The organism is Brevundimonas sp. GW821-FHT10A07 (assembly GCF_059415785.1).
In genome coordinates this window covers 55363-100413 of the sequence record NZ_JBWKNX010000014.1, presented here as the reverse complement: position 1 = coordinate 100413, position 45051 = coordinate 55363, and the positions used below count along the sequence as shown (strand labels likewise).

Here is a 45051-nt window from a genome sequence, read left to right as displayed (position 1 = left end):
ACCTCAGGAATGAGGGGTCCTTATTCGACGCCGATCACACCGCTAACGGGGTCCCTTTTCCACGCCGATCCACACCCCGAGATCCCAAGTGCGGCGCAACTCCTCGAGCACAGCCCGCTTGTTCACCTTATTGCTGTGCAGCTCCAGACACGCGTCACCGACGCCGGCGCTGTCGAGCCGCCGTTTCACCACTTCAAGCGCGGCCATCTTCTCGGCGACGAAAAGTACCGTCTTCCCGTCCGCGACAGCGGCAGCAATGATATTGGCGATCGTCTGAGATTTGCCCGTGCCTGGCGGGCCTTGGATGACCAGATCGCGTCCTCGCCGGACCTCTTCGATCGCCATGGTCTGCGAGCTGTCGCTATCGACGATATGAACCATCCGAGACGGCGACACGAGGTCATCGACCGACGTCTCTTCGGGGGTTAGCGGCTCCCCTTCGGGGAAACCTACAGTCATCAACGGCTTCAGAATCGCATGGTCCGAGAGTTTGGCGTCCTCAGGCCAATTCTCCGGATCCAGATCCCGATACATCAGGAATTTCGCGAACGAGAAGAAGCCTAGGACCAGATCGTCCTGATTAACGCCCCAGCCAGGCTTGGCGGCCACAGCCTCAGTTACGGCGGCGACATAAGCTGATAGGTCGAAGTCCTCGGAGGCCTCAAATGTCGGCAGTTTCAAACCGTGCACGCGGTCAAGGAAGAGCTCGAGGGACAGGTTGGCGGAAACGTCTTCCTGTCTCGCCCTAAGTTTGAACTTCTCTGCCGCATTTCCTCGCTCCAACTCCACGGGAACGAGGACAAGGGGAGCATATCGGACCAAGGCTGGATTCTTGGGATCGACCCATTTGAGCGTGCCGATCGCCAGAAAGAGGATATTGACGCCCTGCTCCTCCTCGAGCGTTCGAGCGTCATAATAAAGATCGAGCAGCTTCTTCTGCAGCCCGGCTGGGGTTAGGCGTGTCTGCAACCGGGTGTCGGCATGACGGTTGGCCACGCCTCGCGAGTCGACGCCGTCGTCCTCGGGCTGAGCAAGTTCGGCTATCTCTTCGACGCCGTCCTCGTTCTCGACCACCTCGCCCTTGCCTGGAACGAAGCTGAATGCCTTGCCGTCTTTCACCAGCAGGCGGAACACCTCAGTCCCGAGTTCGTCAACGCATTCGAGCGTCTTTGCGCTCTTTGCAGATCGCGGAATGCTGAGCAGCCGGTTGCGCGCTGAAAGATCAAGCAGCTCCGTTCGCGCTCGATCCAATTTCACTTCGATCGGCAGATCGCTCTGGAACACGGACACCGGTTCGGTAGCCGACAACACTAGGTCTTCGTTAGACATTATAAGCCCCTCATCACAATCAGAAGTGTATGAGAAGGATCGATCCGTCTAGCGTTGTTTTTGCAAATTTCCTGAGAGGCTATGCAGGCGAGTTAGGGAGGATAGATGGCGTTGTGAGGATTATGGGCTCCACGGCGGTCGCTGGCAGCTATGCCGCTTCAATTCCTACGGGAAGGCATCGTCAGATTGCGCTTGAATGTCCGATTTTAGATAGCTGCCCAATGACGGCTCTTGGCGCACTGCGGCCATCCGACATCCCCGCCTTTGCAAAGATCGCGTCGGCGGTCCTCAGTTCGACCGGCAGGCCCTTATCAGGCTGATCGCCCGGCGACCCGACGGTATCATCGCTGCTTATCGGCGACGTCTCCTCGTTTCTGCATGGGAGAATCCGGGGCCGCCAAAACCGGTTCCTTTTTGGCCAGGCCTTGTGCCGGCGACCGCTGCAAGGCCGTTGGAGCTATTCAGTCGCGAGCAGCCGGATCAGCCATGATGGGATCCCGTTGAGGTCTGTCTAGTGAACCAGTTGGCGGCTCAGCGGGGGATTTCGTCTGTAGGCTGGTCTCGATGCGATGCGAGGCGAGGGCCTAGACTCGCGGCGCTGCGCTTCGTCGGGACGCAGACCGGACACCCAGTATCTGCGGGGTCACTCGCCTTATAAGCGAGTAGTCATCTATTTTATGTTGCTAGCCGCCACGATCGGCGCCAATCTACGGATGTCGGCAAACCACCCTGGGTCATCGACGGGGTTGTCGTTGTTTTTGCTGCGGTTCGCGGGCGTTTCTGCAGTTCCGGCTACCGTTCCTTACAATGCGTCCCCTGCAATCTGGCTATCGAGGCTTCAGAATGCCGACCGATCCGCGAACTGATCGTAGCTATGTTTCGCTCGCGCTCGACGCCCTCTCCAGCGCCCAGACGAGCGCGGCGGCCGGGGCGCTTTTCACCGCGAACAAGGCGGTCTCCGTTGATGCCTGGGTTCGGTTCAACGGTCTGCCCGCCAGCACCGTCGCAATAGGCCAGGACGGGGTGTTCGCCTTCGGCAGCCAGGGTCCCTCGGTCTATTTTGAGTTCAACAATTTGCCCATCGTCCTATCGGACCTGACCCAGGCCCAGCTTAAGGACGACAGTTGGCACTACATCTGCATGACCTTCGATGGGGCGATGGTCAGGCTTTATATCGACGGCCAGTTCAACACCGGCCAGAGTTGCATGGGGCAGGTTGCGGCGAACGCCAACCCGGTGACCATCGGCCAAGGCGTCCAGGGCCTGATGCGCCGGTTGCGAATCTACAACACCTCCCTGAACGCTGAGGATGTGCTCAACAACATGTTCGGGCCGCCCGCAGCAGGGACACTTGTGGCGGATTTCGACTTTAGCAGTAATCCTCCGGTCGATCGCGGGCCTAGCGCCTATCCGATCACGCTTCAGGGCAATGCCGTTCCCATCAAGGTCTCTCCCGCCGCGTCTCTCGGCACCGTCGGCTTCATCCGGCCGATGGGAGAGAAGGCGATAAATCCCGGCGGCGGCCAGGTCGATCCGTACACCATCCAGACCTCGGTCTATGTCTCGTCGGCCCTCAATCCGGTCCAGGCGGTGTTCGTCAACAGCGACCTTTCGATGGACACGGGGGTGGCCCTCTATCTGCAATACGACACCACGGTGTCCGCCTTCCGGGTGGTGTCGCAAAGGGGCTCGGATGGGGATAGCGGGCAGGATCTCACCTCGTCTGGCTCGGTTCGGGTCGGGGTCTGGACCAATATCGCCACGACCTTCGACGGCGTGACGCTGTCGATCTACATCAACGGCGTCCTAGACAGCACCAAGGCCTGCCCGCCCATTCCGCTGTACAGCCAGTTCAGCGACCTGCTGATCGGCGCAGCCATCGCCCGGGGCATCCCCTCCGGAGCGACGACCCTGCAAGGCTTTCTTAAGGAGGTCGATGTCTGGTCCACGGCGCTGAGCGCGGCCGATATCCTGACCTATATGGGCACACCGCCCGACGTCACCTCGACGAACCTGTCGGCGGCCTATGTTTTCACCAATTCTCCGGCCCGCAACCAGGCTAACGGTCATCCGGTAGGTTTGGCGGAGGGCGCGGTCATGGCCGGGCAACTCGAGCCCGCGCCCGCCATGCCGCCGCAGGCGGGCGGTCAGGAGGATGCGCCTCCGCCGCCCATGGGTCTTGATCCGAAGGTCATGGCCGCGCTGCGGGCCGACCTGGACTTTTCGGATTTTCATGCACGTAACAGCGCCGAGTTCGACGCCGCCATGGCCAGCGACCTGGCGGCCTTTGACGACCCGAAAGACGTTGCGCTGGTTGAGGCGGCGTGGACAGATGCCCGACGCAAGCTGGCGGAAGACCCGACGGCCTTGCCGTTCCTGGTCGCCCAGCATGACATCGATGGCGAGCGCCTGATCATCGTCCATCGGCCGAGCGGGTCTTATGTCGCCTATCGGGGTGACCCAACGGCCATCGACGACTGTACCATGTGGAAGGTGCGGCTGATCTTCACGGTCATCGGCGGCGCAATAGACGCTTTCACTGGGGTCGGCAGCGCACTCGGTGATAAGGCCATCGTCCTGATCGGCCGGATGCTGACCATCCCCAGCGTCGCGACCCAGATGGCCGCCGGTGCAAGAATGACGGCCGCCGGTGCGTTCGCCATCCTCGGGTCGGCCTATACCGCTGGTCTCCTCAGGCCACTGATACTGGCCCTCATTGATGTTGGCTTCTGGAGTCTCATCAGGGTCGTCGCCAATCTGCTTCTGATCGCCGCAGGCGTCGGTACGGCGCGGGTGATCGCGTCGCTGGCGGCGACCGTCGTCACCTTCGTCAAGATCTACCTCGAGAAGCCGGCGACCTGCGACCCCCTGCCGACAGTGGCTTTGGCCAGTGTCGCGTTTGACTATGATCCCACGGCCGCCACCGTGGAGGCCCTAACCATACGGCGCAATTTCGGAACGGACGTTTCCGTGCCCGAATGGGTGCCCGGGCGGGTTTCGGCCAAGGAGGCGCCCTGCGCGTATGCGCTCGCCAGCGTCGCGGGCAAGACACCCTCGATCCAGGTGGTGGTCAACATCCCGGCCCCGACGACCCATGCCGTCAGGATACAGGCGACCGGCGGCGGCATCCTCGGCGCCCTGGATCCCATCGCCGTGACCTTCAGCGGCACGACGGCGACCGTCACGATTCCCCTCACGCACCATGCCTTGGCGGGCGGCGGCGTTCAGCGCCAAGATGTAACCTGGACGTGGCAGTATCAGGTCGATGACGGCGCCTGGGCCAACATGGCAACGACCAGTCATCGGGTCTATGTGACGCTCAGCCTGCCCAACGCGCCGTGGCAGCAGGGCGCGCTACGCACCAACCAGCAGCTGCCGTGGACGGACTTGTTGGACTATGCCTGCGTATGGGCCAAGGGCGTCACCACCCCGGATCAGCTCCTCAGCAAGATCACAACCCAGGTCAATTCCGGTATCGGCCTTCAGTACGATTTGACGGCTGGCGCCTCCTTTTACACCGGGCCGAGCGCAGGCGTTTCCCGATTCCTGTGTGGGCTGTTCCTTGACTATCTCACAACGGGCAAGGGCAACGGCAAAACGGTGAACTGCACCGACTGCGCCACCATCGTCACCACCTTCTCCAACGTGCTGGGAGCCAACGTCTTCGCTTCCATGATGCTCAATACGGCGGATTTCTCGACGGGCTTCACCTGTAACCAGATCCTCGCCATCGGATATACGACCTGGTCCGTTCCCTTTCCGCCGCCCCACGGCAGCGGCGGCTTCAGCTATCATGAAGTGACCTGGACCGGGACGGGGAGCTATTCTGATCCGCTCTACGACGCCTGCCTGCAATACGACACAGGCCCCAACCCCTGGGGAATGGGGCCCCACACCGCAGGCTTGCCCGTTAAGGTGCCGTTCTCGACCCTGGGCGCGAGCCCCTCGCCGTTCGTCCCCATACCGACCCCCTTCACCGCCACCAGCTATCGGGAACGCCTCGCCGCCAATACGGCGGCAGGCATCGCGCGGTGCATCCCGTATGGCCCTGACGCCAACACCAACTCTGGCCGCAGGCCGGTGGCATAGCGAGACTGCTCCATGACCGATCAAGCCTGGCTCGAGGGCGCCAAAAAAAGGTTCGAATTTGAGGCGTGGCCGCGTCGCGTCGGCGCTGCGGCGGAGCTCCGGACCCGTGGGCTAGCCCTGTTTGAAGTACCGTCCGAGAACTGGGTTTTCGAACGGCGTGTGGCCCAGGATGCGCGGGTTTATACGGATTACTTCCATGAAGCGGCTCACCCCGAGCATCGGATTATGGTGCGGGTGAGCGAGCTTGAGGACCACGGGGCTGCCCTGGCCGCCTTGCTGGAGCTCCTTTCGCACTCCATGGCCGTCACCCTGCCGCGCTTCGGCGGTTCCGATGGCCGAACGGAGGAGCCAAAGGTCGGGGATGTGGCCTTCCGCGGACACAGCGAACTGGTCACTGTCGTTTTCTTCGTCCGCCACAATGTGCTCGGGGACGTCCGCAGCATCGGCGACGAACCTGTGTCGGTCCTACCCTTCGCCACTGTGGTTGACCGTCAAATTCTGGCCGCAGCGTCCTGACGTTCAACGATCTCAACCGCTCACAGGAGCCCACTCATGCTTGCCCTGATCCGCAACGCCGTCGCTGCCACCATGTACAATGACCTCTATGTCCGCGACAATTTCGGCGACACCGGCCTCTATCCGTCGGGCGGAAATCCCTGTCAGTCTCCGGATATCATCCCCGTCCAGAGCGGGTCGCTCACCTGGGCGACCGCGAACTCCACCTACGCCGGACCGGATCAGGGGCAGGGGATCATCAACGGCGGCGTCAACAACATCTATGTCCGGGCCAAGAACCTGAATACGGTCGCGGGCGCCGGCACGGCCAGCCTCTACTATGCCGACGCCTCTCTGTTTCTGCTGCCGACGACCTGGACCCAGATCAACAGCGCCGGCGGCGCTGGCGCGCTGTCTCTGGTGGACGGTACGGGCAACACCAACATCGCCGCGAGCGGGATCGCGATCAGCAGTCCATCCTTCCTCCTGACGGGTCTTCCTCCCGGGCCGCACTATTGTCTGATCTCCGTCCTCCAGACCGCAACCCACCCGATCCAGATACCAGCAACCTTTCCGTCCAATGCGGCCTTCGCCCTGTGGGTCCAGAACAATCCTGCCGTGGGCTGGCGGAACATTAGCTACCAGTCGAATACATCGACGCAGATCATCCGGACCTTCAGCTTCGCGAGTATCAACCCCACGCCAGCCTATTTCCATTTTCGGGTGCTCGGCCGCGGTTTCGCGACGGGCACGGCGGTTAGCGCTCAGTGCACCGACCAGACCTGCCCGATCAACCAGAACATGACGCTACCCGCGCCCGACGTAAACGGTAACCAGATCACGGGTTTCGACGCCAGCGTGCCGGCCAATTTCTCCGGCAACCTAGTGGTCACGGCGACCTCGCCCTCTGGCGCCTTCCCAAAGGGCGCTACCCTGACAGTGACCTATTACCAGTATCCCGCGCTGGGCGATGAAGTGGACATGTCCGCTGCCTTCGCCTTCGAAACCGCGCGCGTCTCCGACGCGGGCCCCATGTCGGTCGCCGCCATGCTCATCCAGATCGGCGAATGCACCGTCGCCATCGCCAGCACCTCGGAGTTGGAGGACCGCTAACGCCGACCTGACCCCTTGAACCTCTGGACGAATAGTTGGAGTCCGTCCTAGCGGAGGACGGACAGGATGAAGCGATCAAGGTTCAATCGAGAGAAGATCACGGGGATTCTGCGGGAGTAGGAGGCCGGTTTGGCGACGACGGAGGTATGTCGGCGTCACGGTGTCAACTCGGCGACCCATTACAAATGGAAGGCCATGATCCGCGTGACTGACTTTTGATGCGGGGCGAAGGCCATCGTGACTGCTCTTGGCTCGGGGACGAACCGAGACGCTCGGGGGGCCTGTAGTGGCAGCTTTAGCTTGGGACAGTTCCTTGCTGTTCGCCGTCGTTCAGGCATGGCGGACATTTTCCGCGACAGGCTAAGGTTGGCCCAACATTTTTGTCGAGACCACTTAGAACTCGCTCAAAACCAGTTATAAAGTGGCTCAACATGCGAACTGATCGCAAATATAGCTTCTAGTCTCGATGCGGCGGGTTCTGACTCTGAGCGGACGTTGAGCGCGTCCGCTCTCGGCCGGCACAGGAACTTAAATCCAGTGCGTCCAAATCTGGCGCTAACCTGCCTTTGTTAGGCCATGCACGCCATGGGCCCGCGCCTAGTCATCGGGAATGGCGAAGGGATCCGAATCTTCGATTGCACGAGCTTCTTCGCAGGTGCGTCCTGAGCCTGACGGCGGCGAGTCGGCGCTGTTCGCTGCACGCGTGGGGGGATTGGCGGCCCATACAATGTGATCGCGGGCAGTTCGCCATAGCGAGAATAGGCGTCGTCGTAGCGTTGAAGGGCTTGCCCCACTGCTTCATCCGGGCCCGCAGACGCTCGCGCACGCCGTGTCCGACGGACGACAGGATCGATAGCGCACCGTCTTGCGGTCGGCCTTCATGATCAAACAGGCCTGCCGCTCGCTGATCCCGAACACCGTCCGGATCCTCGCGACGCCTTCGCGCATCGCGACGTCCCCTACCATTTTTTGAAAGCAGGTCGTTCAGCGCCGCCTTGTCCAGCATCGTGTCCGTCAGCAACCGCTTCAGTCTGTCCCCCCTTTCAAGGGCCGGACTCTAGCGCCGCGTGGAGGAAATTCTCACGGGCACGTCAACGTCGCCGTAGGGGGCTCCGCCCGGATCATGGCGTCGGACCAGAAGATCCGCACTCGGTCCGACCTATCGGCCGGCGCGAGCCAAGAGTTCGATTAGCTCGCCGGCCTTGGCCTTTCGATCCTCAGGATCGTCACCTGTCATGGCTCCCATGACGCAGTGGTCGAGGTGGTCTCTCAACACTTCCGTCTCCACGCGAAGGAGCGCTGCGCGGACGGCCCGCAACTGGGTGAGCAGGTCGATGCAGTAGCGGTCCTCGTCGACCATGCGGGCGATGCCCCGCACCTGGCCTTCGATCCGGCTCAGCCGGTTAAGGATTTTGGGCTTCGTATCGATTTGCATGCGGCTTCGCTCCAGAGCGTCAGTATACCCCATGCGGGTATCTTGCTCCATACCCCCTACAGGTATATCCGAGGCGCTTGGATCAGCCGGAGAGCGTCATGTCCACTCATCCTCACGGTCACGCCGCAGGTCGCTCCTGCTGCTCGGCGGAACCCTCCACGGGATCGGTCGCGCTAAAGGATCCGGTCTGCGGGATGTCGGTTGATGCAAAGACGACCGCTCACCGAGCCAGCCATGACGAGCAGGACTATTTCTTCTGCTCGGCAGGGTGCCGAACCCGATTCGTGGCGGATCCGCAGCGCTATCTGAAGCCTGCTTCGGAGCCCGCCCCCGCCATTCCGGGCGTGATCTACACCTGCCCCATGCATCCGGAAATCCGGCAGGAGGGTCCGGGGTCCTGCCCGATCTGCGGCATGGCGCTCGAGCCGGAAACCGTCGCCGCCGAAGCGCCGCCCAATCACGAACTGATCGACTTCACCCGCCGCTTCTGGATCGGTCTGATTCTGACCCTGCCGGTCTTCGCGCTGGAGATGGGCGCCCATCTGACGAACCTGCACATGCTCATCCCCGGCCGGCTGTCGAACGGGATCCAATTCGTTCTGGCCACGCCGGTCGTCCTGTGGTGCGGCCTGCCCTTCTTCCAGCGCGGCTGGACCTCGCTGCGCACGCGCCGGCTGAACATGTTCACCCTGATCTCGATGGGGGTCGGGGTCGCATGGCTTTACAGCATCGTGGCCGTCGTAGCGCCATGGCTGTTCCCGCCCGCCTTCCTCAAGGCCGACGGGAGCGCGCCGGTGTATTTCGAGGCGGCGGCGGTCATCACGGTGCTGGTCCTCGTCGGACAGATCCTGGAACTTCGCGCCCGCGAGCAGACGTCGGGGGCGATCCGGGCCTTGCTGGATCTCACGCCCAAGACCGCGCGACGGGTCCGGGCGGACGGCGTTGACGAGGATGTCTCGCTCGACCTGATCACTGTCGGCGACTCTCTGCGGGTCCGCCCCGGTGAGAAAGTCCCGGTCGACGGCGAAATCCTGGATGGCCGCGTCGCCGTCGACGAGTCGATGGTGACCGGCGAGTCCATGCCGGTGACCAAGGAGGTCGGCGACCGGGTCGTCGCCGGCGCCCTGAACAAGACCGGAGCCTTCATCATGCGCGCCGACAAGGTCGGGGCCGACACCCTACTGGCGCAGATCGTCCAGATGGTCGCTCAGGCCCAACGCAGCCGCGCGCCGATCCAGCGGCTGGCCGACACGGTATCTGGATGGTTCGTTCCGATGGTGATCGCAATCGCCCTGCTGGCCGCCGCCGTCTGGGGGCTGGTCGGGCCGGAGCCCCGGCTGTCCTATGCCCTGGTCGCCGCTGTCTCGGTCCTGATCATCGCTTGTCCCTGTGCGCTCGGTCTCGCGACCCCCATCTCGATTATGGTAGGGGTCGGACGAGGCGCGCGCGCCGGGGTCCTGATCAAGAACGCTGAAGCGCTGGAGCGCTTCGAAAGGGTCGACACCCTGATCCTCGACAAGACCGGCACCCTGACCGAGGGACGCCCGTCCGTGACAGCGATGGTGGTCGCCGAAGGCTTCGATGAAACAGACGTGCTGCGTCTTTCGGCCAGTCTGGAGCGCGGAAGCGAGCACCCCCTGGCGGATGCGATCGTCCAGGCCGCCAAGGACCGCCATCTGCCTCTGTCGGAAGCCGTGGACTTCGACAGTCCGGTGGGACGCGGCGTGCGCGGTGTTGTCGAGGGCCGCCAGGTAGCCCTGGGCAACACCCGGTATCTCGGTGAGCTTTCGATCGATGTCTCCACGCTGGAGCCGAAGGCGGACGCACTCCGGAATGACGGCGCCACGGCCATTTTCGTGGCCATCGACGGCAAGGCCGCCGGGGTTCTCGGCATCGCCGACCCGGTCAAGGCCACCACGTCGGCCGCGATCCTCGCGCTGAAGGCGGCCGGTCTGAGACTGGTCATGATGACCGGGGACAACCGGACCACGGCCGAAGCCGTGGCGCGGCGCCTCGGGATCGACGAGGTCCATGCCGAGGTCCTGCCGCAGGACAAGGCGTCCGTGGTTCAGCAGCTTCGCTCACAGGGCCGCATAGTCGCCATGGCCGGAGATGGGGTCAACGACGCCCCGGCTCTCGCAGCCGCCGATGTCGGCGTCGCCATGGGTGCGGGCTCGGATGTGGCGATCGAGAGCGCGGGCGTAACCCTGTTGAGAGGCGATCTGCAAGGCATAGTCCGGGCGCGGCGTCTGTCGCGAGCGGTCATGGGGAACATCCGGCAAAACCTGATCTTCGCCTTCGGTTACAATGCGCTCGGCATCCCGGTAGCGGCCGGCCTGCTGTATCCCGTCTTCGGCTGGCTGCTCTCGCCCGCTCTTGCAGCGCTCGCTATGGCGCTCTCTTCGGTCAGCGTCATCGGCAATGCGCTGAGGCTGCGCGCGGTGAAGCTCTAGGCGGCCTGAGAATTCAGAAAGCATTAACCAAGCCTCGACAGGAATCCGCGACGCAGCCTAGATTCCCCCTGTAGCTGATTTGGTCGGGAGAGCGCCTTGCGGGGCATGGAGCGGCGGCAAGACAAGCGAGGCCGACGCGCCACCGACAGGGCCCCCAGCGCCCCGGCCTGGATGCGCATCGGCGTGCTGGTCCTCGCCCTCGGCTCCACCGGATACGTGCTGTTGATGTCGCGAGACGCGACACGCCCTGCCCGCGAAGCCCATCGCCTCCAGAACGAGAACCTGACGTTGAGCGCCCAGCTCGCCGCCAGCCGGACCGCCGTCCTGATGCAGGCCGCCCAGATCGGGATCGACGTCGGGACAGCCGCACTGCTGGACGACGCGCTCCCGATGGCCGCCGTCGAGCGGGCGCGCGGCGTCGCGCCGAACGCGGGCTTTTCGGTGATCGGCGCCGACGGCGCGATCCTGGCCAGCCAGGGGCCGGTGCAGTCGCCCGGCGTCGTCACCCTGACGGGGCCGCAAGCCGGGGGGCGGCGGCTTGAGGCGCGCATTCTCCCGTCCCTGCCCGCCTCTGGCGCGGTCCGGATCGTGTCGAAGACGGGGATCATCCTGGCCTCGCCGAACGCCGCCGAGGTCGGCCGGTCCGCAACGCCGCTGATCGGCGTCCAGGCCGGCGACCTGGCGTCCCTGACCACGCCCGTCGCCGCGCCGGGGGGCAGGGCGTCGGTCGTGGCGGCGCCGATCACGCCCGACGGTCCCTATGTGGTCGCCTTGCAGAGCGGACCGCCCGCGGGTGCGGCGGGTCTGCTGGGCGAGGCCTGGGTTCTGGCGGCCCCCGTGCTGCTGGGCCTCGGCGTCCTGGCGCTGTTCCTGTTCCAGGGCCTGCGTCGTGCGCGCGCCAGCCGGGAATGGGCCTCGTCGGAAAAACGCTTCCGCATCGCGGTGGAGGCGGCGCGCTGCGGCGTATGGGAATGGGATCTGGACGGCGCCGAAGTGACCCTGTCCGACTATATGGCGACCCTGCTGGGCTTCGAGACCGGCGGCGTCGTACCGGCCGAGACCGTGATGGCCCGCATCCATCCCCGTTACCGCGACCAGGTGCAGCACGCGTTGCGCCAGGCCTCGGCCTATGGCGCCTTCGAAGTCACCTTCCCCGTCCCGGGCGACGGCGGCCGGACCCGCTGGATCGATGCGCGCGGTCAGGCGCGAGGGGCGCGGGGCGAGGCCGGCTTCTCCGCCATCCTGGGCGTCGCCCTGGACATCACCGAAGCCCGCCGGGCCAAGGCCGCCGCCCAGTCCGCCGAAAGCCGTCTGCGCGACGGGGTGGAGAGCATCTCGGACGCCTTCGTCCTGTTTGATCGCCAAGGCCGCCTCATCCTCTGGAACCAGGCGTTCGAGGACGCTTTCGACTTCCAGTCCGGCGTCGTGCGGCGCGGCGCGGCGAAGGAGGAATTGAACCGCATCGCCGCCCTGGCCATCAAGGCCGAACATGCGCCGACGGACGGCCGGGCGGGCCTTCGCGAGGTCGAACTGCACGACGGCCGCTGGCTGCAGTTGTCCGAACGCTTCACCTCGGAGGGCGGCTCAGTGGTCACCGCCGCCGACATCACCGCCATCAAGCGCGAAGAGACCGAACGCCGCCGCGCCGTCGAGGACCTGAGCCGCACCGTGGCCCAGCTCGAAGCCAGCCAGCAGATGCTGTCGCAACTGGCCCGGAAATACGAGATCGCCATGACGCGGGCCGAGGCCGCAAACCAGGCCAAGTCCGAATTCCTGGCCAATATGAGCCACGAACTGCGCACCCCCCTGAACGCCATCAACGGCTTCTCGGAGATCATGGCCGCCGAGCTGTTCGGCCCCATAGGCGAGAAGTACAAGGGCTACGCTGGCGACATCCTTAAGTCGGGCCAGCATCTGCTCAGCCTGATCAATGACATCCTGGACATGGCCAAGATCGAGGCCGGCAAGATGACCCTGCACTACGAGCCCGTCTCGCTGCGGGACGTGTGCGAGGACGCCGCCCGACTGATGCGCGGCAAGGTTCTGGAGTCCGGCCTGACCCTGGAGATCGAAGCGGGCGACCTGCCGGACATCGAGGCGGACCACCGCGGCGTGAAACAGGTGATGCTGAACCTGATCTCCAACGCCGTTAAATTCACGCCCGAAGGCGGGACCGTCACCCTGTCGCTGACGCCGTTCAAGGGGGCGGCCGGCGAGGATCGCGTCCGGGTCGCCTGCGCCGACACCGGCATCGGCATCGCGCCTGAACATATGGTCCGTCTGGCGCGGCCCTTCGAACAGGTCGAAGGCCAGCATTCCAAGACCACCCAGGGCACCGGCCTGGGCTTGGCCCTGACCAAGTCGCTGATCGAGATGCATGGCGGCCGGCTGAACATAGAAAGCGAGCCCGGGGTGGGCACGGTGGTCAGTTTCGACCTGCCGACGCGACGTCCCGTCCAGACCGTCCAGCCCATGAAGGCCGCCTTCGCCGCCTGAGCTGCCAGGGGCGAGCGATCAGAGTTCGAGCCGGTACCCCACGCTCGGCTCCGTAACGACCAGGGCCGGTTCGGCGGGGTCGGCCTCCAGCTTGTGGCGCAGTTGGCCGATCACGACGCGCAGATACTGGACATCGGCGGCGTGGCCCGCGCCCCAGACGGTCTTCAGCAGGTCGGCGTGGCCCAGCACCTTGCCGGCGTTACGGGCCAGACAGGCCAGGACTTCGTATTCCTTTGGCCGCAGTTTCACCCGCTCGCCGGCACGGGTGACGATGCGACGGTCCAGGTCGATGACCACCTCTCCGACTGTGACCACGCCGCCCGCCACCGGCGCCAAGGCCCCCTGGCGCAGCCCGGCCCGGATGCGCGCCAGAAGTTCGCCGACCCCGAACGGCTTTTCGACATAGTCGTTGGCGCCCAGGTCGAGGGCCGCGATCTTCTCGGCCTCGCGATCGCGGGCGGACAGGACGATGATCGGCCCCTGGTAGAATTCCCGCGCCCGTCTCAGCACGTCCTTGCCGTCCATGTCGGGCAGGCCCAGGTCCAGCACCACGGCGTCGGGGCTCCACAATGCGATGGCGCGCAGGCCTTCCTGACCACTGTCGGCGCGGCGGGGTTCGTAACCGGCGGCGTCCAGGGCGGGCGACAGGAAGCGGTGGATCTGGGGCTCGTCGTCGATGACGAGGACCTGGGGGCGGACGGCAGGCATCACAGCAGATCCGGATGGGTGGCGATGGATTTGGGCAGGCTGATCAGGATGCGCGTGCCCCGCTTGCCGCCGTCGGGTCCGTCGTGGATCGGGCTGGCGGCGGCGATGCGGCCGCGCATGGCCTCGACGAAGCCCTTGGCGATAGCCAGACCCAGGCCGGCCCCCTGGACTCTGTCGGGGGCGCGGTCGGTCGAATCCTCCATGCGGCGGAACTTGTCGAACACCCGTTCCAGCTCGGCCGTGGGTATGCCGCGCCCCTCGTCCTCGATGGAGATGACGACGGAGCCCCGGTCCTCATAGGCCGCCAGTTCGATGGTCGTCCCGTCGGGGCTATAGGCGATGGCGTTCTCAAGAATATTGACCACCGCCTGTTCCAGCAGACCGGGATCGGCCTCCACCATGCTGAGCTGGGGCGGGAAGTCGCGGGTGATCCGACGTCGCCCCAGGCGGCGCGACACCCGGTCGGCGGCGGCGTTCAGGGCGTCGCGCACATCGGTCCAGTCGGTGCGGACGTTCAGCCCGCCGCCCTCCAGCCGGGTCATGTCCAGCAGGTCGCCGACATAACGCGACAGGCGTTCGGCCTCCTCGCGGATGCTGAGCAGCAGGTCGTCGCGGACCTCGGGCTTCAGGGTCGCCCCATAGTCGATCAGGGTGGTGGCCGAACCCAGCACGGTCGACAGGGGCGTGCGCAGGTCGTGGCTGACCGAATTCATCAGGGCGGCGCGGAACCGGTCGGCGCGACGCAGGGTCTCACTTTCCAAAGCCTGTCCGGCCAGATCAGCCCGCTCCAGCGCCACGGCGCCCTGATCCAGCAGGGCCAGGGCCAGCCGCTCCTCGTCCGAGCCCGCCGCCACGGCCGAGGCGTCGATCCCCGCCACGCCGGCGCGACCGCGCACGCCTTGCAGGGGCTGAAACCGCCAGCGGGTCTGCGGCAGGGTGCCGGTGCCGTGACCCGTGACCTCGCCGTGGGTCCAGGCCCAGCGGGCCGCGGCCATGGCGTCGGCGCCCAGGACCACGCCCTCGGGGCTGGCGGCCGTCAGGACGATGTCGTCGCCGTCCGGCAGCAGGACCACCGCCCCGGCCCCCGCGGCGGCGGCGGCCTGTTCGGCCAGGCTTCGGGCGGTCGTCGCACGATCCTGGGCCGCCGACAGGGTCTGGCTGGCGGCCAGCAGGGCAGAGACGGCGGCGGCGCGACGCTGGGCCGCGCGGGCCTGTTCGCGCACCCGCCCGGCCAGGGCCCCCGTGCCCAGGGCGACGGCCCAGAACAGCAACAGCGTGAGGAAGTCCGTCGGCGAACCGATCAGGAAACTGTAGCGCGGCTGAAGGAACAGGAAGTTGTAGGTCAGGAAGGCCAGGGTCGCCGCTACGAGAGCGGGCCGCAGCCCGTTCAGCACCCCCGCCGCCACAACGGCGGCCAGATAGATGACGCCCAGATCGACCCGCTCGAACCGCGTGTCCAGCAACAGGGCGACGCCGGTCGCGGCCCCGACGAAACCCGCGCCGGCGGAATAGGGACGCCAGTCTAGACCAGGCCGGAGACCGGACCTGATCGTCGGCTCGGGCGCCGACCCATCGCCTTCGGTCACGACATGGACGGCCACGCCCTGGGCCTTGCGCAGCAGTTCGGTGGCCAGCGCCCGACCGGTCCATTCGGCCAGGCGGCCGCCCCGCGTCTTGCCGATGACGATCTGGGTGACGTTGTTGCGGTGGGCGTGATCCAGGACGGTGCGCACGACGTCGTCGCCGCTCAGCGTCACCGGTCGACCGCCCAGCTGTTCGGCCAGTTTGAAGGCTTCGGACAGACGGCCGGCCGACCGCGCGTCGGAACGCGAGCCCGACGGCCGTTCGACATGGGCCACCGACCAGGGGGCGTCCATCATCATGTCCGACATGCGCCGACCGGTGCGCACCAGCGAGGCGGTCATGGCGTCGCCCCCGACCAGGACCAGGATCCGTTCACCCGCCGCCCACGGCCCCGACACGCCCCGCTCGCGCAGATGGAACAGCAGCTGATCGTCCACTGTCTGGGCCGCGCGGCGCAGGGCCAGTTCGCGCAGGGCCGTCAGATTCTCCAGCTTGAAGAAGTTCTCGGACGCCACCCGCGCCGTCTCGGGCACATAGACCTTGCCCTCGGCCAGGCGGGCGCGAAGGTCCTCGGGCGTGATGTCCACCACCTCGATGTCGTCGGCCTCGGTCAGAAGGCTGTCGGGCACCGTCTCGCGCTGGCGCACGCCGGTGATCCGCAGGATGACGTCAGACAGGCTCTCCAGATGCTGGATGTTCAGCGTCGTCCAGACATCGACGCCGGCGTCGCGCAGTTCCTCAACATCCTGCCAGCGTTTGGGGTGGCGCGAGCCGGGGACGTTGGAATGGGCGTATTCGTCAACCAGCAGCAGGCCGGGACGGCGCGCCAGGGCGCCGTCGAGATCGAACTCGATCAGCGATCGGCCACGATGGTCGATCGGGGCGCGGGGCATGACGTCCAGCCCGCGCAGCAGGCTCATCGTCTCCTTGCGGCCGTGGGTCTCGACCACCCCCACGACGACATCCATGCCCTCGGCCTTTCGACGGCGGGCGGCGCGCAACATCTCATAGGTCTTGCCCACGCCGGGCGACATGCCCAGAAACACCTTCAGCCGCCCGCGCTTGCGGCGCGGAACGGCTGAAGTCGCGGGCGTTTCGGCCTCGGTCTCGGGCAATCAGCCCTCCGCGCCGAAACGGGCGTCCAGCGCGCGATTGGTCAGCAGGACATTGACGCGCGGCTGGCCGACGAAGCCCAGCAGAGCCCCCTTGGTCTGGCCGTCGATGATGGTCTGAACCTGCTGCACGGGGACGCCTCTGGCGCGGGCGATCCGCGCGGCCTGAAGCCGAGCGTAGGCCGGGGACACGTCCGGGTCGAGGCCCGAGGCGGAGGTGGTCACCGCATCGGCGGGGATGCCCCCCGCGCCGTCGTCGGCGCGGATGGCCTGGGCGCTTTCGGCGACGCGGGCCGCCAGATCCGGGTTCAACGGCCCCATGTTGGAGCCCGACGAGACGGCGGCGTCATAGCCGTCGCCCGCCGCCGAGGGACGCGGGTGCAGATAGGTCGCGCCCACGAACGGCTGTCCGATCAGAGCCGAGCCGACGACCCGGCCGCCGCCGTCTCGCACCAGACTGCCGTTGGCCTGGCGGGGAAAGACGCCTTGGGCGATCCCGGTGACGGTCAGCGGATAGGCCAGCCCCAGCAGGAGGGTGAAAAGGGCCATCATCACGATGGCCGGACGCAGTTGGTTGACCATGGTCCTCGCCTCAGAAGGTCGCCTTCAGCGTCGCCACGGCGCGCGCGCCGTAGAGATCGCCGAAGTCGTGTTGATCGGTGTCGTGATAGCGCAGATCCAACGCCAGAGCGTCAGTCAGCTGATACGCCGCGCCCAGGTTCCAGGTGGTGTAGTCCAGGGCCGACGACACCCACTGACGGCCGACGGCGGCCGACACCGTCCATTTGTCGGCCGGGCTGACGGCGCCGTTGACCTCGGCGTATGTCGCCTCGTCTTCCGACGCGCCGAAGAAGTCGGGCGAATAATAGACTGCCGCGCCCAGGGTCGCGGGCCCCACGGCGCGCGAGGCCGCGGCTTTCAGCTCGACATAGTCATAGTCCGCGCCATCCGGCTGGCCGGCGTACAGATAGCCGATGACGCCGAAGTCCAGGGCATAGCCTGCGACCTCGGGCCGATAGCCGGCGTAGAGATCGACCTCGGCGTCGGTATCGTCGCCGAAATCGACGTTCGAGGCCCAGCCGCCGACGTAGAAGCCATTCTTCGTCAGATCGACCCCGGCCGAGAGGGCCGGGTTTTCCTGGGTCTGGCTGACGCCGCGGAAGACATAGTCGGAAGTCAGGGCGACATTCGCCGAGACGTCCTGAGCCTTGGCCTCGCTGCACAGACCCAGGCCGGCGATGCCCAGAATGCAGGCGGCGGCGAACCAGGCGTCATTACGGCCAGAGGCGTTGGAGAGACGTTTACGCATGGAGATGTCCTTGGACACACGCATCAGGCCAGGCCGAGCGTGGAAATGATGAGGTCGATCAGCTTGATACCCACGAACGGGGCGATCAGGCCGCCGAGGCCGTAGATCAACAGGTTGAGACCCAGGAGGGCGCCCGCGCCGATGGCCCGGTATTTGACGCCCTTGAGCGCCAGAGGGATCAGGGCGACGATGATCAGGGCGTTGAAGATCACCGCCGACAGGATCGCGCTCTCGGGGCTGTGCAAACGCATCACGTTCAGCGCGCCCAGGGCCGGCAGCGAGACCACGAACATGGCCGGGATGATGGCGAAATACTTGGCCACGTCGTTGGCGACCGAGAAGGTCGTAAGGGCGCCGCGCGTGATCAGCAGTTGCTTGCCCACCTCGACGATCTCGATGACCTTGGTCGGGTCGCTGTCCAGATCGACCATATTGCCCGCCTCACGCGCCGCCTGGGCGCCGGTCTGCATCGCCACGCCGACGTCCGCCTGGGCCAGGGCGGGCGCGTCATTGGCGCCGTCGCCGCACATGGCGACCAGCCGGCCCTTGGCCTGTTCGGCCTTGATCAGGCGCATCTTGTCCTCGGGCGTGGCCTCGGCGAGGTAGTCGTCCACCCCCGCCTCCGAGGCGATGGCCGCCGCCGTCACCGGGTTGTCGCCGGTGATCATGACGGTGCGCAGGCCCATGCGACGCAGGTCGGCGAAGCGCGCCTTCACCCCCGGCTTGACCACGTCCTTCAGATGGATGACGCCCACCAGGACGCCGTTCTGGGTGACGGCCAGGGGCGTGCCGCCCGAGCGGGCGATCCGGTCCACGGCCTGGCGGAACTCGGCCGGGGCCGCACCGTCAGACAGGTTCAAATCCTTCAGCACCGCATCGACCGCGCCCTTGCGCCAGCTGTCCTTGCCGACGTCCAGGCCTGACTGGCGGGTGACGGCGGTGAAGGGGATGGCGACGGCGCCGGCCGGCTGTTCCACCGAGACGCCGGCGTTGCGGCCCAGTTCGACGATGGAGCGGCCTTCCGGCGTCTCGTCGGCCAGGGACGCCATGACGGCGGCGGCCAGGGCGGCTTCCAGACGCACGCCAGGAACCGGAATGACCTCGGTCGCCATGCGGTTGCCGAAGGTGATGGTGCCGGTCTTGTCGAGCAACAGGGTGTCGACATCGCCGGCCGCCTCCACCGCACGGCCCGAGGTGGCCAGCACATTGACCTTCAGCAACCGGTCCATGCCGGCGATGCCGACGGCGGACAACAGGCCCCCGATCGTGGTTGGGATCAGGGTGATGAACAGGGCGCCCAGCACCAGCGGATCGATGTTCACGCCCGAATAGGCGCCCAGACCGACCAGGGTCACAACCGCGATCAGGAAGATCAGGGTCAGCCCGGCCAGGAGCACGGCCAGGGCCAGTTCGTTCGGCGTCTTCCTGCGATCCGCGCCCTCGACCATGGCGATCATCCGGTCAAGGAAGGTCGAGCCCGGCTTGGCCGTGATCCGCACCTTGATCCAGTCCGACACCACGGTGGTGCCGCCGGTCACGGCCGAACGGTCGCCGCCGCTCTCGCGGATCACCGGCGCACTTTCGCCGGTGATGGCGGCCTCGTTGACCGAGGCCACGCCCTCGATGATCTCGCCGTCCGAGGCGATGACGTCGCCGGCCTCGACCAGGATGATCGACCCGACCTCGAGATCCGACGCGCTGGTCGGAACCACCATGCCGGTATCGGGGCCGGTCTCGGGATCGACGATCAGCTTGGCCTTGGTCGTGACGCGGGTGGCGCGCAGGCTGTCGGCCGCCGCCTTGCCCCGCCCTTCGGCGACGCTTTCGGCGATATTGGCGAACAGGACCGTGGCCCACAGCCACAGCGCAAGCTGCACCGCAAAGCCCGCCGACTGGCCGCCCACGACCGCCGCGACCGCCGACACCGTGGCCAGCAAGGCCACGATCCAGGTGGTGAAGATGACCGGGTTCTTGATCAGTTTGACGGGGTTCAGCTTGACGAAGACCTCGCCCACGGCCCGGCCGATCATCTGTCCCGAGAGGCCGCCCTCGCGTGGGTCTAATGTGATTTGTGTCATGTCAGGATGTCCGGAGGATCAGGCGCCGGCGACCGCGGCGAGCACCTGGAAGTGCTCGACGATCGGTCCCAGGGCGAGGGCGGGCAGGAACTGCAGGCCGCCGAGGATGAGGATCACGCCGATCAGCAGGCCGATGAACAGGCCGTTGTCGGTGGGCAGGGTGCCGGTGGACGCCGCCAGCTTGGGCTTGACCACCAGGCTGCCGGCGATGGCCAGGACGGCGACGGCCGGTATGAACCGCCCGAACAACATGCCCAGGCCCAGGGTCGTGTTCCACCAGGGGGCGTTTGCGGTCAGACCCGCGAAGGCCGAGCCGTTGTTCGCCGCCGCCGAGGTGTAGGCGTAGAGAATCTCGGACAGACCGTGCGGCCCGTCGTTCAGCAACCCTTCCAGCGCTGTGGGGAACACCGCGCTGACGGCCGAGAAGCCCAGGATGGCCAGCGGCAGAACCAGCACCGCGATCATGGCGAACTGAATCTCGCGCGCCTCGATCTTCTTGCCCAGATATTCCGGTGTCCGACCGACCATCAGGCCGGCGACGAATACCGACAGCAGGGCCATCACCACCATGATGGCGATGCCCGACCCGATGCCGCCCGGCAGGATCTCGCCCAACTGCATCAGGAACATCTGCAAGGCCCCGCCCAGCGGCATATAGCTGGCGTGCATCGAGTTGACCGAACCGTTCGAGGCGCCGGTCGTCACGACCGACCAGACGGTCGAGGCCGGCGCCCCGAAGCGAACCTCCTTGCCCTCCATATTGGCCGACGCATCGACGTGGGCGGCGACCAGGGCCGGGGCCGGCTGGGTCTCGATCACATACATGGCCGCGCCGGAGACGCTCAGGATGATCAGGGCCGAGGCGACCAGGGCGCGGATGTCGCGCCCCGCCATGGCCGAACGGCCGAAGGCGAAGAAGGCCGCCCAGCCCATGACGTTGATCGCCACGGCGGTGATCAGATTGGTCAGGGGTGACGGATTCTCGAACGGATGGGCGCCGTTGACGTTGAAGACGCCGCCGCCGTTGATGCCCAACTGCTTGATCGCCACCTGGCTGGCCGCCGGAAACATCGGCAGGGTCTGGGACCCGCCCTCGACCGTCGTCGCATGGACGCTGGCGGCCAGGCTCTGAACGACGCCCAGGCCGGGCAGCACCACGGCCAGCACGAAGGCGGCCGGCAGCAGCACATACAGGGTGGTGCGGGTCAGATCGGCCCAGAAATTGCCGACCCCCTCGCCGCGATTGGCGATGAAGGCGCGCGCCAGGGCGGCGGCGATGGTCGCGCCGGTCGCGGCCGAGACGAAGTTCTGAACCGTCAGACCGACCATCTGAGTGAAGGTCGACAGGGTCGTCTCGCCGCCATAGCTCTGCCAGTTGGTGTTGGTGACGAAGCTGACGGCGGTGTTGAAGGCCAGGTGCGGCGAGACGCCGTCGAAACCTTGTGGGTTCATCGGCAGCACGCCTTGCAGACGCAGGATGGCGTACAGCAGAACAAAGCCCGCCGCATTGAAGGCCAGCAGCGCGCCTGCATAGCCCAGCCAGCCCTGGCTGCGCTTCGGATCGACTCCGGCCGCCCGATAGAAGACGGCCTCGACCGGCTTCAGCACCGGATCCAGCCAGGTCCGCTCGCCGTTCCAGACGCGTGACATGTAAACGCCGATGGGCCAGCCGAGCAGAACGGCCAGCCCAAGGGTCAGGGCGATCTCGCCCCATCCTTGAATGTTCATGAGTTCAGTCCCGGTTCTTCAGAACCGCTCGGGCCGCAGCAGAGCCGCGACCATGTAGACGGCGACGACGACCGCCCCCGCGCCCCAGAGCATGGCGATCATCGTCACACCCGTCTCAACGCTGCGGCCAGCGCGGCGAAGGCGATGAACGCCCCGGCCCCGACCGCCAGAAAAACAACATCGGCCATGCCGGCCTCCTCAGCTCAAATCAGAGCCGGCAAGGACCACGGCGGGGCGTAAAGACGCGATGTGAATCCCGACGTTCGGCGTAATGAAATCATAATGCGAAAGGGAAGACGGTCGGCCTCACCACCGCAAGCAGCGCCGTTCATGAGCCGAAAGGCGATTGCGGGGCAGGAGTGGGAGCCAATCGAAACATCGACGCATTGGCCGCCTGTCTGAACTCAGCCTTGTGCGTTCGCCGCTGATCGATCGCTTTCGATCAGCCGGTCACGCACATCGGCGGGGGCGGCTTCGGCCCAGCTCAGGAGCTTGTCGAGAACCGGACAGAGGGACTGTCCCCATTCGGTCAGATGATATTCCACCTTGGGCGGGACCTGGGGGTGGACGATACGGGCCACGACTCCATCGGCTTCAAGCTGTCGAAGCTGCTGGATCAGCATCTTCTGCGACACGCCGGGAATAGCTTTTTCGAGTTCGGAGAACCGCCGCACGTTCGACCCGAACAGCTGGAACAGGATCACCAGCTTCCAGCGTCCTTCGAGGACACGGATGACATTCTGCGCGCTCAAGGCCGCAGTTTGGGGGGTGTAGTCGAAGGGCTTACCTTCAGGTGCGTACCTAACTTTTTCGTCGGTTCTTGCCATTGTGGGAGCGTACTTGCAGTTTGGATGGAACGCAAGAATCCGAACGGGAGACCCAATGATCGCCGACCTTCCCAAACCCATCGCTGACTATGTCGCGGCCAATGCGCGCCTCGACCTTGCCGGCATGCTGCAGCCCTTTGCGCCTGACGCTGTCGTGAAGGACGACGGCGGGCGCCATCAGGGCCATGCGGCGCTCCGACGGTGGATGCTCGAGGCCACGATCGCGAGCAAGGCGATCTTCACGCCGGATACGATGCGCCACGAGGGGGACCAGGTCGTCCTGGAGGGCCCCACGGCCGGCGACTTCAAGGGCAGCCCCCTTCGGTTCACGCTTCGCTTCACTCTGGGCGACGACGCCATCCGCGCGCTCGAGATCTCGCTGTGACGATGCGCCCCGATCCCACAGAGTTCGAAGGTCGACGGATTCTCGTCACCGCCGGCACCAAGGGCGCCGGCCGCGCGACCGTCCAGCGTTTTCTCGCCGGCGGCGCCCGGGTGATCACAGCCGCGCGGGCGGCCCCCGAGACCTCGACCGGCGCTGAGTTCGTCCAGGCCGATCTCATGACGCTGGAAGGGTGCGAGGCCTTGGCCCAGGCCGCGATGGACCGGTTTGGCGGCGTTGATGTTCTGGTGCATGTCGTCGGCGGCTCGTCGGCGCCGGCCGGAGGCTTCGCCGCCCTGACCGACGCGCATTGGCGCACCGAACTTGATCTGAACCTGATGCCTGCGGTTCGCCTGGATCGCCTGCTGGCGCCGCAGATGATCGGGCGGGGATCCGGCGCCATCATCCATGTCTCGTCTATCCAGCGGACATTGCCTTTGCCGGAATCCACCACCGCCTACGCCGCCGCCAAAGCGGCCCTGTCCACCTACAGCAAGGCCCTGTCCAAGGAACTGGGGCCCAGGGGCGTGCGGGTCAATGTGGTGTCGCCCGGCTGGATATCCACGGAAGCCTCGGACGCCTTGCTGGAACGGATCGCCGCAGGCTCGGGCGGGACGTTGGAAGACGCGCGGCAAAGCGTCCTGAACGCGCTCGGCGGCATCCCCCTGGGGCGGGCGGCGAAACCGGAGGAGGTCGCCGAGTTGATCGCATTCCTCGCCTCCGACCGCGCCGCAGCCATTCACGGCGGCGAGTACGTGATCGATGGGGGCACGATCCCTACCGTCTAGGCGGCGATGAGGATCGAGAACGATGGGCGCCGGGCGCCGGAAACGGTTGCCGGCGCCCGGCCTCTTCTTCGAGGGGCTCAGGTCTTCGACGCCGATACGTCGCCAGAGAACAGGGCCCTGGATATTCTGCCGCTGTCGCCACGGGAAGCCGGTCTCTGCGGCGTCGGCGTGTCGCCGTAAGATGAGACGCCGCTCCCGCCTTTCGCGGGCGCGGCCAGGCGTGTCGTATCAGGACAGCGTCCAGGCCCCTCTGTCGAAGCGAACCGACACGCCGTGCAGCCGCCCCAACGCCTTGGCGAAGGCCGCCGTATCGCCGGCCTCGAAGACCCCGTCGATCTCCAGAGCATTCAGCGACGGGTTCAGGATGTGCAGCGGCGCGTTGCTGTATCGGTTCATCTCGACGACCGCCGCACGCAGCGACGTGCGGTCGAAGCTGACGCGGCCCTGGCGCCAGTCGTCGATACGGCCGCCCTGTGCGGCGGAGACCGGGCCGGGGTCTCCCGCCGACGACAGACGTACGGCCTGTCCAGCGCGAAGGTGAAGGCGTGCTTGCGAAGGCTCCGCCGCTGGTCCCACAGCCACGCCGCCCTGCAGCAGATCGACGTCGGTAAAGGTCGCATGACGGTACACGTTGAACCGGGTGCCGGTGACGCGGATGCGCGCCGCGTGGCTGAGGACGTCGAAGGGGGCGTCATCCTGATGCGCCACCGCGAAGAAGGCTTCTCCCGATTCCAGCACGACCTCGCGCCGCCGACCGGCGAACCGCGCCGATATGCGGCTGGCCGTGTTCAGAGTGACCTGGGAGCCGTCTGGCAAGGCGATCATGCGGCGTTCGCCGACCTCGGTCTTGTAGATCACGGGTTGTTGGCGCCAGAGGAAGACGCCGCCCAGGGCCACGCCGGCGGCCAGGGTTCCGCCCGCGATCCAGGCGCGGCGGTTCACGACACGGCCTGTCGCCGCCCGGCCGTCGTCCGCAACGAAATCGGCGGCTTCCATCTGGCCCAGCGCGTCCCAGACCGCCTGGATCTCGCTCGACCCGGCGTCCGAGGCGCGCCCGTCCTGCTCTTCGCGCAGGCGTTCAGCCACGAAGGCCTCGGCTTCGGCGTCACGCACAGGGGGGCGAAATGGAATTACTGTTCGAACCATCCGCAATCCTTAAGCTTGTGCCGGCAACGGGCAAGTGCGTCGGCCAGCAGGCGCTGGGTCGTCCGCAGCGGGATGCGCTGGCGTTCGGCGATCTCGACCAGGGTCAGACCCTCTACACGATGCATCATCAGCACCATCCGCTGATCGCGCGTCAGCGAAGCGATGGCGCGGCGCAGCAGGTCGGCGTTCTGCTGCCAGCGCACCTCGTCGAAAGGGGAAGGGGCGTCGTGGGCCAGATCGTCAGACACCTCGACATGGCGGTCGCCGCCGCGTCCGAGCCGTCGCCGACGCAGGTCGCGCGCCACGCTGTCGGCGGTCTTGAAGACATAGGTGGCGTTGAAATCGGGCGGAGGAACCCGGCCCGCCAGCCGCGTGAGCCGCAGATAGATGTCCTGCAAGGCGTCCTCGACATCGGCGGGCGCGAGGAAGCGACGCAGGTACAGACGCAGTCGCGCGTCAAACCGCTGCATCAGCTCGGCCATGATCGCGACCGCCGGATCGGCGGGCTTTCGTGAAGCTGTCATCGATGGGGCGACGCCGTCAAACATCCGAACTCGCTAGCCTGTACCTCAAGAGACGCAGCGCCGTCGACAGGCCGCCAAATCCGTGGGCCGCGAATGTCATCAATCCATTGCAGCCGCCCCATAGAAGCCTCGCAGTCGCGGGGTTCATCACGGATCGTCCCACATGGGCTGTGGCGGTCGTCACGCTTTCCTACGGTCTGTCGGCGGAGCGGTCCTGGCCGTCGCGATCCTGCCGTCGTCGGTGTCGGCCGCCGGGCGGGCTCCGGTCTTCGATGTTCCCGCCCAGCCGCTGGCTGCGGCGTTGCGGGCCCTGGCGCGGCAGGGACGCGTCCAGATCCTGTTTCCGGCGGAACGGCTTGAAGGCCGACGGAGCCGCGCCGTCGTCGGGCGGTTCGAGACGGCGCGTGCTTTCGACCTGGCCTTGGCCGACGCGGGGTTCGCGGCGCGCCGGGTGGACAGCCGAACCTTCGTCATCGTCGCCCGGCCCCGGTTGTCGCCGCCGCCCCCGATAGAGGCTCCGACTGCGGACCTGGAGCCCATACAGGTGTGGGGGCGCCGTCCGGAGCCCGGCGAGATCGCCCGTCGCCTGGCGACGGATCTGGATGCGCCGACGTCGGTGCGCAGCCTTTCGCGCGAGGACATGGAGCGCGGCGGGGCGCAGAACCTGTCGGAAGCCCTGGGCGACCTGCCGGGCATGACGGTGATCAACACCGGGCGGTCCTTTATCGGCGGCATCGACTCGGCCTCGCGCGGCGAGGGTCTGTACGCCGCCTATCGCGGCCTGAACGCCGAATACAATCTCAGCATGATCAACGGCGTGTCGGTGGCCCAGGGTCTGCCCTATTCGCGCGGGGTCCAACTGAACCTGCTGCCGCCGGACGCCTTCCAGACCGTGGTGGTGCACAAGACCGGGCGTGCGGATCTGGACGGTGATTTCATCGGCGCCGCCCTGGACTTCCAGACGCCCGGACCGACGGATCTGTCGCGCTCGCCCTGGACCGCCGTCACCGTCGGCGGTCGGGTCGAGACGCGGGCGCGAGATTACGGCGAATCCGGTCTGGGCGAGACGATCCGGGTCGAACATGGCCGCCGCTTCGGCGCCGCAGGACAGTTCGGCCTCTATCTGGCCGCCGCCCACGAGGACCGCAGCTTCGTCAATTCGGAACTGGCCGGGGTGATGGCGGCCCAGAACGACCGGGGCTGGGCCTATGGGGTTTCAGGCTCGGCGACCGGCGGGGCGCCCGACGCCGACAATCCTCAGGAGGGGCTGGTTCAGACAAGCCTGAATGTGGGCGTCTCCAGCGGGCGCAGTCGCCTGCAGAACTACGCCCTGGCGCTGGATTGGCGCGCGGCTCCCGGTCTGGACCTGCGGCTGAACGCCACCCACGCCCAGGCCCGCACCGAGCAGAATTCCACCTTCAGCCAGGTCGTCAGCGGGACCCAGTCCTGGATCGACGACGGATCGGGCGTCTATCGCCTGTCGGTCCGGGATCTGTCGACGCGGGTCTGGTACGAGACCAATCCGGACAATGTCTCCCTGTCTACGCTCAGTCTGAAGGTCGATGCGGTCTCCGGCCGCTGGCGATTGACGCCCTATCTGTTCGCCAGCCGCGGCGAGAGCGCCCGCCCCGACCATCTGGAGGCCTCGGCCTGGGTCAACCAGAACGATGGGTACAACACCGGGCGGACGCCGCGCGCCTTCGGCGGGGTGACGGTGCAGTATCGCGACGGCCTGCCGGTTCCTCAGTGGCCGCAGAGCGTGTTCGACGATCTGAACCAGGCGGGATCGGTGCTGGTGGCGCGTCGCGCCGGCCAGCGCACCGAACAGTTCAGCGAACAGATGCGATACGGCGGCGGCTTCGGCCTGAGCTTCACGCCGATGCAGGGGCCGTGGCGCAACCTTCGGATCGGCGCCAAACTGGGGCGCAGCGACCGGGACCTGACGGACCGGAACTGGACCAACGCCTTCTTCGGCGACATCTATCAGACCGCCGGTCTGACCTGGGAGGCGCTGGGGATCGCCAAGGGGACCTACGCCGAGGTCTTTCCCGGCCTCTACGACTGGTCGATCCCCCGGATCGATCACGACCGGCTCGAGGCCCTGTTCGAGGCCAACCGCACGACCGAGAGTTTCGACACTTGCGGCGCCCTGTACGTCAACAACCTCAACTGCAACAGCCAGTCGGGGCGCGAGATCGTTCAGGCCGTCTACGTCATGGCCACCCATGCGACCGGAGCCTGGGAGACGCAGTTCGGCCTGCGCCACGAAAGGACACGCATCGTCAACCGGTTCTGGGTTCTGCCCGATGCGAGCGAGGGTGAAACGCCCGGCGACTGGGCCGCCAACCGCAGTCGCTACGACAAGCTTCTGCCCAGTCTGAACCTGTCTTACCGCCCCAATGATCGAGGCGTCTGGCGGGCGGCCGCCTGGCGGTCGTACAGCCGCCCCGCCTTCATGCAGTTGGGCGGCGGCGTCAGGACCGAGACCCTGGACGGGGTGACGACCGTGACGCGAGGAAATCCGGACCTGAAGAGCGCCGACGCCTGGAACCTGGACCTGTCGCATCAGACCTGGCTGCCGGGCGGCGGCGCGCTCAGCCTGTCCGCCTACGCCAAGCGTATCGATCACTATCTGTACGAAAGCGGCTCCAGCCTGGACGTCGGCGTGGTTCCGCAAGAGGCCGCCGTCCGAGTGGTCATGCCCCGTAACGGCGGGCGCGGCGAGACGCGCGGCTTCGAATTGGAGTGGTTCCAGCCGCTCGGCGACCCGTTCGACCTGGGCGGTCAGGCCAGCCTGGATCTCAATCTCAGCCGGCAGTGGTCCCGTGTCGATCTGGGGCAGATTCTGGGGCGGTCCCAGCCGATGCTGAACGCCCCCGAATGGCTGGGCAATGCGGAACTGGCCTACGCCCAGGGGCGCGCCGCCGCCTATTTGAGCTTGAACTACACCGGCGCCTATCTGTCGGCCTATGACGTCCTGAAGGCAGAGGGCGACTGGGACAATCTGTGGGTCCGGTCCGTGGCGCGGCTGGATGCGCGCGCCCGGTGGCGGTTCGACGAGCGGACGCGGCTGGACGTGATCGTCACCAACCTCACCGGGGCGTACAGCTATTGGGCCCATGTCGGACGTGACGGCGCCGCCCTGTCGGACGTGGTGGATTCCGGTCGGCGCGTCGTCGTCAGTCTGCGCAGCGTGTTCTAGAAGCCGGCGTCACGCAGGGCGCGCTCGACCCCGGCGTCGCCCTTGACATCCGACAGAGCCTTGATCCGGTCCGCGCCCAAGGCTTCCAACATCGGGTTGCGCAAGCGCGTCCGGTAAGCGGGACCGTCTGCGGCCGGATAGCCGAAGCGGGGCGCCAGCCGCGCCAGGGCGGCGTCGGCGGCATGGACCGCCGCCTCGGCATGAACCCAGTTGTCGTCGGCGGCGTTGCTGATCAGGCATTCGCGGGTCGGGACGGCGGGGACGGTCCAGGCGGTGCGCGAAATGATCGCCGCCGCTCGCAGCCAGTTCTGCACCGTACGTTGGTCTTCGCCGACCGGTGCGGCATGGGCGCAGGCTTGGGCCAGAATCTCCGCTTCGGGCAGGCCGCGCGCCATCGCCTCGGCCAGGCCCAGCACATGATGGGCGCCCGCCCCGGCGATCGGCCGTTCCGGCGGCAGGCTTCCGTCATCGTTCCACACCAGGACCAGGGCCTTGGCCCAGTCGTGCCACAGGACGGCGGCGATCACCGCGTCGCGATCCACCGGCAGGCCGCTCTCGGCCTCATACAGATCGGCCAGGGCCAGGCCCAGGCGCAGGTTGAAGGCTTCGTGATCGACCAATCCGCCGGGCCAGTCGTGATGAGAACCGGCGTTGCCGCCCGGCGCCGATTCCAGGGGCTGGGGCAGGGCGGGACAGGCCGCGCCGTCCGCCAGCGGGGGAAAGACCGTCAGGCGCTGAACCTCAGCCTGCACCCCATCGGCGAACGCGGGCATCAATCCGTCCGCCCCAAGCGCAGCCATGATCACGTCTTCGTCGGCCGCCGTCAGACCCGCCCGGTGGCGGACGCAGGGCTGGGACTGCAGCCCCGCCAAAGTCTCTTCCCGCAGATGCGCGTCGCTCAGGCCGCCCGCCGCCGCCCGAAGTTCGTCCAGAGCCGCGAGGGTGCGCGGCGTCTGGGCGGCGGCGCTTTCGGCTCCGATCAGGACGATGAGCAGGGCGGCGGCGAGCGGGCGGATCATGAAAACCTCAAGGAAAGAAGGCCCGGCGCGCTGGGGAAACGCGCCGGGCCCCCGAGCCGACGTCAGAAGTCGTACTTCAGCGTCAGCAGGGTGGTGCGGCCGGAATTGACCACGTCCGAAAGCGTCAGGCTGTTGCGCCCGACGTGCGCCCAATAGCTGTAGTCCTCGAACAGGTTGGACACCGACAGGTCCAGCATCACCCCGTTGTCGAACGCATAGCCCGCGTGCAGGTCGGTCCGACGGATCGGCCGGGTCCAGTAGTCCAGGCCGGCGACGCGGTTGTAGGCCGTGACCGTCTCGCCCGCGTAGTTCCAGTTCAGGTCGAGCGTCAGGTTGCGCCAGGCGTAGTTCAGCTTGACGTTGACCAGTTCGTCCGGCGCGTTCTGCATCCGGTGTTTCTCACCGCCGCCGATGTCCACCTCGGTCCATTGACGGGTGTAGTTGGCCCCGGCGCCGAAGCCCGACAGCCAGCCCGGCAGCATGTCGAAGGCCTGGTACAGCTGGATCTCGACGCCCTTGACGTAGCCGTCGCCGCCATTGGTCGGCGAGACGATGGTCACGCGATCAAAGATCTCGCCGTTGTACTCGGTCCCGACGCCGTTCTCGCCGCCGTTCACGGTGGTCGAGCCGTTGTCATACATGTAGTCCGACAACTGCTTGTAGTAGCCGCCGACCATGGCGTAGCCGCCGAAGTCGTTGCTCCACTCGGCGGAGGCGTCGAAGTTCCAGGACTTCAACGTCTCCAGGTCGGGGTTGCCGCGCGTGACGGTGATGGAGTTGTCGCCCCGTTCGGTCGTCTCCGACCCGCCCAGTTGAACCAGGGCCGGGCGCATATAGGCGCGGGTGATCGAGGCCCGGTACACGGCCTCATCGGTGGGGCGATAGTTGACGAACAGGCTGGGCAGCCACTCGTTGTACTCGGTCGAGTTGGACTCAAACCGCTTCGCCTTGTCGTCGTTGTTCCAGTAGGTGTTCTCGATCTGGGTGTGTTCGTAGCGAAGGCCCGGAATGACCTCGACCGGGCCCAAATCCCACTTGCCGGTCACATAGGCGGCGGCGACATTCTCGTCGCCTTTCAGGGTGTTGCAGTTCAGGTAGCAGAGGTCGGCCGCTGCGGCCTCGGCGTCGAAATACTGGTTGAACAGTTCGACCAGACGGTCGTGGTTCACCTTCGGCGCGCGCAAGTCGTAAAGGCCGGGATAGGCCGAGTCGAAATAGCCCTCGACCAGAGCGAGTTCGTCCCAGGTCACGCCCGGACGGCCCAGCAGATTGGCGAAATGATCGTTGGTCCAGTCGTGGCTGCTGACGCGGCGATGGCTCTCGACGTATTTCACCCCCGTCTTGACGTAGGACAGGGCGCCGCCGTCGAAATCGTACTGTGCGTCGAACCGGGCGCCGACCTTCTGCTGGTTCGAGAACTGTTCGGTCCTCTGGCCGGCGCGGCGGGCCAGAAGGGCGGTGCCGGAGTTGTTGATCAGGTCGCGTTGCGCCGGGGTCAGCAGCGGGATCGGATAGCCGTCCTTGTCATAGCCGGCGAACAGGCCGCTGTAAGGCAGGATCGAGCCGGTGTTGTAGTCGTCCTTCTGGTTGTTACGGATCGAGGCCTCGATATGGTCCGGACGATCATTGCCGCCATAGGAGTAGAAGATCGACGGCGACAAGGTCCAGGCGCCATGACGCTTCACGGCCCCGAAGGTCAGGGTGGTCAGGTCCGCATCTTCGGGATTGGTCGTGTACCACATGCGCACCGACGAGTCGGTCAGGTTCAGGTCATACAGGCCGGTCGCCGCATTGTAGACGCGGGCGCGGTTCTGGATCAGCTGGTTCAGGGTCGAATTCTGCTGGGTCTCGGCGAAGGCGTAGGAGCCGCGCAGATAGACGTCCAGGCTGTCGTCGGCGCGCCAGTCCAGCGAGAAATTGCCGCCGAAACGCTCAGTGTAGCCGGTGGAGACGCCGACGTTCAGGCCGGTCAGCGCCAGGTTGGCCTCTTGATCCATGCCATCCGGGTTGACGTAGTCGATGATGTCGCCTTTGGCGTCCTTGACGGCCATCGAATGCAGATAGGCCCACCCGCCGTCGTTCTGGGCCGCCATCAGGCCCGCGATCATGGAGTTGGCGAAGTTGCGCTTGTCATAGAAGGCGCTGACATACAGGCCGAACTGCTCGCCCTGGCCGAAGCGGCGGGCGATTTCGCCGCTGACGCCGCCGCCCAGACCGTCCTCGTCATAGTCGCGGGCGCGGCTCTCGACCCGGCCGGAAACGGACAAGGACGCATAGTCGTCGGCCATGCTGAAGGCCGAGGGCGTGACGAAGTTGATCGTGCCGCCGATGGCGTCGCCGTCCATGTCGGCGGTCGAGTTCTTGTTGACCACGATGGTCTTCAGGCCCGACGGCGGCAACAGCGACAGCTGCACCTGGCGCGAATAGGGCATGCCCTGGGCGGCGTTGACGCCGTTGATCAGGGCCAGGGTGAACTCCGAGTTCATGCCCCGGACGCCGACGAACATGCCTTCGCCGCGCGAGGCGCCGTCGACGCCGCCGAAGAAGGAGTTTCCGGTGTTCTGGACGCTGACGCCCGGCAGCAGGGCCAGGGCCTCGGCGACGTTGTGAACCGCCGTGTGTTCCAGGTCTTCAGCCGACATCACGCTGACGGCGTTGTCGCTGCGCATCTGGGTGCGCATGGCGTCGTTGCGCGTGCCCACCACGACGATTTCGCCGACCTCGGCGGTTTCGCTCGCGGCGGCTGTCCTGTCCTGAGCGGCGGCCTGCGCCGCTGCGACCATGGAGAATAGCGCCATCGACGACGCGAGAAGTCTTGTTTTGAACGAAAGATTTTTCATCGACCGCAGTCCCTGAACCGGAGCTGAGATATGCCCCAAGCTGAGAGACGCGGTCGGCCGCACGACGCGCCGAAACTTTATGAATGCTTCACAATGAACACGCTGCGACCTGCCCAGCCTGGACTGCTTGCCGACCTACAGTCTTGAACGGCGTTCAGGGAAGGCTTGGCCAAGGTCCGTCCAGGTCTCGGAGGGATCCGGTCATCAGGCCGGAGAGGCCCGGGCCGATCTTGGTGGCGGCGGTGAGCAGGCTGTAGCCATAGGCCGCTGCGCCCCGGTCGGCGGCGAGATCGAGCGAGGCGAGAAGTTCGGAGAAGCGCGACCAGACCATCAGGATCACACCCCGCCCACGGCAACGTCTACGCCGTACCGCTGTTCGCTGGCGCTCGCGGGGCGACTCGGTCGTGGGGGCGCGCCACAGCGTGCAATGACGACGGCGAAAACGGGGGCCGGGTGTCAGGGCGTCGTCAGTTTCGACCTGCAGATTTCCGTCCGAACGGAGATCCGCCATGTCAGCCCACCCCACGCCTTCGATAAGAACCGTAAAAGTCTGGGATCCGGGCGTGCGCCTGTTCCATTGGACGCTGGTCGCCTCGGTCGCCTTGGCCTTCCTGTCCTCGGAAGAGGACAGCGCGCTGTCCGCCTGGCATGTTCCGGCAGGATGGGTGGCTGCTGTCCTGATCGCCTTCAGACTGGTCTGGGGCGTTGTCGGCGGCGAACATGCGCGGTTCTCGAACCTGATCCGGCCGTCCAGGATGGCGGGGCACGTCACGGGTCTGTTGGCAGGCCGGGTCCATGCGTCCATGGGCCATAATCCGCTGGGCGGGATCGCGGTCCTGGGGTTGCTGGCCCTGACGGCCGCGACCGTCTTCACCGGGGCGACGGGGGGCGAGGATACGCATGAGGTCATCGGCTACGTCTTGCTGGCGATGATCGCCCTGCACGTCGTGGCGGTGGTCGTAATGTCGGTCCTGTCGCGTGACAATCTGATCCGTGCGATGGTCACCGGCCGAAAGACGACCGTCCATTTTCCCGACGCCCAGGACGCCGCGCCGCCCGCCCGCGTGGCTGTGCCCCTGGCGGTTCTGGTCGTCGCGGGGTCCGCCTATGCCGCCACCCGGATGGACCCGGGCGCCTTCACGCCGGGCGCGCGCGTTGAAGCGGGTGAAACGGGAGAGGCCGATCAGAAGCGTGAAAGGGGCGAGGGCGACGAGGCGGGGGAAGCGGACGAGGACTGAGGACGTCCCGCCCGCGCCCTCCTGTTTCAGACCACAGTTCCGAACAGGTGGCCGATCCCTGCGGTCACCGCCATGGCCAGGGCGCCCCAGAAGGTGACGCGCATGACCGCCTTGCCGACGCCTGCGCCCCCGGCCTGGGCGCCGAGCCCCCCCAGCAGCGCCAGGCCGATCAGGGCGGAGCCGGACACCAGGGCGACCAGCAGAGAACGGGGCGAGACCAGCACGACCGCGAGCGGCAGAATGGCGCCGAGCGAGAAGGTGGCCGCCGAGGTCAGGGCCGCCTGAATCGGACGGGCGGTGGTTTGTTCCGAAATGCCCAGCTCGTCCCTGGCGTGGGCGCCCAGGGCGTCGTGAGCCATCAGCTGCCGGGCGACCTCCAGCGACACCGCCTCATCGACGCCCCGGCTGCGATAGATGCCGGCCAGTTCGCGGGTTTCGGCCTCCGGGTCCGCCGCCAGTTCGGCTGTTTCACGCGCCAGATCGGCGTTCTCGGTGTCGGACTGGGAGCTGACGGAGACATATTCGCCGGCCGCCATGGACATGGCGCCGGCGACCAGGCCGGCGACGCCGGCGACCAGGATTCCGGTCTTGCCGGTCTGTGCGGCGGCCACGCCGACGATCAGGCTGGCGGTCGAGACCAGGCCGTCATTGGCGCCCAGCACGGCGGCGCGCAGCCAGCCGATGCGCGCGACCAGATGGCGTTCGGCGTGGCGTTCAAGTCTGCTCATGGTCGGTTCCTGTCTGCAGAAGGAAAGGCGAGGATCAGCTCAGCCTGGTTCGGCCGCGTCGCGATACGGCCACCATGGGCCGCCATTATGCGTGCGACAATGGCCAGTCCCAGTCCCGCGCCGCTGGGGCTGGCGTGATCGCCCCGGCGATATCTCTGGCTCAGCGCGGCGAGCCGTTCCGGCGCGAGCCCGGACCCGCCGTCGATCACCGAAAGCTGTGCGCCGGGACCCGCAGTCACCGTGACCACGCCCCCGGACGGGGTGACCCGCAACCCGTTCTCGACCAGATTCCGCAGCGCGGCGGCGACCGCCTCGCGACGGCCCTCGACGACTGCGGCGTCCTTGATCTCCAGGGCCAGAGCCTTGTCTTCGTCGATGGCGAGCGCGGCGTATTGCGAGACGACTTCCGTCGCGATCTCGCTCAGATCGACCGCCGCCGCCGCCGCCGGCGCGGCCGCCTGGGCATCCAGTTGCGCCAGGATCAGCAGCTGATCGACCAGGCGAGACAGGGCCGAAACATCCCGCTTCAGTCTCTGCCCGTCCGGGGAATCCAGTCTGTCGAGTTCCAGGGCCAGAACCGCCAGCGGCGTCCTCAGTTCATGGGCGACGTCGGCGGCGAAGGCCTCCTGGCGCGTCGCCGCCTCGTCGAGCCGCGCCAGCAGGCCGTTGACCGCGTCCGCGAACCCGGTGGCTTCGGCCGGAAAGTCGTGAGCCTCGACCCGAAACCCCTTGTCCGCCGCCTGGGCGGCCTCGATGCGTTCTCCCGCCAAGGCGAGGGGACGCAGAGACGAACGGATCACCCACAGGGTCGCCAGGCCCATGGGGACGATCAGCACCAGCAGGGGCGTCACGACGTGATCAGCCACCTCGTTTGCAATGCCGACGAACCGGATTTCGTCGCGCCGGGCGCGGGACGACAGGCCGTATTCCAGCCCGACGAACAGCAACAGGACGCAGCCCCCGATCAGGCTCATCAGGGCGAAGCCGAGCGTCAATCGCTGAAAAATGGACGGCGGCCGGCTCAAGCGACGGCGTCCCGCATCAGATAGCCCAGGCCCCGGACCGTATGCAGCACCCCGGTGCAGCCGGCGTCGTCCAGCTTGCGCCGCAATCGCGAGACGGCCATCTCGACAGCGTTGGGCGTGACCGGTTCGTTGAAAGCATACAGCGACTCTTCCAGGGAGCCCCGTGTGACGACCGAACCCGCCCGACGCATCAGGGTCTCCAGCAGATCGCCCTCGCGGCGCGACAGGTCGATGGGGACGTCGCCATGCGCCGCCTGGCGAGCGGCGACATCGAACCGCAGCCCGCCCACTTGAAGAACCGGCGCCATGCGACGGCCCGGCCGACGCAGGATCGCCCGGCACCGCGCCGACAGCTCCGCTGCGTCGAAAGGCTTGACCAGATAGTCGTCCGCCCCGGCGTCCAGGCCGGTGACCCGATCCTCCAGCCCGCCGCGCGCGGTCAGGACCAGGATCGGCGTCAGGTCGGCGGCCCGCCGAAGCGCCCGCACCCAGTCCAGGCCGTCGCCGTCCGGCAGGCCCAGGTCGAGCAGGATGAGATCATAGGCGGCGCTGGCGACCGCGTCCGTCGCGCCTGCGATGTCCCGGCGCCAGTCCACCACGAAGCCGTCGCGGGACAGACCTTCCCTCAGCAGGTCGCCCAGCCGCGCTGTGTCTTCAACGAGAAGGAGACGCATGATCGACATCCGTTCCACCGGCGATCCGCGTCCTGCCGACAGTCATCGACATGACCGGATTTTTCCGCCGACGCCAGCGCTCAACGCAGGTGGCCGGCGCCTGCACGGTCGCCGGGAGCCATGAAGGGAGCAGGATCTTCTTCATGGGCGCTCCGGGAAGGGGTGGCACGGGCCGGGCGCAGGCGCGCGGCGGCGTCAGACTGGCCATCGAACCTGACATCAACCTGACGCCCTTTACAGCCGGGCGACCGAGGGGGCGGGTCGTCGCGCCCCCTCCATCACCCCTGTCTTCAGGCGCGGATTTCGGCCGCGTGGGCGGGGTAGGGGGCGGCGAGGCCGTGATCGATGACTTCGCCGTTCAGCGAGCTGGCGAAGCCGTGGTTGACGTCGCGATGGTGGGCCTCATCGGCTCGGACGACAAGCACGACGTCACGCAGCGTCGCGTCAGGCGCCATCTTCCAATAGTGTTTGGCGATCTCAGGGGCCGGGACGTTGGGCGAGCGGCCCTCGTCGATCTCCTTGAGATAGAGGGTGTAGCTGATCACGGCCTCTTCCTCGAAATAGCCGACGACCCGGTGGGCGGTGCGGGCCGACACGAGATAGAGCAGGAAGAAGCCCACATAGAAGACGGCCTGGGCGATCTGGATCACCAGCCGCTCGAAATAGGTCGGCTTGGCCACCTCGATGAAGGTCATCAGGTGCATGCGCTCGTTTTCGGCTTCTTCCATCAGGGTGCGGATCCAGCCGTCGTCGTCCTTCATCCGGCGCAGGCAGGTCAGGTGCTGGATCGTCGCCCCGACCATGCCGGGCACGGCCGCGACCGTCTCCAGCACGATGGCGCGGTGGCCGTAGCGTTTGGCGAAGAAGGTGTCGGCGGAGATGCGCAGCAGCTTGGTGAAGCCCAGGGCGAACCTGTCGGAGAAGCCGTGCGGTTCATGATGGACGTCCGGCGCCGCCAGCCGTTCTTCCGCCAGGCCCTGTCGGTCTGGGGATAGGATCTTGTTGACCATGAGATGTCCTTTCAGGACGTGTGAAGGGGGGGAGGCGCGCAGACGATCGACACCTGCACGCCGGGTTCGGCGTCCGTGATGACGATGACCGCGCCGAGTTGTTGAGCCAGGGCCCGGATGATGCCGGCGCCCAGGCCGGGCTTGGCGATCGAAGGGTCCGGCGGCAGGCCGACGCCGTCGTCGCGGACCGTCAGGGTCCAGCCCTCGCCCTGCGAGCGATAATCCAGGGTGATCCGCCCTGGCCGCTGCTTGGGGAAGGCGTGTTTGATCGCATTGATCAGGAGTTCGGTGACGATCAGCCCCAGGCTGACGGCCTTGCCGGATGAAACGAGGGTGTCGTCGATCGTGGCCGACAGCGTCAGCCGGTCATGGTCGCGGATCATCGAGTCGCCGATGCTGCGGCACAGGTCGGTCAGATACTCCCGCAGATCGACGTCGCCCAGTTCGGCGCCCGAGAGCTGACGCTGGACGGCGGCGACAGACATGATCCGCTGATGGGCGTCGCGCAGATAGTCCCGGCTCTCGTCGGAACTGAGCTTGCGCGCCCCCTGAAGCAGTATGCTGGCGATGATCTGCAGGCTGTTGGCGATCCGGTGGCGCATTTCCTCGATCAGGACCGCCTTGTCCCGGATCAGGTCGTCCTTCTGCTGCGCACGGTCGCGCTGTTCCGTGACGTCCTGGATGGACAGAAGCAATCGAACGCCCTGGCCGTCTCCGTAAACCAGGCGCTGGGCGTTCAGGACCAGACGCCGGGACCCCGAAGGCGACGCCAGATCCATCTCGTAGGCCGGGATCGCGGCCTGCCCATAGGCTGTGGCCTTGAGCAGGGCCCAGAGCGGGGGCGTGTTCCACTCGCCGCCGCCCAGATCGGCCATCTTCACGCCGGCGACCCGGTCGGTTCCGATGTCGAAGGTTTCGAGGAAGCTCTGGCTGGCGGCCACGACGGACAGGTCGCCGTCCAGCAACAACACCGGCGCGACCGACGCGGAGATGAGCGAAAGCGCCAGGTTCAGCGCGATGTCCGAAGATGTGGCGAGCGGGGTCGTCGACATGGAGGCCCTCTCCAAAGGGGGCCTGGCGCCGGTCCGACCCAGCGGGTCCGATCTCTTGGCTGCATGTGCATACTAGGCCGGCTCGACGCCGTCCACCTTGATCCAGATCACCGACGTCGTCCGCAGAACAGGCTTTAATGGCGCATACACCCAAGGAGCCTCGCCATGCCGAAGTCCGCCTTCAAGACCCTGAGCGAGGACCTTCAGGCCCTCGCCGACGAAGCCAGCGATCACCTCAAGGACGCGGCTCTGAAGACCGGCGCGGACGCGACCGAGGCCGTGACCCGATCGACGCACGCCGTCGCCCGGGCGGCCGCCCGTCTGCGCGAGGAAGCCGAAGCGGCGGCCGAAATGAGCCGTGACAAGATTGTCGATACTGTCGAGGCGCATCCCGCCGCCGCCAGCGTCATCGTCAGCATGGTCACCAGCGCGGTCGTCGCCCTGGCGGCGACCTTCGCCCTGATCCGGCTTTCGCAGTCCTGAGCCCCGGCGCCAACGGCCGCTCCAGGATTGGTCTGTCGCTGGTCAGACTCTAGCCTGGAGTCGATGGGGTTTCGATGAGGGCGGACAGGGCGACCGGCTTGACCTTCAGGTCCGTCACCTGCGTGAACGCCAGCGACGTCGTCCCGAAATATTCCGCCTGATTGGTCGCGCACCAGTCGGTCGTGACGATACGCGCCGTGGCACCCTGTGAACCGGCGGCGACCGCCCCGTACAGGAAGTCGCCGGTGCGCTGTTCCAGCGGGATGGGGCGGTCCTGGTTGGCGCGGGCCATGAAGCCGGCCAACTGGCCGCGCGACACCTCGGCCGTCATCAGCCGGCCGTCGAACCGGACGATGGAATCGAACATGTATCGGGTGATCGGCCCCGCCGGCGCACCCGTGCCCAGGGTGGTGTGGCCGATGAAACCGGCGTCGGCGTCGGCCGCCTGGGCGAAACCGGCGGCGATGCGGCGGCCGGTGTCGCCCAGCGACAGGGCCTCGACCCCTTGTCCCAGAACGGCCCGGTCCTCGTCCGTCAGGGTCTCCGCCAGGGTCGCGTCGATCAGGGCCTGCAGCCGGGACGACGACGGGGCGTCGGCGGCGATGGGATGGGACGCGACGCTGACCGATCCGTCCGCATGGAAGTCCGCCGCCGTATAGGCGTTGGTCCAGGAGCCGGTGTGGGCGTAGGCGCTGCGTCCCTGGCGATGCTGGAACAGCAGATGGTCGTGCCCGCCGATCATCAGGGATCCGTCCGGCAGCAGGGGCAGGATGTTGCGGTCGGCGACGACCCCGGCGTGGCTCAGCACCAGCACCGGATCGGCGCCGCGCGTCAGATCGGCCAGATGGGCGTTCGCCCATTCGGCCGGCGCTGGAATGGATAACTGGTCGCGCGACGCCTTGGGATAGGTGTTCAGCGCATTGGTCGCCAGGCCGACGATCCGCAGCGTGCGGCTCCCGAACGGCGCCCTCGCGGTCGGGGGGGCATAGCCGGCGCCGGTCCGCGCATCGACGATGTTGCTGACCACGATCACGCCCAGGCCGCGCAACCGGCCGACGACCTCGGCCAGGTCCGGCGTCAGGTCGTTGTCATGATTGCCCAGATTGACCACGGTCGGCGCGATCCGGACCGCCTCGGCCAGAAACGCCCAGTCGACGGCGCCGCTCGACCGCACGGACACGACGTTGCCGTGTTCGAAGATGTCGCCGTCGATGGCGATCACATGCGGAACCGGCTGGGACCGGACCTCGGCCTCGAACGCGGCCAGAAGTCGGGCGGTCCGTTCATAGGCGGAGTGCATGTCCGCTATGGCCAGCACCCGACCGACGACGGGGCTTCGTGTCGCGGCCGACAGACCGGACGCCAGGCTGGACGTCAAGGTCGCCGCTCCAGCGAGTTGAAGCAGCCGGCGGCGGGAGGGCGTGACGAAGGACATGGGGGATACTAACGGTGTCGATACGGTTGCGGAACCGAGTCACGCACGCCTTCATTTTCACACCCACAGCCAAGCTGCACAATGGCGCGTTCGGTCGGATGCGTCGTTCGGGACACGATTGTCACGCTCCTGTGTCCGCGTCGTCAAAGGTTCAAGATTCAGGCGCCGGTCTCGACTGGCGCCGCGCCTTCTGAGGCCTTAGGGGCTCGCGCGACAGATTCCTCCCCATGTCGCCAAGGATACACGCGCATGCTTCGCCAAGCCCTCCTCGCCGCCACCGTCAGCGGTCTCGCCCTGCTGACCGCAGGCGCCGCCTTCGCCCAAACCGCTGACGTCGCCGCTGAAGCGACCGGCGTCGACGACATCATCGTCACCGCCCAGCGCCGCAGCGAGAACATCCGCGACGTGCCCTTCGCCGTCACGGCCCTGACGCCCCAGACCCTGCAGGATATTTCGGCCGGCGGCGCCGACATCCTGTCGCTGTCGGGCCGCGTGCCCAGCCTTCAGGTCGAAAGCTCGAACGGCCGTTACGCCCCGCGCTTCTATATCCGCGGCCTGGGCAACGTGGACTTCGACTTCACCGCTTCGCAGCCGGTCTCGGTGGTGCTGGACGATGTGGTGCTGGAAAGCGTCTATCTGAAGGGTTTCCCCCTGTTCGACGTGCAGCAGCTGGAAGTGCTGCGCGGGCCCCAGGGCACCCTGTTCGGTCGCAACACCCCGGCCGGCGTGATCAAGATCGACACCGTCAAGCCGTCGGACGAATTCACCGGCTTCGGTTCGCTGACCTACGGCAACCTGGGTTCGACCCGCACCGAGGCGGCCGTCACCCTGCCGGCCTCCGAGACCCTGCAGGTGCGCGGCGCCTTCCTGTGGAACCACCGCGACGACTGGGTCAACAACGCCTACAACCCGTCCTTCGCCGATGCGAACGGTGACGACCTGGGCGGATTCGACGACGTCGCCGCCCGCGTCCACGTCGCCTGGCAGCCCACCGACCGCCTGTCGACCCTGCTGACCCTGCAGGCCCGCGACTATGACGGCACGGGCACGATGAACCGCGCCAACGCCCTGACCAAGGGCTCGAACGAACTGAACGGCAACTTCGACCGCGACACCGTCTATTACGACGGCGGCCGCAACAACTTCCAGAAGCAGAAGACCACTTCCGAGTCGCTGCAGGTCGCCTATGACTTCGGTCCCGCCACCCTGACCGGCATCGTCGGCGCCTATCAGGGTTCGTCCCAGGGCGACGGCGACATCGACGGCGGCGTGGCCAGCGCCGCGGCGACGGCCTCCTACAAGACGCCGTTCAATTCCGAGACCGGCACCCTGTCCAGCGACCTGCGCCAGAACACCTATGAACTGCGCCTCTCCTCGAACGGCGACGGCCGCCTCGGCTGGCAGGTCGGCGCCTTCTATTGGGATGAGCGCATCAACCTGGTCTCGGGCACCTTCAACGGCGTCGGCGGTCTTCAACCGACCAAGGTCACCGACATCACCCAGAAGTCCGACTCCTGGTCGGTGTTCGGTCAGGCGCACTATCAGGTGACCGAGGCCCTGAAGGTGACGGGCGGCCTGCGCTACACCGACGACAGCCGCGATTATCAGGGCCGGATCGTCACCGGCGCGGGCGCGGGCGGCACCGGCGCCGTTTCGGTCGGCGACGAGCAGGTCAGCTGGGACGTCAGCGCCCTGTACGACGTCAATGACAGCCTCAACCTGTTCGCTCGCGTGGCCAAGGGTTATCGCGGCCCGTCGATCCAGGGCCGCAACCTGCCGGTCCTGACCACGGCCGAGTCCGAGACGGTCATGTCCTATGAGACGGGCCTGAAGGCCCGCCTGTGGGAAGGTCGCGCCCGCTTCAACGCCACGGCCTACTATTACGAAGTCAGCGACATGCAGTTCACCGCCATCGGCGGCGCGGACAACTCCAACCGCCTGATCAACGCCGACAAGGGTGAAGGTTACGGTCTGGAGCTGGACGGCGACATCGATCTGGGCGCGGGCTTCAGCCTGTCGGCCGGCGCCGCCTGGAACCACACCGAGATCAAGGACAGCAACCTGCTGGTCGCCATCTGCGGCTCGAACTGCACCGTCACCGACCCCATCGTCACCGTGGGCACGACCCGTCGCGCCAATGTCGACGGCAACCCCTTCCCGCAGGCGCCGGAATACACCGCCAACCTGACGCTGAACTATGTCCTGCCTCTGGGCGACGACACCGAGTTCTTCGCCTCGACCGACTGGGCCATGCAGAAGGACTTCAACCTGTTCCTGTATGAATCGGTCGAGTTCAAGGTGGACACCAACTTCGAAGGCGGCCTGCGCGCCGGCTGGCGTGATCTGAACAAGGGGCTGGAAGCCGCCGCCTATGTTCGCAACATCACCGACGAAGAGAATGTCATCGGCGCCATCGACTTCAACAACCTGACCGCCTTCGTCAACGAACCCCGCACCTACGGCGTTCAACTGACCAAGCGTTTCTAAGACGATGACGGGCCGCCGGCGTTCTCGCCGGCGGCCTGTTCTTCTGCTCCCCGGTCGCACCTGATCGGATGAACCAAAGACCGGGCCGCGTGTTGGGTTCGACGTCGCCGTATCGTGGCGACGCCGCAGGAAACCCTCACATGCCCGCTGTCGCCGCCTTCCGTGAGAGGTTGAATCCGTTCCGCGGAATTCTGATGGCCTTTCCCATCGCCCTGTTCAGTTCCGCCCTGATCAGCGACATCGCCTATCTGAAGACGGCCCAGATGCAGTGGTCGAACTTCTCGGCCTGGCTGATCGTCGGCGCCCTGGTGTTCGGCGGCCTGGCCGGTCTGTGGGCTCTCATCGACCTGGCCCTGTCCTGGCGCACCCCGGCGCGACGGGCCGCCGTGATCCATCTGGCCGCCCTGGCCCTGGCCTGGGTCTTGGGCCTGATCAACGCCTTCAAGCACAGCCAGGACGCCTGGAGCTCCGTCGGCGCCTTCGGCCTGACCCTGTCGATCCTGTCGACCGTCCTGATCCTGATCGCCGGCTGGCTGGCCTATTCCAACTCGACCGTGCGGGAGATCGCGTGATGATCAACAAGCTCCTTTGCACGACCGCCGTCCTCCTGGCCCTGGCCGGGTGCAGCCGCAGCGACCCCAACCTGAACCAGACCGGCGCCAATCCCGACCTTCCCGGCCTGAACCAGACCCTGGTGCCGCCGATGAAGATCGCCACGCCGATCGGCTGGGACGGCGAAACGCCCACCGTGCCGGACGGCTTCGTCGTCACCCCGATGGCCACCGATCTGCAGATCCCGCGTCAGATCCTGGTCCTGCCCAACGGCGACATCCTGATCGCCGAGGGCTCGGGCGGCCACGCCCCCAAGCTGCGGCCCAAGGACATCATCGCCGGCGTCATCAAGGCCAAGGGCAAGACGTCCGTTAAGGGCGGCAACCGCATCACCCTGTTGCGCGACGCCAACGGCGACGGTCAGCCCGAGGTGCGCACCACCTTCATCGATAATCTGGACGCGCCCTACGGCATGGCCTTCGTGGACGGCGCCCTCTATGTCGCCGAACAGGGCGCCCTGGTGCGGTTCGATTATCAGCCGGGCCAGACGCGGATCACCGCGTCGCGCCAGGAAGTGACCAAGCTGCCGTCGGCGATCAACCACCACTGGACCAAGTCGCTGACCGCCAGCGCGGACGGCCAGACCCTGTATGTGGGCATCGGCTCGAACAGCAATATCGGCGAGCGCGGCCTGGCCGTGGAACAGGACCGCGCCGTCGTCTGGGCCATCGACCGCCAGACCGGCGCGCACCGCACCTTCGCCACCGGCATTCGCAATCCGACCGCCCTGGCCATCGAACCGACCACCAGCGCCCTGTGGGCCGTCGTCAACGAACGCGACGAACTGGGGCCGCAACTGGTGCCCGACTATCTGACCTCGGTCCGCGAAGGGGCCTTCTACGGATGGCCCTACAGCTAGTGGGGCCAGAACATCGATCCGCGCGTCCGTCCGCAAAACCCGGATCTGGTCCAGAGCGCCGTCGCCCCGGACTATGCGCTGGGCTCGCACGTCGCCGCCCTGGGTCTCAGCTTCGCGACGGCCGGCGGCTTCGGCGGCGGCTTCAGCCAGGGCGCCTTCATCGGCGAACACGGCAGTTGGAACCGTCAGGACCTGTCGGGCTACAAGGTCGCCTGGGTGCCCTTCTCAGGCGGTCGTCCCGCCGGTCCGCCGGTCGATTTCGTCACCGGCTTCATCAAGGACGGCGAGGCGCGCGGTCGCCCGGTCGGCGTGACTTTCGACGCCCAGCGGCGCATCCTGCTGGTTGCGGACGACCTGTCCAACACAGTCTGGCGGATCGCGCCGCGTCGCTGATCGGGTGTCGAACGAGGGCGGCATGGCGAATGGACTGGAGACCTATAAGGCCAAGCGGGACTTCACCCGCACGCCGGAACCCGCGGGCGCCGCCAAGGCGGCGCGCAAGGGCCGGCTGACCTATCTGATCCAGCGGCACGCCGCGACACGGCTGCACTACGACTTCCGCATCGAGCATGACGGAGTGCTGAAGTCGTGGGCCGTGACAAAGGCCCCGTCGCGCGATCCGGCCGTCAAGCGCCTGGCGGTCGAGGTCGAGGATCATCCGCTCGACTATGGAAGCTTCGAGGGGACCATTCCGTCCGGCAACTATGGCGCGGGCACGGTCCAGCTGTGGGACCGGGGCGAGTGGGAGCCGCAGGAGCCGGATGTCGAGGCGGCGCTGAAGCGCGGCTCGC

General features: G+C 66.7%; 36 protein-coding genes and 2 pseudogenes (1 of these 38 only partly in view). 15 read left to right on the top strand and 23 right to left on the bottom strand.

All coding sequences use genetic code 11. The features are described 5' to 3' along the window. Nucleotides 1-42 precede the first annotated feature (42 nt). The gene (locus AC07NC_RS12795; RefSeq protein WP_494569778.1) at nucleotides 43-1329 is read right to left on the bottom strand and encodes a DUF4011 domain-containing protein; all 1287 of its coding nucleotides are present in this window, start codon (nucleotides 1327-1329) and stop codon (nucleotides 43-45) included. Between the two features lie 843 nt (nucleotides 1330-2172). On the opposite strand from AC07NC_RS12795, the gene AC07NC_RS12790 reads away from it, so the two are divergent. The 4 genes from AC07NC_RS12790 (at nucleotide 2173) to AC07NC_RS12775 (ending at nucleotide 7245) form a co-directional block, all read left to right on the top strand. Then, on the top strand, nucleotides 2173-5418 hold the full coding sequence (locus tag AC07NC_RS12790) for a LamG domain-containing protein (RefSeq protein WP_494569777.1): 3246 nt from the start codon (nucleotides 2173-2175) through the stop codon (nucleotides 5416-5418). A gap of 12 nt (nucleotides 5419-5430) precedes the next feature. Continuing rightward, nucleotides 5431-5934 carry a hypothetical protein gene (locus AC07NC_RS12785; RefSeq protein ID WP_492071520.1) on the top strand — a complete coding sequence of 168 codons (504 nt, stop codon included), beginning with the start codon at nucleotides 5431-5433 and terminating at the stop codon, nucleotides 5932-5934. A gap of 36 nt (nucleotides 5935-5970) precedes the next feature. Further along, nucleotides 5971-7026, top strand: coding sequence for a hypothetical protein (locus AC07NC_RS12780; RefSeq protein WP_494569776.1), 1056 nt, complete (start codon nucleotides 5971-5973; stop codon nucleotides 7024-7026). A gap of 129 nt (nucleotides 7027-7155) precedes the next feature. Then, entirely contained in the window at nucleotides 7156-7245 is a 90-nt protein-coding gene (locus tag AC07NC_RS12775) for a transposase (RefSeq protein ID WP_492071517.1), read from the top strand. Nucleotides 7246-7834: 589 nt separating this feature from the next. Here AC07NC_RS12775 and AC07NC_RS12770 read toward each other — a convergent pair. Then, nucleotides 7835-8059: pseudogene (locus AC07NC_RS12770) on the bottom strand (IS3 family transposase); the annotation flags it as partial. A 126-nt stretch (nucleotides 8060-8185) separates the two neighbouring features. Further along, the gene (locus AC07NC_RS12765) at nucleotides 8186-8461 is read right to left on the bottom strand and encodes a metal-sensitive transcriptional regulator (protein WP_008260442.1); all 276 of its coding nucleotides are present in this window, start codon (nucleotides 8459-8461) and stop codon (nucleotides 8186-8188) included. Nucleotides 8462-8559: 98 nt separating this feature from the next. On the opposite strand from AC07NC_RS12765, the gene AC07NC_RS12760 reads away from it, so the two are divergent. Together AC07NC_RS12760 and AC07NC_RS12755 are read left to right on the top strand one after the other, a co-directional pair. Then, nucleotides 8560-10914 carry a heavy metal translocating P-type ATPase gene (locus AC07NC_RS12760; RefSeq protein ID WP_494569775.1) on the top strand — a complete coding sequence of 785 codons (2355 nt, stop codon included), beginning with the start codon at nucleotides 8560-8562 and terminating at the stop codon, nucleotides 10912-10914. Between the two features lie 105 nt (nucleotides 10915-11019). Next, nucleotides 11020-13410, top strand: a complete 2391-nt coding sequence (locus AC07NC_RS12755; protein WP_494569779.1) for a PAS domain-containing sensor histidine kinase — start codon at nucleotides 11020-11022, stop codon at nucleotides 13408-13410. Nucleotides 13411-13428: 18 nt separating this feature from the next. On the opposite strand, the gene AC07NC_RS12750 is transcribed toward AC07NC_RS12755, so the two are convergent. The 8 genes from AC07NC_RS12750 to AC07NC_RS12715 all read right to left on the bottom strand — a co-directional run bounded on the left by AC07NC_RS12750 (nucleotide 13429) and on the right by AC07NC_RS12715 (nucleotide 22756). Further along, the gene (locus tag AC07NC_RS12750; protein WP_494569774.1) at nucleotides 13429-14118 is read right to left on the bottom strand and encodes a response regulator; all 690 of its coding nucleotides are present in this window, start codon (nucleotides 14116-14118) and stop codon (nucleotides 13429-13431) included. Continuing rightward, nucleotides 14118-16817: a DUF4118 domain-containing protein gene (locus AC07NC_RS12745; protein WP_494569773.1), complete on the bottom strand. Its 2700-nt coding sequence runs from the start codon at nucleotides 16815-16817 to the stop codon at nucleotides 14118-14120. Before AC07NC_RS12745 ends, AC07NC_RS12750 begins: the two co-directional genes overlap by 1 nt. Further along, nucleotides 16818-17396 (bottom strand): K(+)-transporting ATPase subunit C, encoded by a 579-nt coding sequence (kdpC, locus tag AC07NC_RS12740; protein WP_494569772.1) that lies wholly within the window; start codon nucleotides 17394-17396, stop codon nucleotides 16818-16820. It lies immediately after the preceding gene. A 10-nt stretch (nucleotides 17397-17406) separates the two neighbouring features. Then, on the bottom strand, nucleotides 17407-18123 hold the full coding sequence (locus AC07NC_RS12735; protein WP_494569771.1) for a TorF family putative porin: 717 nt from the start codon (nucleotides 18121-18123) through the stop codon (nucleotides 17407-17409). Between the two features lie 23 nt (nucleotides 18124-18146). Next, complete coding sequence (gene kdpB, locus AC07NC_RS12730; protein WP_494569770.1) at nucleotides 18147-20201, bottom strand: potassium-transporting ATPase subunit KdpB; 2055 nt, start codon at nucleotides 20199-20201, stop codon at nucleotides 18147-18149. A gap of 18 nt (nucleotides 20202-20219) precedes the next feature. Beyond that, on the bottom strand, nucleotides 20220-21929 hold the full coding sequence (gene kdpA / locus AC07NC_RS12725; RefSeq protein WP_494569769.1) for a potassium-transporting ATPase subunit KdpA: 1710 nt from the start codon (nucleotides 21927-21929) through the stop codon (nucleotides 20220-20222). An 18-nt stretch (nucleotides 21930-21947) separates the two neighbouring features. Then, nucleotides 21948-22031: a potassium-transporting ATPase subunit F gene (locus AC07NC_RS12720; protein WP_081836166.1), complete on the bottom strand. Its 84-nt coding sequence runs from the start codon at nucleotides 22029-22031 to the stop codon at nucleotides 21948-21950. A 302-nt stretch (nucleotides 22032-22333) separates the two neighbouring features. Further along, on the bottom strand, nucleotides 22334-22756 hold the full coding sequence (locus AC07NC_RS12715) for a winged helix-turn-helix transcriptional regulator (protein ID WP_183196255.1): 423 nt from the start codon (nucleotides 22754-22756) through the stop codon (nucleotides 22334-22336). Nucleotides 22757-22811: 55 nt separating this feature from the next. Between AC07NC_RS12715 and AC07NC_RS12710 the strand changes: the two genes are divergently transcribed. Together AC07NC_RS12710 and AC07NC_RS12705 are read left to right on the top strand one after the other, a co-directional pair. Then, a complete protein-coding gene (locus AC07NC_RS12710; RefSeq protein ID WP_292147269.1) occupies nucleotides 22812-23141 on the top strand; it encodes a nuclear transport factor 2 family protein in 330 nt (109 codons plus the stop codon). Between the two features lie 2 nt (nucleotides 23142-23143). Further along, nucleotides 23144-23926, top strand: a complete 783-nt coding sequence (locus AC07NC_RS12705; protein ID WP_492073960.1) for an SDR family oxidoreductase — start codon at nucleotides 23144-23146, stop codon at nucleotides 23924-23926. 228 nt (nucleotides 23927-24154) lie between these two features. Here the strand turns inward: AC07NC_RS12705 and AC07NC_RS12700 are convergent, their stop codons facing one another. Both AC07NC_RS12700 and AC07NC_RS12695 read right to left on the bottom strand, forming a co-directional pair. Beyond that, the gene (locus AC07NC_RS12700) at nucleotides 24155-25039 is read right to left on the bottom strand and encodes a FecR family protein (protein ID WP_494569768.1); all 885 of its coding nucleotides are present in this window, start codon (nucleotides 25037-25039) and stop codon (nucleotides 24155-24157) included. 17 nt (nucleotides 25040-25056) lie between these two features. After that, complete coding sequence (locus tag AC07NC_RS12695) at nucleotides 25057-25596, bottom strand: RNA polymerase sigma factor (protein ID WP_035308000.1); 540 nt, start codon at nucleotides 25594-25596, stop codon at nucleotides 25057-25059. Nucleotides 25597-25759: 163 nt separating this feature from the next. Here AC07NC_RS12695 and AC07NC_RS12690 point away from each other — a divergent pair, with 163 nt between their 5' ends. Then, a complete protein-coding gene (locus AC07NC_RS12690) occupies nucleotides 25760-28798 on the top strand; it encodes a TonB-dependent receptor (RefSeq protein WP_494569767.1) in 3039 nt (1012 codons plus the stop codon). On the opposite strand, the gene AC07NC_RS12685 is transcribed toward AC07NC_RS12690, so the two are convergent. The 3 genes from AC07NC_RS12685 to AC07NC_RS12675 form a co-directional block, all read right to left on the bottom strand. Further along, nucleotides 28795-29817, bottom strand: coding sequence for a hypothetical protein (locus AC07NC_RS12685; RefSeq protein ID WP_494569766.1), 1023 nt, complete (start codon nucleotides 29815-29817; stop codon nucleotides 28795-28797). The two genes, AC07NC_RS12690 and AC07NC_RS12685, sit on opposite strands and share 4 nt — an antisense overlap. 62 nt (nucleotides 29818-29879) lie before the next feature. Then, the gene (locus AC07NC_RS12680; RefSeq protein WP_494569765.1) at nucleotides 29880-32615 is read right to left on the bottom strand and encodes a TonB-dependent receptor; all 2736 of its coding nucleotides are present in this window, start codon (nucleotides 32613-32615) and stop codon (nucleotides 29880-29882) included. Between the two features lie 196 nt (nucleotides 32616-32811). Next, nucleotides 32812-32997, bottom strand: a complete 186-nt coding sequence (locus AC07NC_RS12675; protein WP_494569764.1) for a hypothetical protein — start codon at nucleotides 32995-32997, stop codon at nucleotides 32812-32814. A gap of 169 nt (nucleotides 32998-33166) precedes the next feature. Here AC07NC_RS12675 and AC07NC_RS12670 point away from each other — a divergent pair, with 169 nt between their 5' ends. Further along, nucleotides 33167-33895 carry a cytochrome b/b6 domain-containing protein gene (locus AC07NC_RS12670; protein ID WP_494569763.1) on the top strand — a complete coding sequence of 243 codons (729 nt, stop codon included), beginning with the start codon at nucleotides 33167-33169 and terminating at the stop codon, nucleotides 33893-33895. Nucleotides 33896-33921: 26 nt separating this feature from the next. On the opposite strand, the gene AC07NC_RS12665 is transcribed toward AC07NC_RS12670, so the two are convergent. From AC07NC_RS12665 to AC07NC_RS12640, 6 genes are all read right to left on the bottom strand, one after another. Then, a complete protein-coding gene (locus AC07NC_RS12665) occupies nucleotides 33922-34623 on the bottom strand; it encodes a VIT1/CCC1 transporter family protein (RefSeq protein WP_008258991.1) in 702 nt (233 codons plus the stop codon). Continuing rightward, nucleotides 34620-35648: a sensor histidine kinase gene (locus AC07NC_RS12660; protein ID WP_494569762.1), complete on the bottom strand. Its 1029-nt coding sequence runs from the start codon at nucleotides 35646-35648 to the stop codon at nucleotides 34620-34622. Before AC07NC_RS12660 ends, AC07NC_RS12665 begins: the two co-directional genes overlap by 4 nt. Continuing rightward, nucleotides 35645-36322 carry a response regulator transcription factor gene (locus tag AC07NC_RS12655; protein WP_035306406.1) on the bottom strand — a complete coding sequence of 226 codons (678 nt, stop codon included), beginning with the start codon at nucleotides 36320-36322 and terminating at the stop codon, nucleotides 35645-35647. The genes AC07NC_RS12660 and AC07NC_RS12655 overlap by 4 nt, the downstream gene beginning before the upstream one ends. Continuing rightward, nucleotides 36303-36467 carry a hypothetical protein gene (locus AC07NC_RS12650; protein ID WP_494569761.1) on the bottom strand — a complete coding sequence of 55 codons (165 nt, stop codon included), beginning with the start codon at nucleotides 36465-36467 and terminating at the stop codon, nucleotides 36303-36305. Before AC07NC_RS12650 ends, AC07NC_RS12655 begins: the two co-directional genes overlap by 20 nt. Nucleotides 36468-36612: 145 nt before the next feature. Next, nucleotides 36613-37332 (bottom strand): alternative oxidase, encoded by a 720-nt coding sequence (locus tag AC07NC_RS12645; RefSeq protein ID WP_494569760.1) that lies wholly within the window; start codon nucleotides 37330-37332, stop codon nucleotides 36613-36615. Between the two features lie 11 nt (nucleotides 37333-37343). Beyond that, nucleotides 37344-38384: a sensor histidine kinase gene (locus tag AC07NC_RS12640; protein ID WP_494569759.1), complete on the bottom strand. Its 1041-nt coding sequence runs from the start codon at nucleotides 38382-38384 to the stop codon at nucleotides 37344-37346. A gap of 165 nt (nucleotides 38385-38549) precedes the next feature. On the opposite strand from AC07NC_RS12640, the gene AC07NC_RS12635 reads away from it, so the two are divergent. After that, entirely contained in the window at nucleotides 38550-38867 is a 318-nt protein-coding gene (locus tag AC07NC_RS12635) for a hypothetical protein (RefSeq protein WP_008261187.1), read from the top strand. Between the two features lie 49 nt (nucleotides 38868-38916). Here the strand turns inward: AC07NC_RS12635 and AC07NC_RS12630 are convergent, their stop codons facing one another. Beyond that, complete coding sequence (locus AC07NC_RS12630) at nucleotides 38917-40302, bottom strand: metallophosphoesterase (RefSeq protein WP_494569758.1); 1386 nt, start codon at nucleotides 40300-40302, stop codon at nucleotides 38917-38919. Between the two features lie 249 nt (nucleotides 40303-40551). Between AC07NC_RS12630 and AC07NC_RS12625 the strand changes: the two genes are divergently transcribed. From AC07NC_RS12625 to ligD, 4 genes and pseudogenes are all read left to right on the top strand, one after another. Continuing rightward, nucleotides 40552-42789 carry a TonB-dependent receptor gene (locus tag AC07NC_RS12625; protein WP_494569757.1) on the top strand — a complete coding sequence of 746 codons (2238 nt, stop codon included), beginning with the start codon at nucleotides 40552-40554 and terminating at the stop codon, nucleotides 42787-42789. Between the two features lie 140 nt (nucleotides 42790-42929). Further along, nucleotides 42930-43361: a DUF2231 domain-containing protein gene (locus tag AC07NC_RS12620; RefSeq protein WP_008262701.1), complete on the top strand. Its 432-nt coding sequence runs from the start codon at nucleotides 42930-42932 to the stop codon at nucleotides 43359-43361. Next, nucleotides 43361-44653 (top strand): annotated as a pseudogene (locus AC07NC_RS12615) (PQQ-dependent sugar dehydrogenase). The gene AC07NC_RS12620 and the pseudogene AC07NC_RS12615 overlap by 1 nt, the downstream one beginning before the upstream one ends. A gap of 22 nt (nucleotides 44654-44675) precedes the next feature. After that, nucleotides 44676-45051, top strand: partial view of a DNA ligase D gene (ligD, locus tag AC07NC_RS12610; RefSeq protein WP_494569756.1) — the 5' end (the start) only. Its footprint extends 2180 nt past the window's final position; 376 of the gene's 2556 nt are visible here — the first part of the coding sequence; it begins with the start codon at nucleotides 44676-44678; the stop codon falls past the right edge of the window.

Coding starts and splice junctions, on each gene's coding strand:
- AC07NC_RS12795 (WP_494569778.1), bottom strand. CDS start 1,329: ATGTCTAACGAAGACCTAGTGTTGTCGGCTACCGAACCGGTGTCCGTG.
- AC07NC_RS12790 (WP_494569777.1), top strand. CDS start 2,173: ATGCCGACCGATCCGCGAACTGATCGTAGCTATGTTTCGCTCGCGCTC.
- AC07NC_RS12785 (WP_492071520.1), top strand. CDS start 5,431: ATGACCGATCAAGCCTGGCTCGAGGGCGCCAAAAAAAGGTTCGAATTT.
- AC07NC_RS12780 (WP_494569776.1), top strand. CDS start 5,971: ATGCTTGCCCTGATCCGCAACGCCGTCGCTGCCACCATGTACAATGAC.
- AC07NC_RS12765 (WP_008260442.1), bottom strand. CDS start 8,461: ATGCAAATCGATACGAAGCCCAAAATCCTTAACCGGCTGAGCCGGATC.
- AC07NC_RS12760 (WP_494569775.1), top strand. CDS start 8,560: ATGTCCACTCATCCTCACGGTCACGCCGCAGGTCGCTCCTGCTGCTCG.
- AC07NC_RS12755 (WP_494569779.1), top strand. CDS start 11,020: ATGGAGCGGCGGCAAGACAAGCGAGGCCGACGCGCCACCGACAGGGCC.
- AC07NC_RS12750 (WP_494569774.1), bottom strand. CDS start 14,118: ATGCCTGCCGTCCGCCCCCAGGTCCTCGTCATCGACGACGAGCCCCAG.
- kdpC (WP_494569772.1), bottom strand. CDS start 17,396: ATGGTCAACCAACTGCGTCCGGCCATCGTGATGATGGCCCTTTTCACC.
- AC07NC_RS12735 (WP_494569771.1), bottom strand. CDS start 18,123: ATGCGTAAACGTCTCTCCAACGCCTCTGGCCGTAATGACGCCTGGTTC.
- kdpB (WP_494569770.1), bottom strand. CDS start 20,201: ATGACACAAATCACATTAGACCCACGCGAGGGCGGCCTCTCGGGACAG.
- kdpA (WP_494569769.1), bottom strand. CDS start 21,929: ATGAACATTCAAGGATGGGGCGAGATCGCCCTGACCCTTGGGCTGGCC.
- AC07NC_RS12720 (WP_081836166.1), bottom strand. CDS start 22,031: ATGATCGCCATGCTCTGGGGCGCGGGGGCGGTCGTCGTCGCCGTCTAC.
- AC07NC_RS12715 (WP_183196255.1), bottom strand. CDS start 22,756: ATGGCAAGAACCGACGAAAAAGTTAGGTACGCACCTGAAGGTAAGCCC.
- AC07NC_RS12710 (WP_292147269.1), top strand. CDS start 22,812: ATGATCGCCGACCTTCCCAAACCCATCGCTGACTATGTCGCGGCCAAT.
- AC07NC_RS12705 (WP_492073960.1), top strand. CDS start 23,144: ATGCGCCCCGATCCCACAGAGTTCGAAGGTCGACGGATTCTCGTCACC.
- AC07NC_RS12695 (WP_035308000.1), bottom strand. CDS start 25,596: ATGACAGCTTCACGAAAGCCCGCCGATCCGGCGGTCGCGATCATGGCC.
- AC07NC_RS12690 (WP_494569767.1), top strand. CDS start 25,760: ATGGGCTGTGGCGGTCGTCACGCTTTCCTACGGTCTGTCGGCGGAGCG.
- AC07NC_RS12685 (WP_494569766.1), bottom strand. CDS start 29,817: ATGATCCGCCCGCTCGCCGCCGCCCTGCTCATCGTCCTGATCGGAGCC.
- AC07NC_RS12680 (WP_494569765.1), bottom strand. CDS start 32,615: ATGGCGCTATTCTCCATGGTCGCAGCGGCGCAGGCCGCCGCTCAGGAC.
- AC07NC_RS12670 (WP_494569763.1), top strand. CDS start 33,167: ATGTCAGCCCACCCCACGCCTTCGATAAGAACCGTAAAAGTCTGGGAT.
- AC07NC_RS12665 (WP_008258991.1), bottom strand. CDS start 34,623: ATGAGCAGACTTGAACGCCACGCCGAACGCCATCTGGTCGCGCGCATC.
- AC07NC_RS12655 (WP_035306406.1), bottom strand. CDS start 36,322: ATGCGTCTCCTTCTCGTTGAAGACACAGCGCGGCTGGGCGACCTGCTG.
- AC07NC_RS12650 (WP_494569761.1), bottom strand. CDS start 36,467: ATGAAGAAGATCCTGCTCCCTTCATGGCTCCCGGCGACCGTGCAGGCG.
- AC07NC_RS12645 (WP_494569760.1), bottom strand. CDS start 37,332: ATGGTCAACAAGATCCTATCCCCAGACCGACAGGGCCTGGCGGAAGAA.
- AC07NC_RS12640 (WP_494569759.1), bottom strand. CDS start 38,384: ATGTCGACGACCCCGCTCGCCACATCTTCGGACATCGCGCTGAACCTG.
- AC07NC_RS12635 (WP_008261187.1), top strand. CDS start 38,550: ATGCCGAAGTCCGCCTTCAAGACCCTGAGCGAGGACCTTCAGGCCCTC.
- AC07NC_RS12630 (WP_494569758.1), bottom strand. CDS start 40,302: ATGTCCTTCGTCACGCCCTCCCGCCGCCGGCTGCTTCAACTCGCTGGA.
- AC07NC_RS12625 (WP_494569757.1), top strand. CDS start 40,552: ATGCTTCGCCAAGCCCTCCTCGCCGCCACCGTCAGCGGTCTCGCCCTG.
- AC07NC_RS12620 (WP_008262701.1), top strand. CDS start 42,930: ATGCCCGCTGTCGCCGCCTTCCGTGAGAGGTTGAATCCGTTCCGCGGA.